At 62.4% G+C, this 47834-nt stretch carries 47 protein-coding genes; 19 read left to right on the top strand and 28 right to left on the bottom strand.

The window, feature by feature from the left end:
• Positions 1–39: 39 nt before the first annotated feature.
• From ACQRD3_RS10000 to ACQRD3_RS09965, 8 genes are all read right to left on the bottom strand, one after another.
• Positions 40–534 carry a GNAT family N-acetyltransferase gene (locus ACQRD3_RS10000; protein ID WP_198933199.1) on the bottom strand — a complete coding sequence of 165 codons (495 nt, stop codon included), beginning with the start codon at positions 532–534 and terminating at the stop codon, positions 40–42.
• A 220-nt stretch (positions 535–754) separates the two neighbouring features.
• A complete protein-coding gene (locus tag ACQRD3_RS09995; protein ID WP_427781287.1) occupies positions 755–2074 on the bottom strand; it encodes a Na+/H+ antiporter NhaC family protein in 1320 nt (439 codons plus the stop codon).
• A gap of 84 nt (positions 2075–2158) precedes the next feature.
• On the bottom strand, positions 2159–2893 hold the full coding sequence (locus ACQRD3_RS09990; RefSeq protein ID WP_080906528.1) for a GNAT family N-acetyltransferase: 735 nt from the start codon (positions 2891–2893) through the stop codon (positions 2159–2161).
• Complete coding sequence (locus tag ACQRD3_RS09985; RefSeq protein ID WP_427781283.1) at positions 2886–3809, bottom strand: sensor histidine kinase; 924 nt, start codon at positions 3807–3809, stop codon at positions 2886–2888. The genes ACQRD3_RS09990 and ACQRD3_RS09985 overlap by 8 nt, the downstream gene beginning before the upstream one ends.
• Before the next feature lie 44 nt (positions 3810–3853).
• Positions 3854–4336, bottom strand: a complete 483-nt coding sequence (locus ACQRD3_RS09980; RefSeq protein WP_427781281.1) for a SprT-like domain-containing protein — start codon at positions 4334–4336, stop codon at positions 3854–3856.
• Positions 4323–4574, bottom strand: coding sequence for a DUF3343 domain-containing protein (locus tag ACQRD3_RS09975; protein ID WP_427781279.1), 252 nt, complete (start codon positions 4572–4574; stop codon positions 4323–4325). The genes ACQRD3_RS09980 and ACQRD3_RS09975 overlap by 14 nt, the downstream gene beginning before the upstream one ends.
• Positions 4574–5158, bottom strand: a complete 585-nt coding sequence (yedF, locus tag ACQRD3_RS09970) for a sulfurtransferase-like selenium metabolism protein YedF (RefSeq protein ID WP_080906533.1) — start codon at positions 5156–5158, stop codon at positions 4574–4576. The genes ACQRD3_RS09975 and yedF overlap by 1 nt, the downstream gene beginning before the upstream one ends.
• Positions 5155–6939 carry an ABC-F family ATP-binding cassette domain-containing protein gene (locus ACQRD3_RS09965; protein ID WP_427781277.1) on the bottom strand — a complete coding sequence of 595 codons (1785 nt, stop codon included), beginning with the start codon at positions 6937–6939 and terminating at the stop codon, positions 5155–5157. The genes yedF and ACQRD3_RS09965 overlap by 4 nt, the downstream gene beginning before the upstream one ends.
• 461 nt (positions 6940–7400) lie before the next feature.
• Here ACQRD3_RS09965 and ACQRD3_RS09960 point away from each other — a divergent pair, with 461 nt between their 5' ends.
• Together ACQRD3_RS09960 and ACQRD3_RS09955 are read left to right on the top strand one after the other, a co-directional pair.
• Entirely contained in the window at positions 7401–7613 is a 213-nt protein-coding gene (locus ACQRD3_RS09960) for a cold-shock protein (protein WP_080906536.1), read from the top strand.
• A gap of 103 nt (positions 7614–7716) precedes the next feature.
• Positions 7717–8403, top strand: a complete 687-nt coding sequence (locus ACQRD3_RS09955; RefSeq protein ID WP_080906537.1) for a peroxiredoxin — start codon at positions 7717–7719, stop codon at positions 8401–8403.
• 124 nt (positions 8404–8527) lie between these two features.
• On the opposite strand, the gene asnA is transcribed toward ACQRD3_RS09955, so the two are convergent.
• Together asnA and ACQRD3_RS09945 are read right to left on the bottom strand one after the other, a co-directional pair.
• Complete coding sequence (gene asnA, locus ACQRD3_RS09950) at positions 8528–9541, bottom strand: aspartate--ammonia ligase (protein WP_427781274.1); 1014 nt, start codon at positions 9539–9541, stop codon at positions 8528–8530.
• Positions 9542–9627: 86 nt separating this feature from the next.
• The gene (locus ACQRD3_RS09945; protein ID WP_427781272.1) at positions 9628–10587 is read right to left on the bottom strand and encodes a LysM peptidoglycan-binding domain-containing protein; all 960 of its coding nucleotides are present in this window, start codon (positions 10585–10587) and stop codon (positions 9628–9630) included.
• 146 nt (positions 10588–10733) lie between these two features.
• Between ACQRD3_RS09945 and ACQRD3_RS09940 the strand changes: the two genes are divergently transcribed.
• Positions 10734–11945: an NADP-dependent isocitrate dehydrogenase gene (locus ACQRD3_RS09940; protein ID WP_080906540.1), complete on the top strand. Its 1212-nt coding sequence runs from the start codon at positions 10734–10736 to the stop codon at positions 11943–11945.
• Positions 11946–11993: 48 nt separating this feature from the next.
• On the opposite strand, the gene ACQRD3_RS09935 is transcribed toward ACQRD3_RS09940, so the two are convergent.
• The gene (locus tag ACQRD3_RS09935) at positions 11994–13448 is read right to left on the bottom strand and encodes a TrkH family potassium uptake protein (protein WP_080906541.1); all 1455 of its coding nucleotides are present in this window, start codon (positions 13446–13448) and stop codon (positions 11994–11996) included.
• A gap of 25 nt (positions 13449–13473) precedes the next feature.
• Positions 13474–14838 carry a Trk system potassium transporter TrkA gene (gene trkA, locus ACQRD3_RS09930; protein WP_080906542.1) on the bottom strand — a complete coding sequence of 455 codons (1365 nt, stop codon included), beginning with the start codon at positions 14836–14838 and terminating at the stop codon, positions 13474–13476.
• A gap of 149 nt (positions 14839–14987) precedes the next feature.
• On the opposite strand from trkA, the gene ACQRD3_RS09925 reads away from it, so the two are divergent.
• Complete coding sequence (locus tag ACQRD3_RS09925) at positions 14988–15803, top strand: 4Fe-4S binding protein (protein WP_427781269.1); 816 nt, start codon at positions 14988–14990, stop codon at positions 15801–15803.
• A gap of 57 nt (positions 15804–15860) precedes the next feature.
• Here ACQRD3_RS09925 and rbr read toward each other — a convergent pair whose 3' ends face one another.
• The 5 genes from rbr to ACQRD3_RS09900 form a co-directional block, all read right to left on the bottom strand.
• Positions 15861–16463 carry a rubrerythrin gene (gene rbr / locus ACQRD3_RS09920; protein ID WP_080906545.1) on the bottom strand — a complete coding sequence of 201 codons (603 nt, stop codon included), beginning with the start codon at positions 16461–16463 and terminating at the stop codon, positions 15861–15863.
• 57 nt (positions 16464–16520) lie between these two features.
• Positions 16521–17048 carry an HD domain-containing protein gene (locus tag ACQRD3_RS09915; RefSeq protein ID WP_080906546.1) on the bottom strand — a complete coding sequence of 176 codons (528 nt, stop codon included), beginning with the start codon at positions 17046–17048 and terminating at the stop codon, positions 16521–16523.
• A gap of 127 nt (positions 17049–17175) precedes the next feature.
• Positions 17176–18072 carry a tRNA (adenosine(37)-N6)-dimethylallyltransferase MiaA gene (gene miaA / locus ACQRD3_RS09910; RefSeq protein ID WP_080906547.1) on the bottom strand — a complete coding sequence of 299 codons (897 nt, stop codon included), beginning with the start codon at positions 18070–18072 and terminating at the stop codon, positions 17176–17178.
• A 29-nt stretch (positions 18073–18101) separates the two neighbouring features.
• Positions 18102–19472 (bottom strand): penicillin-binding transpeptidase domain-containing protein, encoded by a 1371-nt coding sequence (locus ACQRD3_RS09905; protein ID WP_427781266.1) that lies wholly within the window; start codon positions 19470–19472, stop codon positions 18102–18104.
• On the bottom strand, positions 19465–21258 hold the full coding sequence (locus ACQRD3_RS09900) for an FtsW/RodA/SpoVE family cell cycle protein (protein ID WP_427781285.1): 1794 nt from the start codon (positions 21256–21258) through the stop codon (positions 19465–19467). Before ACQRD3_RS09900 ends, ACQRD3_RS09905 begins: the two co-directional genes overlap by 8 nt.
• Positions 21259–21462: 204 nt before the next feature.
• Here ACQRD3_RS09900 and ACQRD3_RS09895 point away from each other — a divergent pair, with 204 nt between their 5' ends.
• The 3 genes from ACQRD3_RS09895 (at position 21463) to ACQRD3_RS09885 (ending at position 25052) form a co-directional block, all read left to right on the top strand.
• Positions 21463–22467 (top strand): NAD-dependent epimerase/dehydratase family protein, encoded by a 1005-nt coding sequence (locus ACQRD3_RS09895; RefSeq protein WP_427781264.1) that lies wholly within the window; start codon positions 21463–21465, stop codon positions 22465–22467.
• 114 nt (positions 22468–22581) lie between these two features.
• Positions 22582–24027 (top strand): MBOAT family O-acyltransferase, encoded by a 1446-nt coding sequence (locus ACQRD3_RS09890; RefSeq protein ID WP_143476575.1) that lies wholly within the window; start codon positions 22582–22584, stop codon positions 24025–24027.
• Positions 24028–24038: 11 nt separating this feature from the next.
• Positions 24039–25052, top strand: a complete 1014-nt coding sequence (locus tag ACQRD3_RS09885) for a hypothetical protein (RefSeq protein ID WP_080906551.1) — start codon at positions 24039–24041, stop codon at positions 25050–25052.
• Between the two features lie 53 nt (positions 25053–25105).
• On the opposite strand, the gene ACQRD3_RS09880 is transcribed toward ACQRD3_RS09885, so the two are convergent.
• Positions 25106–25378 carry a DUF6514 family protein gene (locus tag ACQRD3_RS09880; RefSeq protein ID WP_080906552.1) on the bottom strand — a complete coding sequence of 91 codons (273 nt, stop codon included), beginning with the start codon at positions 25376–25378 and terminating at the stop codon, positions 25106–25108.
• Between the two features lie 250 nt (positions 25379–25628).
• Between ACQRD3_RS09880 and ACQRD3_RS09875 the strand changes: the two genes are divergently transcribed.
• Positions 25629–25865 carry a hypothetical protein gene (locus ACQRD3_RS09875; protein ID WP_080906553.1) on the top strand — a complete coding sequence of 79 codons (237 nt, stop codon included), beginning with the start codon at positions 25629–25631 and terminating at the stop codon, positions 25863–25865.
• Positions 25866–25916: 51 nt separating this feature from the next.
• Here the strand turns inward: ACQRD3_RS09875 and ACQRD3_RS09870 are convergent, their stop codons facing one another.
• Positions 25917–26915 carry an asparaginase gene (locus ACQRD3_RS09870; RefSeq protein ID WP_080906554.1) on the bottom strand — a complete coding sequence of 333 codons (999 nt, stop codon included), beginning with the start codon at positions 26913–26915 and terminating at the stop codon, positions 25917–25919.
• A gap of 97 nt (positions 26916–27012) precedes the next feature.
• On the opposite strand from ACQRD3_RS09870, the gene ACQRD3_RS09865 reads away from it, so the two are divergent.
• The 6 genes from ACQRD3_RS09865 (at position 27013) to rsmH (ending at position 30766) form a co-directional block, all read left to right on the top strand.
• Positions 27013–27300: a hypothetical protein gene (locus ACQRD3_RS09865; protein ID WP_080906556.1), complete on the top strand. Its 288-nt coding sequence runs from the start codon at positions 27013–27015 to the stop codon at positions 27298–27300.
• The gene (locus ACQRD3_RS09860; RefSeq protein WP_143476576.1) at positions 27297–27425 is read left to right on the top strand and encodes an XkdX family protein; all 129 of its coding nucleotides are present in this window, start codon (positions 27297–27299) and stop codon (positions 27423–27425) included. Before ACQRD3_RS09865 ends, ACQRD3_RS09860 begins: the two co-directional genes overlap by 4 nt.
• An 83-nt stretch (positions 27426–27508) precedes the next feature.
• Positions 27509–28210 (top strand): CHAP domain-containing protein, encoded by a 702-nt coding sequence (locus ACQRD3_RS09855; protein ID WP_158082902.1) that lies wholly within the window; start codon positions 27509–27511, stop codon positions 28208–28210.
• A complete protein-coding gene (locus ACQRD3_RS09850; protein ID WP_080906558.1) occupies positions 28200–28646 on the top strand; it encodes a phage holin family protein in 447 nt (148 codons plus the stop codon). Before ACQRD3_RS09855 ends, ACQRD3_RS09850 begins: the two co-directional genes overlap by 11 nt.
• Positions 28647–28823: 177 nt before the next feature.
• Positions 28824–29654, top strand: coding sequence for a TrmH family RNA methyltransferase (locus ACQRD3_RS09845; RefSeq protein WP_080906559.1), 831 nt, complete (start codon positions 28824–28826; stop codon positions 29652–29654).
• Between the two features lie 68 nt (positions 29655–29722).
• A complete protein-coding gene (rsmH, locus tag ACQRD3_RS09840; protein ID WP_080906560.1) occupies positions 29723–30766 on the top strand; it encodes a 16S rRNA (cytosine(1402)-N(4))-methyltransferase RsmH in 1044 nt (347 codons plus the stop codon).
• A 231-nt stretch (positions 30767–30997) separates the two neighbouring features.
• Here the strand turns inward: rsmH and ACQRD3_RS09835 are convergent, their stop codons facing one another.
• From ACQRD3_RS09835 to ACQRD3_RS09795, 9 genes are all read right to left on the bottom strand, one after another.
• Positions 30998–33319: an S-layer homology domain-containing protein gene (locus ACQRD3_RS09835; protein ID WP_427781259.1), complete on the bottom strand. Its 2322-nt coding sequence runs from the start codon at positions 33317–33319 to the stop codon at positions 30998–31000.
• A gap of 47 nt (positions 33320–33366) precedes the next feature.
• Positions 33367–34575, bottom strand: a complete 1209-nt coding sequence (locus tag ACQRD3_RS09830; RefSeq protein WP_080906562.1) for an ABC transporter permease — start codon at positions 34573–34575, stop codon at positions 33367–33369.
• A complete protein-coding gene (locus ACQRD3_RS09825; RefSeq protein WP_080906718.1) occupies positions 34572–35267 on the bottom strand; it encodes an ABC transporter ATP-binding protein in 696 nt (231 codons plus the stop codon). Before ACQRD3_RS09825 ends, ACQRD3_RS09830 begins: the two co-directional genes overlap by 4 nt.
• Before the next feature lie 11 nt (positions 35268–35278).
• Positions 35279–37189: an efflux RND transporter periplasmic adaptor subunit gene (locus ACQRD3_RS09820; protein WP_427781256.1), complete on the bottom strand. Its 1911-nt coding sequence runs from the start codon at positions 37187–37189 to the stop codon at positions 35279–35281.
• A gap of 244 nt (positions 37190–37433) precedes the next feature.
• Complete coding sequence (locus ACQRD3_RS09815) at positions 37434–39161, bottom strand: phospho-sugar mutase (protein WP_080906565.1); 1728 nt, start codon at positions 39159–39161, stop codon at positions 37434–37436.
• Positions 39158–39466: a hypothetical protein gene (locus ACQRD3_RS09810; protein ID WP_427781254.1), complete on the bottom strand. Its 309-nt coding sequence runs from the start codon at positions 39464–39466 to the stop codon at positions 39158–39160. Before ACQRD3_RS09810 ends, ACQRD3_RS09815 begins: the two co-directional genes overlap by 4 nt.
• 11 nt (positions 39467–39477) lie before the next feature.
• Entirely contained in the window at positions 39478–39960 is a 483-nt protein-coding gene (gene rlmH / locus ACQRD3_RS09805; RefSeq protein WP_080906567.1) for a 23S rRNA (pseudouridine(1915)-N(3))-methyltransferase RlmH, read from the bottom strand.
• Between the two features lie 3 nt (positions 39961–39963).
• Complete coding sequence (locus ACQRD3_RS09800; protein ID WP_427781253.1) at positions 39964–40749, bottom strand: MBL fold metallo-hydrolase; 786 nt, start codon at positions 40747–40749, stop codon at positions 39964–39966.
• An 85-nt stretch (positions 40750–40834) separates the two neighbouring features.
• Entirely contained in the window at positions 40835–42133 is a 1299-nt protein-coding gene (locus tag ACQRD3_RS09795; protein WP_080906569.1) for a UDP-N-acetylglucosamine 1-carboxyvinyltransferase, read from the bottom strand.
• Between the two features lie 308 nt (positions 42134–42441).
• Between ACQRD3_RS09795 and ACQRD3_RS09790 the strand changes: the two genes are divergently transcribed.
• From ACQRD3_RS09790 to ACQRD3_RS09770, 5 genes are all read left to right on the top strand, one after another.
• Positions 42442–43005 (top strand): NUDIX domain-containing protein, encoded by a 564-nt coding sequence (locus ACQRD3_RS09790; RefSeq protein ID WP_427781251.1) that lies wholly within the window; start codon positions 42442–42444, stop codon positions 43003–43005.
• On the top strand, positions 43002–43715 hold the full coding sequence (locus ACQRD3_RS09785; protein WP_427781249.1) for a response regulator: 714 nt from the start codon (positions 43002–43004) through the stop codon (positions 43713–43715). Before ACQRD3_RS09790 ends, ACQRD3_RS09785 begins: the two co-directional genes overlap by 4 nt.
• 62 nt (positions 43716–43777) lie before the next feature.
• On the top strand, positions 43778–45547 hold the full coding sequence (locus ACQRD3_RS09780; RefSeq protein WP_080906572.1) for an ATP-binding protein: 1770 nt from the start codon (positions 43778–43780) through the stop codon (positions 45545–45547).
• Positions 45534–46856, top strand: a complete 1323-nt coding sequence (locus ACQRD3_RS09775; protein ID WP_427781247.1) for a hypothetical protein — start codon at positions 45534–45536, stop codon at positions 46854–46856. The genes ACQRD3_RS09780 and ACQRD3_RS09775 overlap by 14 nt, the downstream gene beginning before the upstream one ends.
• 12 nt (positions 46857–46868) lie before the next feature.
• The gene (locus ACQRD3_RS09770) at positions 46869–47693 is read left to right on the top strand and encodes a hypothetical protein (RefSeq protein WP_427781245.1); all 825 of its coding nucleotides are present in this window, start codon (positions 46869–46871) and stop codon (positions 47691–47693) included.
• The last annotated feature ends 141 nt before the right edge of the window (positions 47694–47834 follow it).

Genomic DNA, 47834 nt, shown 5'->3' with positions numbered 1-47834 from the left:
GCGGAGGGATATTTTTATTTTGAGAGCATTGGCCGGACATTACGCCCGCTTTTGCTCCAAAAAGTCCAGATACTCGTCCATGGTGATGGAGTAGCGGCTCAGCTTTTCCAGCCGCTCTTCCTCCCGGAAGCCACAGCTCTGCACCGTCAGCTTGGAGCGGAGATTTCCGTGGTAGATCTTGGCGATGAGCTTTCTGGCCCGAAAGTCGAAGAAGGCCCGGTACTGGGCGGCCCGAACCGCCTGGGTGCCATATCCGTTTCCCCACAGCTCCTCTTCTCCGATGGCAAAGACGATCTCATAACAGTCGGGGGTTTCCTGACGGGAAAGCCGGACGAAGCCAATGGAATCCTCCTCGTCGTCGCAGACCAGGAAGAAGCGGCCCCGCTGGTTGAACCGGCAGGCCAGCATGGGTTCCGGCGTGGTCTCCACCAGACGGCGCAGTGCCCGGGGGGAGTCGGCGTCCTCGTTCAGGAACCGGGTGATCTCCCGGTTCTCCATCCAGTCCGACAGCCGGTAGATATCCGCCTGTCCCATGTTCGCACGCAAAAAAATAGAAGCGGCTTTCTTCATACGCTTACCTCACAGTAAAAATATTAAAAAGCCCTTCTATGCTTGCGCATCGACGGTTCTTTTTTATGAAATTGTACCTACACCATAGCATAGAAAACGATCTCTGTCAAGTCCGGGGGAAAGGGAAGAAGCTCTTTTGCCCAGGCGGCGCACACCCGGCAAAAGAGCCCCTGGATCAGGAATATCAGCATTTCTTCTTCTCCGGTACCAGGAAGATAAAGATCAGAGAGCTGGCCAGCAGCAGATAGGGATAGATGAGGCAGGGCATGATGTCGAAGGCCGAGACGGCGTGGCCCAGCTCGGCGGCGGCGGAAATGGCCACCAGCATCTGAGCACCGTAGGGGATGACCCCCTGGAACACGCAGGAGAAGGTGTCCAGCAGCGAGGCGCACTTCCTGGGGGAGATGCCGTACTCCTGGCCCATCTCCCGGGCGATGGGGTTGGCCATGACGATGGCCACGGTGTTGTTGGCGGTGGCGATGTCCATCACGCCCACCAGCAGGCCCATGCCCAGCTGGCCGCCCCTGCGGCCCCGGAACACACGGCGGATCAGGTTCAGCAGGGCGTCGAAGCCGCCGTAGACCCGGATGAGGGCGCACATGGCCGCCACGAGAATGGCCACCATGCTGGTCTCAAACATCCCGGCGGCGCCGCTGCCCATGTGGGCCAGCAGGTCGGTGGCGGCGGTCTCGCCGGTGAAAAGCATGATGGCGGAGCCGGAGACGATGCCCGCCAGCAGCACCAGGAATACGTTGAAGCCCGCGATGCCGCCGATGAGCACCAGCACATAGGGGATGATCTGCACCAGGTTGTAGGGCTCCACTACGGCTCCTGCCATGGGAGTTCGGAAGGAGAGCACCAGGATCACCGCCAGGGTGGCCAGGGCGGCGGGGAGGGCGATGCCGAAGTTCTCCCGGAACTTGTCCTTCATGGCGCAGCCCTGTCCGTTGCAGGCGGCGATGGTGGTGTCGGAGATAAAGGAGAGGTTGTCTCCGAACATGGCCCCGCCCATTACCGCACCCACGCACAGGGGGACGCCAAAGCCGGAGGCGGAGGCCACGCTCACGGCGATGGGGGTGATGAGGGTGATGGTGCCCACGCTGGTGCCCATGGCGGTGGAGACAAAGCAGGACACCACAAACAGCACCGCCACGGCAAACCGGGCGGGGATAATGGAGAGCATGAAATAAGCCACGCTCTCGGCGCTGGAGCGGCCCACCACACCCACAAAGGTCCCGGCTACCAGGAAGATGAGGAGCATGGTGATGATGTTTTTATCCCCCACGCCCTGCCCCATGATCTCCAGCTTCCGCTCGAAGGAGAGCTCCGGATTCTGGATGCAGGCCACCAGAATGGCAGCCAGGAAGGCGATGACGATTGGGATGTTGTAGAAGCCCATGGGGATCTTCATACCGTACTCAAAGGTGAGGCCCAGCCCCAGGTAGAGCACCAGGAACACCAGAATGGGCAGCAGAGCTCTCGGATTGTTTTTCTTCACGTTCATCCACTCCAAAGGAGGCCAGAAGAAAGGGGCGCCCGCGCTTGTCCGTGGATGCCCCGGATCGATCGGACCCGTAATATTTTTACTTTAACATGGAAAAGAACTCGTGTCAAGACCTGGCGGGAACAGCCAAAAGAGGGTCCGCTTCGACACGGACAGCCCCATTCGTGCCTGCAGCGCGAGGGAGGGGCCGTTTCCGGCCACCACCTGCCCAAAGGCGTATTGCCCCCGGCTAAGGGCCAGGCGGATGGCTCCGATCTCAAGAGCCTCCCCGATCCCCCGGCGGCGGAATGCCGGCAAGACCTCCAGAAGGCCGATGGAGCCTTCGTCGTGAAACCCCACGAACCCCGCGGGCTGTCCGTCCACAAAGGCCCCCAGAAGGCCCCGCTCCACCACGCCCTCCATATAGGGCAGGCCGCCAAAGTCGCCGGAATAGTGTTCCACGGCCCAGGGGGCCCACGCCTGATCCAGCAGCCGCAGCTCACCGCCAAAGTCCCTGGGCGCGGGGGGCGCGGGCCGGGTCCATGCTGCGGAGTGGACGATCTTGACGCCGCGGAGCCCCAGCCGCCGCTTCAGCAGGGGAAGACACCAGGAGGCGTGGCCGGTGATGAGGTCGGCGTCATCCGGGATGAGCTCCAGCAGCCATTCCGATCCGGGCTCCAGCGCGAACATCCAGGAACCGCTGTCCCGGTCCCGCAGGACCACGCCTCCGTCCGCCGCCGTCAGGTGCTCCGCGGAGCCCCGGCGCAGTACCTCCAGCAGATTGGCGTAGTAGACCGGGTCCCGGTTCAGAAAGGACGACGCTCTTTCCCGTTCATCCATGTGAAGCCCCCTTCAGCGGCAGCTGAATGACAAAAGCGGTGCGCCGGCCGGTGCTCTCGGCCCAGATGGAGCCGCCGTGGAGCTCCACGATCTCTTTGGCGATGGCAAGGCCCAGACCGGCTCCGCCGGTGCGGGTGGAGCGGGCGGCGTCCAGCCGGTAAAATTTTTGAAAAATGTTGGACAGCTCCTTCTCGGGAATTTCCAGGCCCTCGTTGGTCACCGTCACCACCGCCTGATCGCCCTCCCGCCGGGCCACCAGGCCCACCGGGCCGCCGGGGGAAGAGTAGCTGACGGCGTTTCGGAGCACGTTGTCAAAGACCCGGGCCAGCTTGTCGCCGTCCCCCTCCACCACCAGATGGGGTTCGATGTCGGGGGCACAGGTCAGATCCTTGGAGGCAAAGAGCGGGTAGAACTCGTCGGCCAGCTGCTCCAGCAGGAAAGAAATCTGCACCTCGTCCCGCCGGTCCAGGGCCAGATCCATGGTGTTGATGTCAAAAAACTCTCCCACCAGCTCCTCCAGCCTCTTGGCCTTGGCCAGAGCCACTCCGGTGTACTTGCTCCGCTGCTCCTCGCTGAGTCCCGGCTCGTCCCGCAGCAGTTCCAAATAGCCCAGCACCGAAGTGAGCGGGGTTTTCAGGTCGTGGGCCAGGAAGGCGATGAGGTCCTGGCGCCGTTTTTCCTCCTGGCGAACCTCCTCCTGCTGAAGGCACAGCCGGGCCCGGACGGCGGCCAGATCTCCCGCCACCGGATTCAGTGCGCGGGGGACTTCCCGGGTCTGCGATGGGTCCTCCAGGATCTCCTGCAGGGCTTTTCCCACCCGCCTGAGACGGATGCCCGGCAGGGCGGCCAGGATCACCAGTGCCAGCAGCAGCGCCAGGCATCCTGCGGTAAGCAGGATGATTTTCCAGGTGGTCACGATGGTTTCCTCCTCTTTTGTTTCACGTGCCGGGGCGGGCGGTGTCAGAGCACCCGGGTCAGCGATCCGCCGCACCTGCAGCGGTAGCGCTCGGGGTGACGGGTGAGCTGGGAGGCCCGGAGACGGTGGAATTCCGCGCCGCACCGGGTGCAGCGGAGAATGTAGTTTGGACTTCTCAGCTCCTCCACTCCCATTTTCTCATTGGTGGAGGTGCGGGAGATGGTGTAGCCGTAGGCGGCGTTCATCTTCGCCGCGTAGCTCTGCCAGCGCTTGCCGTGGTTGCGGCAGCCGCAGCAGGTGTGGAGCGCCTCGTGGGCCAGTGTCTCCCGGCAGCCCGCCTCCGGCCCCTCGGCCAGCCGCTGGGCCACCTCGATCTCAAAACGCCCCTCCCGGAACCGGCAGCAGCCGAACCGGCGGGCGGCCCTGCGGTTGCGCTTTACTTCAGGGTCAATGTTTTGGGACACGGGGATGCCCAGCGCCTTCGCCTCCCGGAGCACCGCCTGAAGAAGCGCGTCACAGTCGTTCACAGCGCAGACCCTCCCCCGTGCCGGTGACGGCATAGCACTGCCAGCCGCTGAGACCCGCAGCCGCCAGGGCGGCCCGGGCTCGGGGCGCGTCCTCCGGCATCAGCCGCAGAGCGATACCGCAGCCGGCGGATACCTGCCGCAGCACGGGCATCACCACCGCCGGGCACACCCCGTCCAGCGCCCGCTGGGCGGCGATGGCCCCGCTGGCCGAGGCAAAGGTCACATGACACCAGTCCATCAGAGGGAGATCACCTTGGCGCTCTGGCCCATGGCGGAGACGATGTCGTACATGTTGCTCACGGTGCCCACCTTCAACTGCTCGGTGAGTCCGTAGAAGTTGAGGCAGGTGCCGCACACCAGCACCCGGGTCCCCCGGGCCTCCAGCGACTTCAGGTGTTCGGCGGCCTGCTCGTCCAGAGCGGGCACCTTTACCCCGGCGTTCATAAAAAGGAGCGCGGCGGGGGCCTCCTCTCCCTGGGCCAGGGTGTAGAGGTACATCCGCATCAAGTTGCCGCCCAGGGTGCGGTCCCCGGCGCCGATGATGTCCCGGCCAATGAACACCGCCCAGTCCCCGGTCCCGGGGCCTTCTCCTCCGGCAGCGGGGACGGCGGACCCTTCTCCGGACAGAGTGAGGGCGTAGTCTCCCTCTGCGCCGGACACCGCGGCCTGATAGCCCTGACTGTCCGCCAGCCGTTTCAGGTTTTCCACCGCGGCGGCGTTGTCCACCCGCACAATGAGCTGCTTCTCTCCCGCCAGCATGGCCTTCCGGGTCAGGATCACGGGCTGGGGGCAGGCCAGTCCTCTCGCGTCGATCTCTTTCATTCTTGCTCCTCCTTCTGCGCTTCCATGCGCTCATTCAGGTCGGTAAGATACATCCACCGCTCCATTTTTTCCTCCAGCTCGGATTCCCGGAGGGCCTGCTCCGCCTGGAGCCGCTCCAGAGCCACATAGTCGCTGCCCTGGGCCTCCTGCTGGGCCTGCAGATCCGCGAGAGCGGCCTCCAGCGCGGCGATCTCGCCCTCGATGGTCTCGAATTCCCGCTGCTCCTTGTAGCTGAATTTCAGCCTCTGGGCCCCCCGGGGCTTTTCCTTTCGCTCCGCCGGGGCCTTTTCCGCCCGGGCCTGCTCCTTTCGGCTCTCCAGCCAGTCGGAGTAGCCGCCGGGGGTCTCGGTGACCGTCCCCGTGCCGTCCACCAGGAAGATCCGCCGGGACATCTTGTCCAGGAAATACCGGTCGTGGGATACGGCCACGACTGCTCCGGGGAAGCTCTCCAGGTAGTCCTCCAGCACAGTGAGGGTGTCGATGTCCAAATCGTTGGTGGGCTCGTCCAGCAGCAGCACATTGGGGGCCGCCGCCAGCACCGAGAGGAGGAAGAGACGCCGCTTTTCTCCCCCGGAGAGCTTGCCGATGGGGGAGTACTGCTGATCGCCGGTGAAGAGGAACTGCTCCAGCAGCTGCCCGGCGGTGAGGGTGCCCGAGGCGGTCTCGATATAGTTGCCAACGTCTTTCACATAGTCGATGACCCGCTGAAAATCGTCCATGGGCGGGTTCTCCTGAGAGAAGTAACCGATCCGCACCGTCTCGCCTGTCTCCACCGTGCCGCTGTCCGGCCGCAGGCGCCCGGCCAGGAGATTGAGCAGAGTGGATTTTCCGCTGCCGTTGGAGCCGATGACCCCGATCCGGTCGGTGCGCAGGAGCATGCAGGAGAAATCCCGGATCACCGCGCGGCCGGCGAAGGACTTGGAGACGTGGGCCAGCTCCACCGTCTTTTTCCCCAGACGGCTGGACAGGGCGGTGAGCTCCAGCCGCCCCCGTTCCTCCGCCGTCTCCTGATTTTTCAGGCTCTCATAGCGCTCCAGCCGTTCCCGGCTCTTGGTGCCCCGGGCCTTGGCACCCTGCATCACCCACTGGTACTCCCGGCGTAGGATGGACTGGCGCTTGCGCTCGCTGGCCTGGGCCATTTCCAGCAGCTCTGCCTTTCGTTCCAGGTAGGCGGCGTAGTTTCCGGTGTAGAACGTGAGACGAGCGTTTTCCACCTCCACCATCCGGTCCACCACCCGCTCCAGGAAGTAGCGGTCATGGGTCACCATCACCAGCGCGCCCTTCCAGCGCTTCAAAAAGTCCTCCAGCCAGCCCACCATCTCGGCGTCCAGGTGGTTGGTAGGCTCGTCCAGCAGCAGAATGTCGGAAGGCCGCACCAGCACGCTGGCCAACGCCACCCGCCGACGTTCTCCGCCGGAGAGCGTCCCCATCCGCCGGGTAAAGTCAGGCAGGCCCAGCCGGGTGAGTACGGTCTTGGCCTCATGCTCGGCCACCTCGCGGGCGGAGGAGTCCAGTCCGTTGAAGACCTGCTCCAGGATGGTGCGCTCCGGTTCATAGGCCGGGGCCTGGGGCAGATATTCCAGCCGGACCCCGGGGTCGGGCCGCACAGAGCCGCCCTCCGGCTCCTCCGCCCCGGCCAGGATGCGCAGCAGGGTGGACTTTCCCGCCCCGTTGGCCCCGATGATCCCCAGCTTTTCTCCCCGGTCCAGGTAGAGGTTCACGTCCTCCAAAAGCACCCGCGCCCCCAGGCTGCGGGTGATGTGTTCTGCCGACAGCAGCATACTCCACTCTCTCCGTCCCATCTGATTTGCCTTTTATTATACACAAAAGTGGGAAAAGAAGAAAGCCCCTTTAAAAAACATCACACGGGCCGGAGCATTGCTCCGGCCCGTGTGATGGCTCTCAGGTCTTATTTGCCCATGCAGCGGTAGAGGAAGGTCACGAGCCGAGCCCGGGTGCAGCTCGACAGGGGGCTGAACAGAGCATTGCCGGTACCTTCGGTAATCTTTTCTTCAACGGCACACAGCACGGCCTGACGATAGTAGGCATCCTCGGCGACATCTGTACAATTTTTGAAGCACACGGAATTTCCTCTTGACAAATCCGGCTGGCTTGCCGTATACTAATAAAGTATCTAAAATGTAAAAATTGATTGCCACCTGTGTATGTCAGTTTCCATTTTGACTTACATGGGTGGTTTCTTTTTTGCGGCAGGATAACAATTTTCAGGAGGTATTACACTATGAATCAGGGTACTGTCAAATGGTTCAACGAAGAGAAGGGCTACGGCTTCATCTCTAACGACAACGGCAGCGGCGACGTGTTCGTCCACTTCTCCGCCATCCAGGGCAGCGGCTTCCGCACTCTGGCCGAGGGCCAGAAGGTGACTTACGACACCGAGCCCGATCCCAAGGACAGCAATAAGCTGCGCGCCATCAACGTGGTGGCGCTGTAAGCATTGCCAACCAGACCGCCCGGGGCTGTTAAGCCCCGGGCGGTCTTTTGTTTCCCGCACACTGTGCGCCGCGCCTCATAGGATAGGGATGGAGGCTGATCTTATGGAAGAGACCCATCTGAGCATCGGGATGAAGGCCCCCGATTTCAGCGCCGTCACCACCTTTGGGCCGGTGAAGCTGTCTGATTACCGGGGGAAATGGCTCATCCTGTTTTCTCATCCGGGGGACTTCACCCCTGTCTGCACCACGGAATTTTTAGCATTCTCCAAAGCCCAGCCGGAGTTTTCCGCCAGAAACGCCCAACTCCTGGGGCTGAGTATTGACAGCAACCCCTCTCACCTGGCCTGGACCTATGCCATCTACATGGCCACCGGTGTTCAGGTGCCCTTTCCCATCATTGCCGACCGGGACGGGAGCATTGCCCGCCGTTACGGGATGATCGCTCTGGATGCCAGCCGGCAGGAGACTGTCCGCAACGTGTTTTTCATCGATCCCGAACAGGTCGTGCGGGCCATTTTAGTCTATCCCCTCACAAACGGCCGGAGTATTCCCGAAATCCTGCGCCTGCTCACCGCGCTCCAGACCACCGACCGGGACGGCGTGGTCACTCCCGCCAACTGGCAGCCGGGACAGCCTGCCCTGGTTCCGCCTCCTCAGACCTATGAGGGCCTGCTGGAGCGGCAGAGCGGGAAAAGCCAGCCCCCGCTGGACTGTCGGGACTGGTTTTTGTGCTATCGCCAGCTTCCCGGCAGTTCCGAGGGATCGGGAGGCGGAGTGACGCAGGAGTAGGGGTGCCATGTCTGGCGTCCCCGGAAACAAAAGACCGCAAAAAATTCCTGTAACCAAACTGGTTACAGGAATTTTTTGTTTATGAGGATTTTCCCATGCCCGGGGGCGGGGCTGCTCCGGCGGATCACAGGAGGATGACGCCTGCCTCCTCACAGATGGAAAGGGTTTTCTCATCCCAGATGCCGGCCTGGACCTCACCGATGTGGGCTTTGCCCAGCAGATAGGTGCACAGTCGGGACTGGCCGATGCCGCCGCCGATGGTGAGGGGCAGCTTGCCCTCCAGCAGCAGCTTGTGGAAAAGCAGGCCCCGGCGCTCGTCGTGGCCGGAAAGAGTGAGCTGACGGTCCAGGGCGGCGGGGTCCACCCGGATACCCATGGAGGAGAGCTCCATGGCATCCTCCAGCACGCTGTTCCACACCAGCAGATCGCCGTTGAGGGCCCAGTCGTCATAGTCGGGAGCCCGGCCGTCGTGGGGCTGGCCCGACTTCAGCGCGCCGCCGATGCCCATGAGGAAGGTGAGGGGGTGCTCCCGGACGTAGGCACGCTCCCGCTCCTTGGAGCTGAGGTCGGGCCAGCGGTCTTCCAACTCCTGGGCGGTGACGAAGGCGACCTGCCCGTCCACCTGGGGCAGACGGTTGAGAACGGGGAAGGCGGAACGGAGGGTGGTCTGGGTCTCCCGGAGGGCCTGCGCGATGGCCTCCACCGTACGGCGGAGATAGTCCTCGGTGCGGTCCCGGGGGGCGATGACCTTTTCCCAGTCCCACTGGTCCACATAGGCCGAGTGGAGGTTGTCCAGCTCCTCGTCCCGGCGGATGGCGTTCATGTCGGTGTACAGGCCCTCCCCCACGGAGAAGTGATAGCGGTAGAGTGCCATGCGCTTCCACTTGGCCAGGGAGTGGACCACCTGGGCGTCCTTGGAGGCAAAGGGCACGTCGAAGGAGACGGCCCGCTCCACGCCGTTGAGATCGTCGTTGAGGCCGGTGGAGGCTTCCACAAAGAGGGGGGCGGAGACCCTTCGGAGGTTGAGGGCCCCCGCCAGAGTGTCTTCAAACAGACGCTTCAAAAGGCCGATGGCCTTCTGTGTGTCGTAGAGATTGAGAGAAGGGGCATAGCCCTGGGGGATGATGGTAGTGGCCATATGTGTCGGCTCCTTTTTGTTTAGGTAGCCTTTATTATAAGATGCCGACACCCAAAAGGCAAGAAAAAGAGGAAAAACGTGCCGGTTTAAGGGATCTCCAGCACCTGGCCCGGGTAGATGAGGTTCGGATCGGCGATGTCGTTGCGCTGGACCAGGGCGGCTACTGTGGTCCCGAAGCGGCGGGAGATGGCCCAGAGAGTGTCGCCCGGGCGGACGGTGCAGGTCACCGAAACGCTCTGACCGCCGGGGATGCGGAGGATCTGCCCCACATAGATGAGGTTGGGATCGGAGATGTGGTTGAGCGAGGCCAGGGCGGCCACTGTGGTGTCGAAGCGGCGGGAGATGGCCCAGAGAGTGTCACCGGCGCGGACAGTGCAGAGCCGGGCATGCTCTTCTTCGTGGAGGAAGATGCCGTCCCGGAACTGGTCCCGGTCCACATAGCCTGTGACGCCCGGGACCAGGCCCCGGTCGGTGTACTGCCAGCCGGTCCAGGCGTCCCAGGGAGTGCCGGAGAGGTCGGGCTCGGCAGTGTCCCACTGGGCCACCCAGAGGGGGTAGACGGCGATGGAGTCCTCCAGCCGGGCCGAGGCGGTGTAGGTGTCGGCATAGATCATAGGGGTCTCGCCCAGCAGTTCTTTTGTCCGAAAGAGAAAGGCCTCGGCCACGGCGGTGGCCTGGGCGGGGCTCAGGTTCTGATAACCTTCAAAGTCCAGGGCCGGGCGGCAGTCGTAGGTCAGGGGGCGGAGAAGCGCGGCGAAATGCTCGGCCTCCAGAATGGCGGCGGCGGGGGTGCGGGCCTCCAGATAGTGATAGAAGCCGTGGGGGAGACCGGCGGTTTCGGCCCGTGCGGCGTTTTGATAGAAGGTCTCGTCCACACCGGCCTGCCCGTAGCTGGAGCGGATATAGACTGCCTCGATGCCGTCGGCCCGTGCGGCGGAAAAGTCCACATCACCCTGAAAGACGCTCACGTCCATGCCGTCCGCCGCCAGGGCGGGGGCGAGGAGAAACAGGCCGCAGAACAGGGCGGACAGAAGCTTTTTGACCATAAGGGTCCCACCTTTGGATTAAAATACGGGGAGAGCTCCCCGGACATTCTATGCGGAGTGGGAAGGAAGCGTCCGGGACAAGCCTTTTATTGACTTGCACGCTTCATCGTGGTAAACTGTGTGAAATTGGAAAAGGGGGCCGACCCATGGAGAAAATCAAAATGACCACCCCTCTGGTGGAGATGGACGGGGACGAGATGACCCGCATCCTCTGGGAGGAGATCAAGAAGGAGCTGTTGGAGCCCTATATCGACCTGAAAACAGAATATTACGACCTGGGTCTGCCCGAGCGGGAAAAGACGAGGGATCAGGTGACGGTGGACTCCGCCGAGGCCACTAAAAAATACGGGGTGGCGGTAAAGTGCGCCACCATCACTCCCAACGCCCAGCGGGTGGAGGAGTACAAGCTCTCCCAGATGTGGAAGTCCCCCAACGGTACCATCCGGGCCATTCTGGACGGCACCGTGTTCCGGGCTCCCATCATGGTCAAGGGGATCTCTCCGGTGGTGAAGAACTGGAAGAGGCCCATCACCATTGCCCGCCACGCCTACGGCGACGTATACAAAAATACCGAGTTCCAGCCCAAGGGCCCCGGAAAGGCCGAACTGGTGTTCACCGACGACCAAGGCCGGGAGACCCGGCAGACCGTCTTTACCTTCCAGGGACCCGGGGTGCTGCAGGGGCAGTACAACACCGACGCCTCCATCACCTCCTTTGCCCACTCCTGCTTCCAGTACGCCATCGACACCCGGCAGGATCTGTGGTTTGCCACCAAGGATACCATTTCCAAGCAGTACGATCACCGGTTCAAGGATATTTTCCAGGAGGTTTTCGACGCCCGGTACCGGGAGCAGTTCGACAAGCTGGGGATCGAGTACTTCTACACCCTCATCGACGACGCGGTGGCCCGGGTCATCCGCAGCGAGGGCGGGTTTATCTGGGCCTGCAAGAACTATGACGGCGATGTGATGAGCGATATGGTCTCCACCGCCTTCGGTTCCCTGGCCATGATGACTTCGGTGCTGGTCTCCCCGGAGGGGAACTGCGAGTACGAGGCCGCCCACGGCACCGTGACCCGCCATTATTACAAGTACCTTAAGGGCGAGGAGACTTCCACCAACCCCATGGCCACCATCTTTGCCTGGACGGGCGCCCTGCGCAAGCGGGGGGAGCTGGACGGGATCTGCGAGCTGGGCGCGTTTGCCGCCAAGCTGGAGGCGGCGTGTGTGGCCACCATCGAGGGGGGCACCATGACCAAGGATCTGGCCGGGCTCTGGGAGGGGAAAACGCCTGCCCGGGCGGTGAACAGCCTGGAATTCCTGAAGGCCGTCCGGACAGAGCTGGACCGGAGACTCTGAGGCCAAAAACAGCGCCCCGGCCATTCGGCCGGGGCGCTGCCTGCGTCCTCAGGTGGCTCTGCGCCAGGTGCGGGGGCTGAACAGAATCAGAATGGGGAAGATCTCCAGCCGGCCCAGCAGCATGTCCAGGGAGAGAACCAGTTTGGAAAGGTCGGAAAGCATGGCGTAATTGCTGGCCGGACCCACCATGTCCAGGCCGGGGCCGATGTTGTTCAGGCAGGCCAGCACGGCGGTGAGGTTGGTCTCCAGAGAGAAATTGTCCAGGGAGAGGAAGAGAAAGGAGAGGACCGCGATCGCGCTGTACGCCGACAAAAAGACGTTGACCCCCTGGAGAGTCTCACTGCTCACCACGTGGCCCTCGGCGCGGACGGGGTTGACGCTGTGGGGATGGAGTGCCTGACGGAGATGGGCTCCCAGAGATTTGTAGAGCAGCACCAGACGGGCACATTTGATTCCGCCGCCGGTGCTTCCGGCGCAGGCGCCCACCACCATCAGAACCACCAGGATGCTCCGGGAGAGCTGGGGCCAGAGATCGAAGTTGACGGTGGAGAAGCCGGTGGTGGTCATGATGCTGGAGACGGTGAAGGCCGCATCGTGGAAAGCGGGTAGGATCCGTCCGGAATACTGGGGGAGGATGTTCACCGTGATGACAGCCATGGAGCCCAGCAGGATACTGACATAGAGCCCCAGCTCCTCGCTGTGGAGGGCCTGCCGGAATTTCCCGGTGAGGAGGAGAAAATAGACGCTGAAGTTGACGCCGAAGAGGGCCATAAAGACCGTGCAGACGCTCTGAAGATAGGGGCTGTACCCCGCCATGGAGTCGTTTTTGATGCCGAATCCGCCTGTGCCTGCGGTGCCGAAGGAAGTGCACAGGCTGTCGAACAGCGGCATTCCTCCCGCCAGAAGAAAACACACGCACAGAACGGTGAGGGCCACGTAGATGAGATAGAGGATGGCTGCGGTCTGCCGGACCTTGGGGACCAGCCGGCCCACGCTGGGGCCGGGGCTCTCCGCCCGGAGCAGGTGGACGCTGTATCCCCCTTTTCCCATGGGCACCACGGCCAGAAGAAAGACCAGGATGCCCATGCCGCCCAGCCAGTGGGTAAAGCTCCGCCAGAAGAGGAGTCCCCGACTCATGGACTCCACATCCCTGAGAATGGAGGCACCCGTGGTGGTGAAGCCGGAGGTCACTTCAAAGAGGGCGTCCACATAGTGGGGGATCTCCCCGGACAGCCAGAATGGGAGCGCTCCCGCTGCGGAGAGGACCAGCCAGCCCAGCGCGACGATGAGAAAGCCCTCCCGGGCGTAGAAGCGGAGCTCAGCCTTCCGGCAGAGGAACCAGGCCAGCCCGCCTGTGCCGCTGCAGAGCAGCATGGAGGTGAAGATGGCCCTCAGCGCCCTGCCTTCTCCGTATCCCGCGGCGATCATGGCCGGGGGGAAGAGAAAGAGACATTCCAAAAGAAGAAGGATGCCCAGCATCTTTCCGATCATTTTTCGATTCATGTACCTGTGTCCATCCTCTCAAATGTCAGTCCGCAAAGAGATCTTCCAGCCGCGTTACCGTTCGGCCGCCCGCAGTGACTGCGATCACGGTGTCCCCGGGGAAGAAACGGCTGTCGCCCCGGGGGAGGATGGTCGCGCCCTCGTGGGTGATGCAGGCGATGAGGACGCCCTTTTGAAGGGGGATGTCCCGCAGCGGTTCCCCGCAGTGCCGGGTGTCCTTCCCTGCTAAAAATTCCAGGGCCTCTGCCTGTCCGTCGGCGATGGGGTGAAGCGCCAGGACGCTGTCGATGCCGTCGGCGCTCTCCATGGCCCGGACATAGCGGACGATGTGGGCGCAGCACAGCCCCTTGGGGCTGATGGTGGAACCGATGCCCAGACGGCGGAACACATCGGTGTATTCGATGCGGTTGATCTTGGTGATGACCTTGGGGACCCCCAGATGCCCGGCCAGCATGGAGAGGACCAGATTTTCCTCGTCCATTCCGGTGAGGGTGACCACCGCGTCGCTGCGGCGAAGGCCCTCGGCTTCCAGAACGTCCTGGCGGGATCCGTCGGACTCGATGACCACGGCGGTGGGAAGCGCCTCCGCCAGCTCCAGGCAGCGGCTGTGCTCCCGCTCGATGATCTTGACGTTCATCCCGCTCTCCAGGCACCGGTGGGCCAGATAGAAGGCGATGCGGGAGCCGCCGATCAAAAGCAGATTCTTTACCTTTCGATCCACCAGCTTCAGGTGCTTGACCAGCTCGGCCAGGTCCTGGACGCCGGCGGTGACGAAGAGGGTGTCTCCTGTCTGGATGGTGAAGGAGCCGGAGGGGATGTGGATCCCGTCCTCCCGCTCCACGGCGCAGACCAGAACGTTGACCCGGGCGATCTCGTAGAGCCGGGACAGGGGGATCCCCGCCAGAGGGGAACCGGCATCCACCGGGATGGCCACGATCTCCACTCTCCCCTTGGCAAAGGATTCCCGCTTGAGGAAGGATGGAAACTGGAGCAGCTGGTAGGCCTCGTGGGCGGCGGAGAGTTCGGGGTTCACCGTCATGGAAAGCCCCAACTCCTCCCGCATGGAGATGAGCTGGTCGGCATACTCCGGGTTGCGGACCCGGGCGATGGTGTGCTTGGCACCCAGCTTTTTGGCCGTGAGACAGGAGAGCAGGTTCAGCTCATCCAGGCTGGTGGCGGCGATGAGGAGTCCGGTTTCCCCGGCTCCGGCCTCCCGCAGGACAGACATGGATGCGCCGTTGCCCGTTACCGCCATCACGTCCAGCTTTTCAATGCTCTCGCTGAGTACCTGGGGGTCGGAGTCGATGATGGTGATGTCGTGCCCCTCCGAAGAGAGCTGGGCGGCCAGGGCGGCGCCTACCTTGCCGTCGCCCACGATGATGATGTTCACAGTGTTTCCACTCCTTACCGGAAGTTCCCGGACATTCTTAAAAGCCATTATAGCAGAAAGTATCGTTCTTGCAAGTCGGTTACAAGGCTGGTATACTGGAACGAAGATGGACGGTTTTGGACCGCCTGGGAAGAGAAGGAGGGCTTTTCATGAACATTCGGCGAGTTTGGATCATGTATTGGAGCGCCACCGGTACCACGGAGAAAATAACGCGCACGGTCGGCGGGACGCTGGCGGAGAAACTGGGGGCGCCTTTGGAGGTCTGGGACTTTACGCTGCCCTCCGGGCGGCAGGGTCAGCCGGACTTCCGGGACACCGACGCGGTGGTCTTTGGAACGCCTACTTATGCCGGGCGGGTGCCCAACGTGCTGCTGAAGTATCTGGATACCCTGGCCGGGAACGGGGCTGCCGCCGTGCTGGTGGTGACCTACGGCAACCGTGATTTTGACGATTCCCTCATCGAACTCAGAGACATTCTGGCCGACCACGGCTTCCGGCCCTTTGCCGCGGGGGCCTTTGTGGGAGAGCACTCCTTCTCCACCGTGCTGGCGGCCGGACGGCCCGACGCCGACGACCTGGCCCTGGCCCGGACCCTGGGAGAGAGAGCGGCGGGTCGGCTGGCGGGAGACGAACTGGAACTGGTGGCGGTGGACGGGACACCCAAGCCCTACCGGGGGTATTATCAGCCGCGGGACCGGAAGGGGACCCCGGTGAATATTTTGAAGGTGAAGCCCCTGACCTCCGATGCCTGCGACAAATGCAGGGTGTGCGTGAAGGTCTGTCCCATGGGCTCCATCAGCCCGGAGGACCCCAGTCAGTATACCGGCATCTGTATCAAGTGCGGCGCCTGTGTGAAGAAATGCCCCAAGGGGGCCAAGTATTACGACGACGCCGGGTATCTCTACCATAAGACCGAACTGGAAGAGGGGTACAAGCGCCGGGGCGAAGTCAAACTGTATCTGTAAAAAGAAGCTGTCCCCCGCGCCGCAAAAGCGGCGCGGGGGACAGCTTCTTTCGGGAAATCAGCGCTTCATCTGGAAGGGGACCATTTCCACCCGGACGAAGAAGCCCTGGGGGTGCTTGCACACCGGGCAGAGCTCGGGGGGGCGGGTGGCGGTGACCAGATAGCCGCAGTTGAGACACATCCACTGACATTCGGTCTCGCTGATGAAGAGCTTGTTTTGCTCCAGCAGATCGGCAAACTGGCCGAAACGGTCGCCGTGGGTCTGCTCGATGCGGGCGATCTGGGAGAAGAGGTGGGAGACCTCGGGGAAGCCCTCCTCTTTGGCGGTGTGGGCGAAGCCGGTGTAGTCGTGCTCCCACTCCTGGTACTCGTTGTGCTGGGCGGCGCGGAGATGCTCCAGCACGGTCTCGTAGAGGTCCACCGGGTAAGTGCCGTCAATGGCGATATTCTCCCCGGAGCAGGGCTTGAGCAGCTCGTAATAGGCCTTGGCGTGTGCCCGCTCCTGATCAGCGGTGAAGGTGAACACGGCCTCGATGACGTGCAGGCCGTTTTTCTTTGCCAGCCCGGCGGCAAAGGTGTAGCGGTTGCGGGCCTGGCTCTCGCCGGCAAAGGCCCGAAGGACGTTGCGCTTGGTCTCACTGTTTTCAAATAAAACGGACATGGCGATCCCTCCTCAAATGGATGGAATCAGCATGTCCGCTTTTGGGCCGTTTATGCGTCAGATGGCTTTGGAGAGGGGAAGCGCATGGATGGCGGCGGGCAGGGCATAGGGAACGTCCAGCCCCTCGCCGGGAAGCAGACCCAGCAGCTCCAGTAATGCGCAGACCTTGTCTGCCAGGCTCACGGCAAAGGATTCCCGGAAGTGGCAGGGCGTGGGGGTGAGAGGGAACATGTGGGTGACGATGATGTCCTTCTCCCTCTGGGTGAGGAGAAAATGCGCTTCGGCGTTTTTGAGGGCGGTCTCCCCGTGATGCTTTAAATGAAACCAGCAGGTGTGGAGCTGCCGGTCGGTCCAGTCGTAGAGATAAAAATCGTGGAGCAGAGCGCCCCGGGCGGCCTCTCTGGCGCGCCAGCCCAGGCGGCGGCACAGACAATAGGCGGTGTAGGACACCAGAAGGGAATGGTGATAACAGCTGAAGCCCGGACGGTGCTGGGGCAGGGCGCGCATGGACTGCACCGCCTCGTCGGCCAGCAGATCGGAGATACAGGATATCCAGGGGGCTTTTTCATTGAACTTCCAAAACATGACAAAGATTCCTCCGCTTTTTCAAGGCTGATTTCAGTCTAACCGAAAAAACGAAGGAAACCAGAGAGAAAGTCTGATGTTTTTGTAAAGATTTGTGAAGGAATTCTGACGGGGCAGTGGAAGGAGATCAGAGGAACGCGTCGATGAGCGCGGCGGCCTCTGCCGCAGGGTCGGCCTCCATGTCCAGCCAGTGGACGTCTTTGTCCTTTTTGAACCAGGAGACCTGGCGCTTGGCAAAGCGCTTGATGGCGCGGCCCAACTCGTCGATGAGGGCGTCCTCCGAGGGGAGCGTGCCCTGGAGATAGCGGAGAATGTACCGGTATTCCAGACCCAGCCCCTCCAGGAATTCGTCGGAGACCCCCTGAAGGCGCAGTTCGGCCACCTCCTGCACCATGCCTGCGTCCAGACGGGCCAGCAGGCGCTCGTCGATGCGGCGGCAGACGGTCTCCCGGGGAAAGGAGACCCCCAGAGTGAGCACGTCGTAGCGGGGCTGGCGCTGGGCCTCCGCGTGGGGGTCCTCTCCGTTTCTGCTTTTCTCCAGCAGGCGGATCAGCCGGGGACGGTTGTTCCAGGCATCCGTGTCCACACCTACCCCCAGTGCGGCGAGACCGGAGCGCAGCTCCTGGGTAGAAAGGGTCTCCAGCCGGGCACGGAGCGCGGGGTCCGGAGGGGCGGCGTGAAAGACGTAGCCCTCGGACACCGCACGGATGTAAAGTCCGGTCCCGCCCACCAGGAAGGGCAGGCGGCCCCGGGCGGCAATGGCATCGATGGCCTCATAGGCCCCCCGCTGGAACTGGGCCACCGAATAGCTCTCCCCGGGGTCGGCCACATCCAGCATGTGGTGGGGAACGCCCTCCATCTCCTCGGGCGTGATCTTGCCGGTGCCCAGATCCAGGCCCCGGTAGACCTGACGGGAGTCGGCGGAGACGATCTCGCCGTGGTATCGTTTGGCCAGAGCTACCCCCAGACCGCTTTTGCCGCAGGCGGTGGTGCCCAGAATGACGATGAGCTTGTTTTTTTCCATAGGGTCTCCTCCCGGATCAAAGGGATTTTTCAGCCGTTGACCAACGTGTTCAGTACCCGGGCGGCCACGCTGCCCGCCACATCCGAGCCGGAGCCGCCGTTTTCCACCAGCACTACAAAGGCGTAGGGGGTGGAGGCGTTCCGGAGGAAGCCGGCGAACCAGGCGTTGGGGGCTTTGCCGCCCCCCACCTCGGCCGTGCCCGACTTGGCGCACACGTCCATGTTGGGAAAGCGGTCTGCACCGTAAGTGGCCTGCACATTGTTGGACATCATGGCGGTCACCTGCTTGGCGGTGTCCGCCCTGATGAGTGTGCCAGTTTTTTTCTTCAGGTAAAAAGAAAGGGGAAGATCCAGCGCGGACTGCGTTTTCAGAACCAGCTGAGGTACCGCGGCATCCCCGCCCCGGGCGATGGCCCCCATGTAGACCAGCATGGCGCAGGGGTTGACCAGGTCGTTGTACTGGCCCACGCCCGCCCAGCCCACCTGCCCCACAGTGGCCCCGGTAAAATCGAAAGAGCCTCTGGCGGTGGAAAGACCGCTGACGTTGTAGCTGGAGGTGAGGCCCGCCTTTTTGGCATAGGAGGCCAGGACGTCCGGTCCCAGTTCGGACGCCAGCTGGGCGAAGAAGCCGTTGCAGGAGCAGGCCAGGGCACTTTCTGCATTGAGTTCTCCGTGGGGGGCGGTGCAGGTGATGGTCTCGCCGCCCACCTGGGTGGCGCCGGTGCAGGTGAATGTGCGGCTTTCCAGTTCAGGCAGGTTTTCCAACGCGGCGGCCAGGGTCACCAGCTTGAACACCGAGCCCGGGGGATAGAGGGCGGAGAGGAACCGGTTGACGTAAACGCCGTCGTACCGCTCGTCCCCGTCCTGGATGCCCGGAGGATCCGCGGGATCAAAAGTGGGAGCGGAATACATGCACAGCACTTCCCCTGTGTTGTAGTTGTAGACCGCCACCGTCCCCTTCCGGCCGTTCATGGCCCGGTGGGCGGTGTAGTTGAGGCGGGCGTCGATGGTGAGATAGAGGTCGTTGCCCGCCCCCAGGGGGGAGTAGGTGCCGGTGAGCAGGTTGTAGCCCGAGAGCTGGTCTGCAAAGGCCACCAGCGCCCCGGTGCCGATGTTGCCGGCGGGGTCGCCCACAGCATGGAGGGTGGCCCGGCGGACGTCCGGGTTTTCATAGTAGAGCCGCTGTCCGTCTGCATTGACGCAGGAGAGAACGTCGCCGTCCCGGTCCAGCACCCGGCCTACCGCCAGCTGTCCGGTGGAGTTGTAGAGGTGACGGTTGGCGGCGAAGGAGACCCATTTGCCGCCGTAGGCCACAAAGCGGAAGGCAAAAAAGCCGCTGCCCAGCAGCAGAGCGAGAACCAGCAAAAGACAGACGGCGGCCCGCTTTTCGATCTTACGCATCGCCGTTCACCTCCTCGTCGTCCCAGTCCAGCGGATCTTCCGGGGCCAGGCGGGGGGCCAGAGGGGCGGAGGCGTTGTCCTCCCGCTTGGAGGACAGGCGGATGGCGAAGCTGGCGTTTTGGCGGGTGTCGGTGGCCTTGAGGAAGGCCAGCAGGCCCCAGGAGGCGATCATGGCCGAGCCGCCGTTGGAGACGAAGGGAAAGGTCACGCCGGTCATGGGCAGCAGATCCATGCAGCCAAAGACGTTGAGGCAGGTTTGAAAGACCAGCAGGGAGGTGGCCGCGCAGGCGGCGATAATGTAGAAGGAGGAGCGGCCGGTCTTGCAGGCGCGGACGGCAAAGACGGCCAGGGTGGCGATGCAGGCCACCGCCAGCAGGGCGATCAGCAGGCCCCATTCCTCGCAGAGCATGCCGAACACCAGATCGGTGTCCCCCGCGCCCACCCGGTGGAGCCAGCCCTCTCCGGGACCTACGCCGATCAGCCCGCCGGAGGCCGCCGCCGACATGGCCCGGGTCTGCTGGTAGCCCGCCCCGACCGAGGCGTTTTCCCAGGCGTGGCCCCAGGAGGCAAAGCGGCTGAGAACATAGGGTTTCAGGCTGAGGATCACCAGCACGCCCCCCACGGCTCCGCCGGTGATCAGGCCCAGGGTGGCCCAGTCCCCGGAGCGGAGATAGGCGATGACCAGGAAGGTGACAAAGAAGATGGCGGCGGTGCCGAAGTCGCTCATGAGGGCGAGAAAGCCCAGGCACGCTCCGGTGAGGACGATGAAAAGGGTCAGGTTCCGCTTGCGGAAGAGCCGGTCCAGAGTGGCCGAGCCGGCAAAGATATAGCAGATCTTGGCCAGCTCCGAGGGCTGGAGGGACATTCCGCCGATGCTGATCCAGTTGGTCGCGCCGAATTTCCGGCTGCCCAGGACCAGGGTGATCCCCAAAAGGCCGATGGCGGCCCCCGCCATGAGCCAGCGGATCTTCTTGGCCCGCTCCAGATCCCGGAGAAACGCCCCCAGGACCAGGAACACCACAAGACCCAGCACCACACAGAGAAACTGCTTGGGGAGGGCGGGGGTGTTGGAGGAGGCCACTACAGACAGGGAGAGGGTGGAGAGAAAGAAGGCGATGAGTTCCATCTCAAAGCCCACCCGGCGGAAGGCCCGGAGGGTCAGAAAATAAGCCCACATAAGCAGGGTGAGGGCCAGAAAGGTAAAGGGGAGGGAGGGAGCGGCGTTCCTGCCCTCGGAAATGGTGAGCTGGATGCCGGTGAGGACCTGAAAGACCGTGAGCAGCAAAAGGCTTCCCCAGGGGGAGACGGGCCGGGCCTTCCGCCGCCGCTCCCGGCGCTGGGCCTTTTCCTCGGGTGAGACGGGGAGGAGAACGGTCTCCACCCCGCCCAGGGAGAGCACGTCCCCGTAGCGGAGGGGGGCGGATTCCTCCACCCGGGCGCCGTTGACCAGAATGCCGCCCTTGGAGCCCAGGTCGTAGACCGTCCAGCAGTCGCGGGGGTCCCGAATGAGAGAGGCGTGCTGGCGGGAGATGGTGGGGTATTCCAGTACCACGTCCGCGGAGGCAGAGCGGCCCAGGATGTTCTCCCAGTGGGTGAGCGGGGCCCCGGCCCCGTTGGGCAGGGAGAGATAGCCCCACACCTCGGGCAGGTGGGGCACTGTGAGCAGGGAGCGGATGGCCCCCACCAGAATGAGCAGAGCCAGGATGGGGAAGAGAAAGCGGACCACGGTGGTGTACCATCCCGCCACGGCGGGGTGCTGGGCCAGAAAGCCGTGGAGGGCGTCCAGAATGGTCTGGGGAAGAGAAAGGAGCGTGTCCGTAACGCGCACCTCCTTGGGTTCGAATCGGGATTCCAGACAGTATATCACATTTCCGGGGCGGGTGCAATCGGAGGGAGAGGTTGTCCGGCGGACCGGGATGTGATAAAATAAAAATCAATGAAAAGAAATTCCGGGAGGCGACGGGCGGCAAAACGTGGAGGGGATCGTGCAATGGAATGGGGAGAGCGGGGGGACAGGTATGTGGTGACCGGTGCGGCCGGGCATCTGGGCGGCGCCATTGTGCGCAGTCTGCTGGACGCGGGACGGGAGGTCCGGGGGCTGATCCTTCCCGGAGAGGCCGGACCCGCAGTGGGGCCGGGAATTTCCTATTTTCCGGGGGATGTGCGGGAGGCAAAGTCTCTGGAGGGGCTTTTCGAGGGCTGGGAGGGCGCGGGGGTCACCGTCATCCACACGGCGGCCCTCATCTCCATTGCCCGAAAGGTCCCGCAGGCGCTCTATGAGGTCAATGTGGGCGGGACCCGAAATATCCTGCGGCTCTGCCGGGAGCACGGGGCCCGGAGGCTGGTCCATGTCAGCTCGGTCCATGCCATCCCGGAGCTGCCCCAAGGGCAGGTCATGCGGGAAGTGGACGCCTTTTCTCCCGAGGCGGTGTTTGGGGGCTATGCCAGGACCAAAGCAGAGGCGGCGCAGGCGGTGCTGGATGCCGCCCGGGAGGGACTGAATGCGGTGATCGTGCTTCCCTCCGGGATCATCGGGCCCTATGACCGAGGGCGCAACCACCTGGTGCAGCTGTTTGCCGGGTATCTGGACGGCAGCCTGCACGCCTGTGTGGAGGGGGGATATGACTTCGTGGATGTGCGGGATGTGGCCGGGGGCTGCCTGCTGGCCGCGGAGCGGGGGCGTTCCGGGGAGAGCTATCTCCTCGGCGGACACTATGCCCGGATCCCGGAGCTGCTGGCAATGGCAGGAAAGGTCCGTGGGAAGGGAGCCCTTCCGGTGATGCCCCTCTGGCTGGCCAGGGCCGCGGTTCCGGCCATCGGTGGTTGGGCCGCCCTGCGGGGACGCAGGCCGTTTTACACCGGCTACTCCCTGCGGACCCTGACCGGAAACGGGCTTTTTTCCAGTGAAAAGGCACGGCGGGAACTGGGATACGCTCCGTGGGAGCTGGAGGAGACTGTCCGGGATATGGTGATGTGGCTGCAGAGGGCCGAGTGAGCCGGAGAGGCGTTTTTGAAGGTGCGGACGCCGCAGTGCGTCCGCCTTTTCATTGACACCGCTCCGCAAATTGAGTACAATGAGTTGAAATTTTTGAGAAGGGAGGGGACGGCCGTGGGATTTCTGTCCCTGAGCTATATCCTCTTTTTCCCTGTGACAGCCCTGGTCTACTTCCTGCTGCCGGGCCGGGGGCGGAACGGCTGGCTGCTGGCGGCCAGCTGGTTTTTCTACCTGTGCGCGGGGCCGGAGAGCTTTCCGTTCCTCTTAGGGGCCGCCGGGGTGACCTACGCTGTGGGCCTGGCGCTGGAACAGCGTCGGAAGAAGGGTTTGCTGGCTTTGGCGCTGGCGCTGCTGATCGGGGTGCTCTTCCTTTTTAAATATCTGAATTTTGGAGTCTCTCTTCTGGCTCGGGGGCTGGGGGCGGCGGGGCTGGACTGGTCTCCCGCTGTGCCGCCGCTGCTGCTCCCGGCGGGGATCTCCTTCTACCTGTTCGCCGCCATGGGGTATCTGATCGACGTCTACCGTGGGAAAGTACGGGCCCAGCGGAGCTTTGTCAAATATGCGCTGTTCCTCTCCTTTTTCCCCGCGCTGCTCTCCGGGCCCATCGGGCGGGCAGACCGGCTGCTGCCTCAGTTTGAGGAGACCCATCCATTTCAATATGACGCTCTGCGGGAGGGGCTGCTCCGATTTCTGTGGGGGGCTTTTAAAAAGCTGGTGCTGGCCGACCGGCTGGCGGCGGTGGTGAACACCGTGTTTGCCGCGCCGGAGGAGTTTGGGACGATCCAGGTGATCGCCGCCGCCTGTGCTTTCTCCATCCAGATCTATTGCGACTTTTCTGCCTACTCCGATATGGCGGTGGGCTCTGCCAAGGCGATGGGCTTTACCCTGACGGAGAACTTTCGTACGCCCTATTTCTCCCGGTCCATTGCGGAGTTCTGGAGGCGGTGGCACATCTCTCTGTCCACCTGGTTTCGGGATTACCTTTACATCCCTCTGGGGGGCAACCGGAAGGGTAAGATGCGCAAGGACCTCAATCTGCTGATCGTCTTTGCCGTCAGCGGACTGTGGCACGGGGCGGCGGTCTCCTTTTTGGTTTGGGGGCTGCTCAACGGGATCTATCAGGTCATCGGCGGGCTGACCGCCCCGCTGCGGGCCAGAGTTCGAGCCGGGCTTGGACTGCGGGAAAATGGGGCGATGACCTCCCTGTGGCAGATGGGATGCGTGTTCGTGCTGGCCACCCTGGCCTGGGTATTTTTTAAGGCCGGGTCCGTGTCGGCGGGTTTGGCCGTGCTTCGGGGAATGGTCTCCGGGCCGATGTGGGTGTCGCCCCTGTCCGGGATGGGGATGGACCGGTGGGAGTTTCTGGCCGCCGGGGTGGGCTTTTTGTTGCTGCTGGCGGTGGACGCCTGGAGCCAGACGGCCGATGTGACCGGGCGGGTGCTGACCGCCACGCGGTGGATCCGGTGGTGTGTCTATCTGGGGCTGCTGCTTCTTGTGGTAGTGTTCGGCAGCTATGGAACCGGGTATAACGCCCAGTCCTTTATCTACGGACAGTTTTAAAGGGGATCAATATGACAAAACGGAATTGGAAAGAGCCTTTCTTCGCCGCGGCCTTTCTGCTGACGGCGGCACTGCTCCTCAACCTGGCCGCCGATATTCTGCGGCCGGCCCACACCGACTATGGCTCCACCTGGGACGCCTACCTCTGTGAGCCGAAGGATTCCATCGACGTGCTTTTCCTGGGCAGTTCCTATGCCTACTGCGACTGGAATCCCGGGGTGATGTATGCCGAGAGCGCTCTGACAGGGTATGTGCTGGGAGGGTCTGAACAGACGCCCGCCATCACTTACTGGTATCTGCGGGAGGCGCTCAAGACCCAGAAGCCCTCGGTGGTGGTGATGGAGGGGAGTTCTCTTTTCTTTGCGCGCTATCAGAACTACACGCAGATCAACCTGGGGTACATGCCCTGGGGGATGAACCGGGTAAAGGCCATTTTTGACGCCGCCGAGCCCGACAAGCGGCTGGGGCTTTTTTTCGACCTCTATTTTTATCATGACCGGTGGAAGGAACTGACCCCGGGAGATTTTAAAAAAGCGATCCTCCCTGCGCGGGGGGATCTGCTGAAGGGGCACACCGCGGTGGAGCAGGTTTTCACCGAACTGGAGGGAGGCCCCTTCCTCCACCCCGTGGAGCAGGGGGAAGAGGTCTACCGGCGGAATCTTTCGGACTTCTCCCGGATCGCCGGACTTTGCCGGGAGAACGGGATCCCCCTGATCCTGACGATCAATCCCACATACAGCCAGTATGCGCCTGAGGTCTACGCAAAGCTGGAGGCTGACGTGAAGGAGGCCGCCCCCGAGGTGCGCTTTGTCAACTGGGCGGACAGTTTTGAAGAGATCGGGCTGGATGTGACCCGGCACCTTTACGACGGGGGCCATCTGAACCGGGCGGGGGCGGAGGTGTTCTCCGCTTATACCGGACGGTATCTCCGCTCCCTGGGCTATGAGCCCCGGGAGCAGACGGAAAAAAATCAGGCCGCCTGGCAGGCGGCCGCCGAATATTGGAGGGGGCAGGGGAAGAAATAGACAGGCAAGGGCGCCGGCGGACAGCTTCCGTCGGCGCCCTTGTCTGTCCAGCTTTAAAGCCAGTCGTCTACCACGTCCCGCAGGTGAAGCGGTCCCACCTGATTGCGGACCAGGAGACGCATCAGCTCGTCAATTCGGGAGGGGCTGACTGTAATGTGAGAGATGGCTGCACGCTCGCCGCTGGACCGTGACGTCACACATGCACCATAGCTCTCACAGACAAAATTTCCGGTATCCACCACATCCACTAAAACGGAATAATCGAAGCGGCGGTTTTCTTCCAGGTCCGGGTACACAGACGGCAGATCTAACTTCAGTTCCCTCATCTTGTAGTAAACCTCCCAAAATCATTCACGTTAAACACATTATATTGTGTTTTCCATCTTTTGTATATTTAAAAGTTTCCCCCAAAATCGACAAAGTGGAAATGTTATGTCAATCCGGAGAGATTATCGGTTAACCAAAGAGATGAAAAAAGTCGAATTGTGTCAAAATATGAAGGAAAAATCTTTACATTGCGAAGGAATCAACAAGCTGCTAAAATAATAAAAAAGCACGAAATGGAGTTTAACTGGAATGGATCGTACTTATCGGGAACTCTCTCGCTTTGTTTTGACCCGGGGACTTGCCCTGTGTATTTTGCTGCTTGGGGGAACGGCCGCGCTGCTGATTCGGGCGGGACAGGGAGGGGCGATGGCCCCCCGGCTTTATGAATATGCAGACGTGTTTCTGCTGGCTGCGCTGACCGCCTTTGGCAGCGGGCTGATCGGCAGCCTGCTGATGGAGGACCTGCTGCGCTATTATGGGGAATAGACAAAAGGCCCGGACGATTTGAAATCGTCCGGGCCTTTTGTCTGAGCTGAGCTATGGACAGCAGAGAATGTCGCCGGCGACAGGAGTGTAAAAGAGCCTGGACACGGCGGCGGAGCTTCCCGCCTGGGCAAGAGCCCACATGAGCTTGGCAACCACGGATTCGGTGGTCATGTCGTAAGACTCCAGCACCCCAAGATCGCTTTTGAGGCGGTGGCCCACGGTGTAGATGGACAGGTCGCTGCCCTCGTTTTGAACCTGGGTGGTGACGGCGATGATCTTTCCCTCCCGGACGGCGGTGCGGATGCGCTGGTAAAAGGCTCCCTGGTCGCCGGCGGGGACGCCGCCGACGCCATAGCTCTCGATGATGACGGCGTCGCTCTCAGACAGGAGGAAGGCGAGCTGGGCGGGAGAGGTACCAGGAATGAGCTTGAGCAGAGAGACTTTTTCGTCCAGATGGTCGTAAAAGCGGGGAGCGGCAGCGGCGGGCGGAGTGATATAGGGGACCAGGCGGCCGTCCTGAACGACACCCAAAATGGGGTAGTTGATGCTGGAGAAGGCCCCGTAGCTCTTGGAGAAGGTCTTGCGGGCCCGGGTGCCCAGGATCACCACCCCACCGAAAACCACGCTGACCCCGGGGATGCGGCCGTCGCAGGCTACGGTGAAGCTATCCAGAAGGTTGGTCTTGGAGTCGGTGATGTCCAGGTGGATGGGCTTTTGACTGCCGGTGAGGACAATGGGCTTGGGGCTGCCCTGGATGAGATAGCTCAGAGCGGAGGCGGTATAGGCCATGGTGTCGGTGCCGTGGCAGATGACGAAGCCGTCGTACCGGGCATAGTTCTTCTGCACGGCGCGGGCCACGTCCAGCCAGATGGCCGGGGTCATGTTGGTGGAGTCGATGTTGCAGACCTGAAGGCAGTCTACATGGCAGAGGGACCGCACGGCGGGGACATATTGCAGAAAGTCTGCGCCGCCAAGCTCGGGGGTCAGTCCAGCCTCGGTCATCTCCGAGGCGATGGTGCCGCCGGTGCCAATCATGAGAATGTGTTTCATGGGAATGCCTCCCTGGTTAAAAAATTTTTGCGTATATGTATGAGACCGTCCCACTTTTGCCCGAAAAACAGATGCAGTTGAAAAGGAGGCGGAGCATATGCTGACCATTATCGAACTGACGCCCCGGGCAGACGGAGGACACGGCGTACAGAGCCAGAGCCACCGGAAGGAGTGCTGGCTGGAGGGCTGGATCGAGGTGCCGGAAGCGCTGGTCCAGACTGTGTGGGACTGCGGGGGCTATTGCGAGCTCACCGTGGAGGAGGGAGTGCTGACTGCCGTCACACCCGCCCAGAGACCGGCCGGGCCGGAGCAGGAGCCCACGGAGCTGGAGCAGCTCCGGGCCGATGTGGATTACCTGGCTGCGATGGGAGGTGTGGATCTGTGAGCGTATATGAGATGGCCCGGAAGTATTATCCCAGACTGTGGAACGCCCAGCGCATTGAGGCGCTGGTGGCGGCGGGCCGGCTGAGCCGGGCCGAGGCGGACGCGCTTCTGGCAGCGGCGGGCTGATGCGGGAGGCCAGGGAAATCATAGAGGAAAAGCGGGAAAAAGTCAATGAGAAATCCTGCCCGAGGGGAGAGGAGAAAGAGAATTTGACGGTTCAGGAAAAGCTGCTGGCGCTGGCCCGGGACGAGCTGGGCACCCGGGAGGCGCCGGCGGGGAGCAACCGGGTGAAGTACAATACGGCCTACTACGGCCGGGAGGTGTCCGGTCCGGCCTATCCGTGGTGCTGTGTGTTCCAGTGGTGGCTCTTTCGGCAGGCAGGAGCGGGGAGACTCTTTTATGGAGGGGGAAAGACCGCATCCTGCACGGAGCTCTACCGCTATTACCGGAACCAGGGGCGGGCGGTGGGCCCTGCGGAGCTTCAAAGAGGGGACCTGGTGTTTTTTGTCTTTGACGGCGGGGCGAGCGGAGGGATGAACCACGTGGGGATCTGCGAGCGCGTGGAGAACGGCTACGTGACAACCATCGACGGAAACACCGGCACGGACAGCGAGGCCAATGGCGGGGCCGTGCTGCGCCGCCGGAGAGCGCTCCGGTTTGTGGGTGGGGCGGCCCGTGTGGAGGAGGAGGCCCGTGTGGATGGGGAGGAAGAGATGAAGCAATATCGATATGTGGCGGAAATGCCGGAGTGGGCGCAGACTGCGGCCGAGAAGGCCATTGCTGCCGGCGTGATCAAAATGGACGAGAGCGGCGCGGCGGCAGTCTACGAGACCAACCTTCAAAGCCTGGTATGGCTGGAGCGGCTGGGATTGCTGGATGGACCGGGGAAGGAGCCGGAAAATGGAGCATAAGATCAATTCCCTCAAGGGGGCGGTGAGCGCGGCGCTGGCGGCGCTCACCGCCCTTTGGGGCTGGTTTGGGTGGCTGATCGTGGCGTGGGCGGTCTGCATGGGGATGGATGTGCTCACCGGGATGGCGGCGGGGGCCAAGCGGGGGGACTGGTCCTCCGCAGCCGCCCGGGAGGGACTGTGGCACAAGGCCGGCTGTGTGGCCGCGGTGACCATCTCCGGGATCTTGGATCTGGTGGTGGGGCAGATCCTGGCCAATCTGCCCACGGTGGAGCTGCCCTTTTCCTACACGGTGTTTCTCTGCCCCCTGGTGGTGATCTGGTACATCCTCACGGAGGTGGGGAGCATTGTGGAAAATGCGGGGGCGATGGGGGCGCCGCTGCCGGGGTGGCTGAAGCAGGCGGTGGCCGTGCTGCGGGATCAGGTGGAGCCCAAGTAGACGGAAAGACCGGGGCGCGATTGCAAGTTGCATCTGGAAGGGATTTTTACTATAATAAAAGAACGGCAGGCGCTGCGCCCGGAGAGGGACCGCCGCCGTACCGGCGCATGGCGGCCGCCTTTTTGCGGACCTACCGGCGAAAGGCGTAAATATTGTGGGACAGGCGGAGAGACGAATATGCCCAACAGGATTGAAATAACAGATCTGACACGGCCTGAGCTGGATGTCTTTGCCCGGCTGACGGAGGCGCAGCTGCGCAGCCGGAGAGAGGCGGAGAAGGGCATTTTTATTGCGGAGAGCCCCAAAGTCATCGAGCGGGCCCTGGACGCGGGGTGTGAACCTGTTTCCCTCTTGATGGAGCGCAGACAGATCGAGGGGCAGGCCGCCGGGATCCTGACGCGCTGCGGCGACGTGCCTGTCTACACGGCGGACCGGGAACTGCTGGCGGGGCTGACGGGGTATCCGCTGACCCGGGGCGTGCTGTGCGCCATGCGGCGTCCCAGACTGCCCAGTGTGGAGGAGCTGTGCACCGGAGCGCGCCGGGTGGCGGTTTTGGAGAACATCGTGGACACCACCAACGTGGGCGCCATTTTCCGCTCGGCGGCGGCGCTGGGGATGGACGGGGTACTGGTCACGCCGTCCTGCTGCGATCCGCTGTACCGACGGGCGGCGCGGGTCAGTATGGGGACGGTGTTTCAGATCCCCTGGACCCGGATCGGCATTCAGCCGGCGGATTGGCCCGGGGCCGGGATAGAGCGGCTGCGCAGTCTGGGATTTCGGACTGCCGCCATGGCTTTGAGCGGCACCGCCGTCAGCGTGGACGACCCCCGACTCGCGGCGGAGGAGAAGCTGGCCATCGTACTGGGAACGGAGGGCGACGGGCTGGCCCGCAGCACCATTGCCGACTGTGATTACACGGTGTGCATCCCCATGCTCCACGGCGTAGACTCGCTGAACGTGGCGGCCGCCAGCGCGGTGGCCTTTTGGCAGCTCAGGGCGCGGAGATAAGCCGCGGCGGGCGGCAATACGGGAAAAAGACGGACAGGCGCTGCAGCACAGGAAGAGGAGGTCCCGACTTGGACGAAGAGAGACCGCACCGGAGGCGGATCCGCTACCGGGGAACCCATCCCCGCACATTTGCGGAAAAGTATAAGGAGCTGCAGCCGGAGCGCTACAGCTCCGACGTGGAGCACATTTTGCAGAGCGGAAAAACCCCGGCGGGGAGCCACGTCCCCATCTGTGTGGAAGAGATCCTGGAGTTTCTCCAGATCCGGCCCGGGCAGACGGGACTGGACGCCACCCTGGGATACGGTGGGCACACCCGGAAGATGCTGGAGCAGCTTCAGGGGCAGGGACATCTCTACGCCACCGACGTCGACCCCATCGAGTCGGAAAAGACCCGAAAGAGGCTGGAGGGGCTGGGCTATGGGCCGGATCTGCTCACCGTCCGGCGGATGAATTTTGCCGACCTGGACCAGGTGGCGCCGGGCGTGAAGTTTGATTTCGTGCTGGCCGACCTGGGGGTCTCCTCCATGCAGATCGACAACCCGGAACGGGGATTTTCCTTCAAGCAGGACGGCCCGCTGGACCTGCGGCTGGATCCCACCGCCGGGGTCTCCGCCGCCCAGAGGCTGCGGGAACTGGATCGGGAGGAGCTGGCCGACCTGCTGACCGAGAACGCGGACGAGCCCTACGCCGACCGGATCGCCCGGGCGGTGACCGCCGTCCGGCGCGGAGGCGGGGAGATCGCCACCACCCGGCAGCTGGCGGGGATCATTGGGGATGCCCTGTCCTTTTTGCCTCCCGGAGAGCGGAAGGAAGGTGTAAAAAAGTCCTGCCAGAGGTGTTTCCAGGCTCTGCGGATCGACGTCAACAGCGAATTCGAGGTGCTCTACACCTTTTTGGAAAAGCTGCCGGGGGTGCTGGCCAGCGGAGGAAGGGCGGCGGTGCTCACCTTCCACTCCGGGGAGGACCGGTTGGTGAAAAAGGCGTTTCAGCAGTTTTACCGGGAAGGGGTTTATCGGGAGATCGCCGATGAGGTGATCCGGCCCTCCGCGGAGGAGTGTTTCCGCAATCCCCGGGCCAAGTCCACAAAAATGAGATGGGCTATCCGTGCATAAGATGGGAAGTGGGGGCATAGAAATGGGTCGCTTAACGATTTCACAGTTACTTGAGCGGGGCAAGCCTTTTTGCTATGATGTGATACGAACATCGGGAAGAGGGAAGACACACCCTGCGACAGTGCCAGAGATGCGACTGCCCGGTGAGCAGATGAGGGACTGGGAAAAATAAAAAGCCGGCTCGGAAACCATGGTTCCCGAGCCGGCTTTTTATTTCAGGTCTTGCCGGGGTCAGTCAACTACGATGAGACGGATCTTGCCGCCGTTTTCAGGCGTGCGGTCGTAGTAGAGGGTCAGATTGTCGGAGTAGGCCCGAGCAGATTCCATCCCCTCCTTGCCGGGGGTGAACCAGGTCTTGGTGGCCTTGTTATAGCACTGGACCTGCTCGGAGATCGGGTAGGCGACGCCCGCCACAGTGACGGTCATGGCCTCCGGATCAAAGGCGCTGCGCTTGATGCCGGGGAGGGATTGGAGCAAAACGGTGGCGGAGATCCTGCCGTCGGCGGCATAAGCCACGCCGCCAGCCGCATCGCTGCGGACCGTACCCAGGAAGCCGCCCTGGGCGGACCTGGTCTCCGCGCCCTTGCTGTCTGCCATACGCACACAAAGCTGGGCGGGTCTGACCACGTCGCCCTCCTCATTCTCCTCTGCACGGGTGTAAGAGAAATAGCCGTAGGTGTAGGCGTCTCCGGTGGCGTCGTTCAGGACCAGATACCTGACCCGGCCCGCGTAGTCGTAGGAGACAAAGCTGATCTTGGAGGGAGGGATGGAGGGGGCGGTGAGGTCGGAATACTTGACCGCCACAACGGCGCCGTCCTTGACTCGATCGTAGACCGCCACATTGTCCGCCACGGGTTTGTCGCCCAGCTTTCGGGCGGCTACATCCAGGGCCCCCTTGGCATTGCTGCCGGAGACCACGGAGAGGGAGAGCGTACCGGTGGAACCGCTGGTGACGGTGACCAGTTGATTGTGATATTGGGACACGGTGGATTTGGAGACACTGCCGCTGACGGTCAGACCGCCCTGGATCAGTTTGACGGTGGCCTGGCCGTCGCTGCTGACCGAGGCAACTCCAAGGGCTTCTCCCCTCACGGTGTTGGCCGGGACGACCCCCGCCACCCGGTTGTCGGCGGTGAGAAGAAGGGTGATGCGGTCGCCGATTTTAAACGACGACAGGTCGTTTCGGGCGGAGGAGAGGACCGGGAAGGTATGGCCCATCACAGTGATGGTGATGGGAGACGAGGGGCTCGGCGAGACATTTTCATAGGCTCCGGTAAGTTTCAGGTCGGAGACCTGGATGAGCCGGGTGGCGCTGTCGAAGGTGGCCACGTCATACTGGCGCAGATCAGAGGCGGTAGCCGCCACACCGTTTTTGAACATGGTGTAATTTCCACTGCCGGTCATGGCGGAAAAGGGGTTGGTACCGGTACCGGGTGCGGTGCGGAGGACCATGGTGTCCGGTCCGTCGGCGGATTCGGAGGGGAAGAAGAGATAGGCCAGTTTTCCGTTGGCCCCGTAGTGGAAGGTGACCGAGGTGGAAGGGGAGAGGTTCAGGTAGACGTCCTTCCAGGTCTTGGCCTCTCCGTTTTGATAGACCACAGTGGTGGGTTCCACATCCAGCTTTTCCCCGCCGGAAATGGTGAGGTAGGTGGCCTCGGTGGACTGGATGTTCGCTGCCCGCTGGCTGGTGCCCTTCTTGGGCTGGAAGGCCAGCAGCTTGCCGTCGGCGTCCAGAAGGAGCTTGCCCTCCTGTCCTTCAATGGCGGGATCAAAGACCCGGTCGGTCTTGTAGGTGCTCTTGGTGGTGGACACGGCCCCGGTGGAGCCGTCATCGGCGGTGGCATCGGTGCTCAGCACGACGCCGCCCTCCACCTCAGAGCCGCCCTGCGCTACCAGGTAGGTCTTGTCGGAACCCTTGGATTTGCTGAAGTAGAGGTTGTAGAAGAGAACGGCGGCCTGGCCCCGGTTGATGACATCGGTGCCGGAGAGCGTGAGACCGTCGGTGAGGCCCACGGAGGCGGCGGCGGACAGATAACCGTCGTACCAAGCCCCGCCTGTGGCTACGTCGGAAACCCCGTAGCCCAGCACCCGGCAGAGAATGGTGACTGCCTCGCCGTAAGTGATGGGGCGGTCGGGGCGGAAGGTACCATCGCCCAGACCGGCCACCAGGGCGGTGCCGCCCTTGCCGTCGCTGCCAGCACCCAGTGTGATGGTGGAGGCCAGGTTGATGTAGCCACGGGCCCAGTGGCTGGGCCCCACGTCCAAATAGATGGTCCGGCCCCGCTGAGCGGGTTCTTCTTCCGCCCGGTTCAGAGCGGAAACAGACATTTTACAAAACTCGGCCCGGCTCAGGGTGCCGGAGGGGTTGTAGGAGCCGCCGGGAACGCCGTTTACCACGCCCATCAGGCGGAGAAATTCAGCGGCCTCCGCCGTAGTGGGATCGGTGAGGTCGGAAAAGGCGGAGAGGCGGGCGGCGGAAGCGGCGGGGTGGAGGGACAGGGGGGTGGCCGCCACAGTGGCTGCCACCAGGACCGCGGCCAAGACACGTTTCATTCGCATGGAACAACACATCCTTCTGTTTGAATTGAATCGGAGGGCGGTCACTCCGCCCGAAGGGCCTCTACGGGCTGGAGACCGCTGGCCTTGATGGCGGGGTAGAGGCCGAAAATGACGCCCATGGCCACGGAGAAGGCGAAGGAGCCCAACGTGACCCCGATACTGGGCCAGACGATGAATTTCAGCACCAGTTTGCAGACGATGACCGTGCCCAGGTAGCCCACGGCAATGCCGATCATGCCGCCCATGCCGCAGATGAGACAGGCCTCGATCAGGAATTGGGCGATGATGCTCTTGCGCTCAGCACCGATGGCCTTGCGGATGCCGATCTCACGGGTGCGTTCGGTGACAGTGACCAGCATGATGTTCATGATGCCGATGCCGCCCACCAGAAGGGAAATGGCGGCGATGCCGCCCAGGAACATCTGCTGCATCTGGTTTTGCTTGTTGGAGTCCTCCTGCCACTTGTTGGGGGTCTCGGCGGAGAAGTAGCCCTGGTCGCCGATCAGTCCCTTGAGATAGCCGTTGAGCAGCGTCACCGCCATGGTTGTGGAGCGGGCATCCTTGGCCTTCGCCACAAAGTTGCCTGAGTCCACACCGTTGGGAAAGTAGCGGCGAAGGGTGTAGGGGAGGAGGATGACGCGGTCTTTGCCCGAAATGTTCTGAGGATCGGTTTCGGAATAGACCCCGATCACTTTCATGGGTGTGCCGTTGATGGTGATGGATTTTCCGATGGGGTCGGCGTAGTTGAACAGACTGCTGGCCATTTTGGAACCAAGGACGCAGACCTGATTGAGATTTTTGACATCCAGGTAGGCCAGGTCCCGGCCCTTCTCAATGGTGTAGTTGTTGCAGATGGTAAACTGCTGGTTGCCCAGAGTGATCTGGGGACGGCTCTCCCAGTCCTCATTCTTGCTCCCGCCCATGGTCTTGGAGCCGTATTTGACCGGGTAATTCCCGTAGACACTGTCGTTCGGAGTGACGCCGATGATGTATTCATCCATCTTCTGACAATAAGCGTAGAGCTTTTCCGTCACATCCTTGCCGGTGTAGCTGCTGGCGGAGATGGTGATGGTGTTGTCGCCCAGGCTGGCGTAGTAATCCTTGATCCACTTGTTCTGTCCCTCGGCGAAGGAGACCAGGATGATGACTGCCGCCAGACCGATGATAATGCCCAGCATGGTCAGAGCGGAGCGGCCTTTCTTGGAGGCAATGGATTTGGCGGCGATCTTGAATGCCTGATTCAGATTCACAGTCCAGCCTCCTCTCGTGTGCCGTCCAGAATGATCCGGCCGTCGGAGATGCGTACGATGCGCTCCGCGGTGGCGGCAATGCCGTTGTCATGGGTGATGAGGAGAATGGTGGAGCCCTCCTCGTGGAGACTGTGGAGGATCTCCAGAACGTGGCGGCCGGTCTTGGAGTCCAGAGCGCCGGTGGGCTCATCCGCCATGATGATGGGGGGGTGGGTGGCGATGGCCCGGGCGATGGCCACTCGCTGCTGCTGGCCGCCCGACATCTCAGCGGGGCGGTGGTCCGCCCGGTCAAACATCCCAACCTTCTTCAGGGCCTCTTCCACCCGGATCTCCCGCTGGTCCACGGGCAGTCCCTGATAGATAAGAGGGAGCTCCACGTTTTCGGCGGCGGAGAGAGCAGGGATCAGATTGTAGCCCTGGAAGATAAACCCGATCTGTTTGTTCCGCAGATGGGCCTGCTGCTTGTCGGTGAGGCTGGTGACGTCGGTGCCGTCCAGGTGATAATCCCCGTAGGTAGGGATGTCCAGCAGGCCCAGGACGTTCATAAGGGTGGACTTGCCGGAGCCGGAGGCGCCGATGATGGCAACAAATTCCCCGCGGTCGATTCGCAGGGAGATGCCGTCCAGGGCACGGACCTCGTTTTCTTTGCCTTCGTTGTATATCTTATACAGATCCTTGACTTCAATCAGCATATCGGCCACCATCAGCCCCAGTTATTGGCGCTCTGGGTCATGTAGCCGGTAAAGACCATGTCGCCCTCATTCAGGCCGGACTTGATCTCCACATTGCTCTCGTCGTTCAGGCCGGTCTCCACACGTACGGCGAAGAAACCTTCGGGCATCTGCCAGGAAGGATCGGCCTCAATGGCGCGGTCATCGGGTTCCCCCTGGACAAAGCACACGGTGGCGGTGTCGCCGCCCGAAGCGCCGCCGCCCATAGCGCCGGAGGAATCGCCCATGGAGACGCCGGAGATCATGCCCAGGCTGCGGGCCCGGACGCCGCCGTCAGCGGCGGGTTCGGCAGGCTCGGCCTCACCGCCGGTGAGCCCCTCTTCGGGAACTGCGCCATCCTCACCGGACGGGACGCTGCCGCCCCCGGCAGCGGGCAGAGTGACGTTCAGCACCGCCTGGACGGGAACCACCAGGCAGCCGTCGGACTGGCTGGCTACGAAGGAGTAGTTGACATAAGTTCCGGTCATGAGCATCCCGTCCGGATTCTCCACCAGTACGGTGGCGGGGAAGTTAGCCACGCCGTTCTCCGCTTTGGCGGTGAGGGCAATCTGTTCCACGGTGCCCATATAGGAGTTGCCCATCTGGTCCTGGAGGTCGACGAGCATCCCGGTGGAGACATAGCCCACGTTCCGCTCGTCAATGTTGATGTCCACCACCATGGTGGCGGTGTCGGCGATCTGGATGGAAGCGCCGGTGCCCACCGGCTCTCCGGCGACCAGGCTGCAGGAGAGCACCTTGCCGGAGATAGGGGCAGTGGCGTGGTAGTTCTCCAGCTTTTTCTGAGCCTCTTCCAGGGATTTTACCGCAGTATCCACGCCCTTCTGAGCCTCACGAAGGCTGTTTTGCTTGGCGGCGATGTCGGCGCTGGCGTCTTTGTCGCCCAGCTTTACCAGAAGCTGACCGGCAGAGACGTCGGCATAGTTCATCAGCTTGACCTGTTCCACAGGGCCGGCTACTTTGACAGTCAGCTTGGTGGTCTCATAGTACTCCAGCGTGCCGCTCTGATAGGGGTAAATCGGGGCGCCGTCGGCGGAGGTGAGAGAGGCGGATGCCGTCATGCCTTCGGTGAGGGTGCCGGGGTTGTTGAGGACGAATACCACCTCAAAGGTAACAGAACCCTCGGGCACCACGCGTTTGACATAGTTGACCTGCTCCACAGTGCCGGGGACTGAGGTCATGGCGGCAGGCAGGGAGATCTGGGCGGACTGGCCCACACGGATCTGGCCCTCATAGGCCCAGCTGTAATAGAGATGCAGGCGGAGCCGGGTGTCGTTGACCACGGTGGCGACGGCGTCGCCCACGCTCATGTCCTTGCCGGCCTTGATATCGGAGTTGACGTCGATGAGCTTGCCCGCGTGGGGAGCCGTGATGGTAAGATTGGCCACATTCTCCTGGAGCTTGGCCAGTTCCTTGTTGTAGTCGCTCACCGTTTCCTGGGCCTTGCGCACATTGTCCTGTGCGGTGCGCACCGCTTCCTGAGCGGCGGTGTCGTCCAGGTTGTAGAGCAGCTGTCCCTGGGTGACGGTGTCCCCCTCCTGGACAAAAAGCTCCAGTACGTTGTAGCCCGCCTCGGGGGTGACGGCGGCCGAGGTCTTGGCCCGGGCGTTGCCGGTGCCCTCCACCATGCTCTGGATGGAACCTCGGTAGACGGCGGTGGTCATCACTTCACCCAATTCGCTGGTCTCGTCCTTGAAAACAAATTTCCGCAGGAGGACCACGGAGGTGATGATGATGGCTGCGGCCACCACCAGGGCAATGATCCGCCGGATGAGCTTGCGGCGCTTCTGCTTCTGCTCGTGAGTGGCGGGGCCTTTCTGATTTTTGGATGGGGCGGCGGGGGTCTGGGGGTCCTGCTGGACCACCGGAGTCTGCTGTTCGGTCATGGCGCTTCCTCCTGGCTGTTCATATTCTTTCCAATTTATTATAAGGGGCCTGGTTTCCCGATAGCAAGAACAAAGCGGTGACAAATTCTTAAAAGTTTCTGAAGGTGTCCCGGGGCTTTTGATCTTTATTGGGTTCAGACGATTTAAAAAGGAAAAAGTTTCCTCTGTATTCAGTAGGTTGGAAATAAAAACAAAAAGAGGACCCGGCACCGTCACGGCGCCGGGTCCTGGAAAAGAATCAGATTCAGGCCTTTAGGGTCTCTGCCCAGGCGGCGTATTTGTCCACCTTTTCATCACAGACCGTCCGGCTCTCTCCCTGGGCCAAAATATAGACCTTGACCTTGGGCTCGGTGCCCGAGGGGCGGACGATCAGGTCGGTGCCGTCGGCGAGCTTGTACTTGAGCACATTGGACCCCTTGAGCTCCATCTCGGCTTTGACACCGGTGGCGACGGTCTCCTCCACGCCGGAGGCGTAGTCCTTCCGGGTGACGACGCCCACGCCGGCGATCTCGGTGAGAGGATGCTCCCGCAGGCCGGACATGAGCTTGGCCATCTTCGCCAGGCCGTCCAGGCCGGGCATCACCAGGTTGAGGGTCTTTTCCGCATAGTCGCCGTATTTGGCGTACAGCTCCTGAAGGGCGTCGTAGAGGGTCATGCCCCGGTCATAGTACCAGGCCGCCATCTCGGTGCACACCAGAGCGGCGGTGACGGCATCCTTGTCCCGGACGTAGTCGCCCATCATATAGCCGTAGCTTTCCTCATAGGAGAAGATGACCTTGCCCACGCCGGAGGCCTCCAGGGCGTTCTTCTTTTCGGCCATGAATTTAAAGCCGGTGAAGGTGTCGTACATCTGCACACCGTTGACCTCGGCCACTTTGCGGGCCATCTCGGTGGTGACGATGGTCTTGAGGGCGGCGGCGTTGGCGGGAAGGGTGCCCATGCGCTTTTTTGCCCCGATGACATAGTCCAGCAGCAGCACGCCGGTCTGGTTGCCCGAGAGGGTGACGTAGTCGCCCTTGCTGTCCCGGACCATGATGCCAACCCGGTCGGCGTCCGGGTCGGAGCCGAGGATGAAGTCCGCTCCCTCCTTCCGGGCCAGTTCCACCGCCAGGGCGAAGCCCTCGGGATTCTCCGGGTTGGGGGAGACCACCGTGGGGAAATTGCCGTCCAGGACCATCTGCTCGGGCACACAGAGGACGTGCTTCATTCCCAGGCGTTTGAGAGCCTCGGGAATGAGCCGGTAGCCGGTGCCGTGGAAGGGGGTGTAGACCATCTTGAAGCGGTCGGCCACCTTGGCCACCACCGCTTTATCGGTGGCCTGACCCATGACCTGCTCCAAAAACCTCTCGTCGGTTTCGGCCCCCATAAGGGTGACGAGGCCCTGCCGGACGGCCTCGGCATAGTCCAGGCGGCGGATGCCGTCAAAGATGTCGATCTCCCCCATCTTCCTGGCGATGGCGTCGGCGTGGTGGGGGGGGAGCTGGGCGCCGTCGGCCCAGTAGACCTTGTAGCCGTTATACTCCTTGGGGTTGTGGCTGGCGGTGACATTCACACCGGCGGTGCAGCCGTACGCCCGGATGGCGAAGGACAGCTCGGGGGTGGGGCGGAGCGATTCAAAAATGCGGCTGGGGATGCCGTTGCCCGCCATGACGGCGCACACCTCCTCGGCAAACTCCCGGGAGTGGTTGCGGCAGTCGTGGCAGACCGCCACGCCATTTTTCACCGCCTCGGGCCCCTCGGCCAGAATGACCTCGGCAAAGGCCTGGGTGGCGTGGCGGATGACATGGATGTTCATATTGTGAAGGCCGGTGCACATCGTCCCGCGCAGCCCGGCGGTGCCAAACTCGAGGGGGGCAAAGAAACGGCTCTCGATCTCCTTCTCATCTCCGGAGATGGCCCGGAGTTCGGATTTCTCCGCTTCACTGAGGGCGGGGCTGGAGAGCCACTTTTGATAAGTATCCTGGTAAGTCATAGCACTTCCTCCTTATTTTCTTCTCCGGCGGGTCTCCCCGCCGCGGTCAGCAGTGTTTCGGCTGTCTCCCGAAGGGAGCGGGGCACATAGACACGCACGCCCTCCGGAGAAAAACCGCCGTAGACGAAGCCGATCTGGCCGGGGCCGGAACGGCTGGTGAGATAGGGAATGCCGAAGGATTCCAGCATGGAGCGGTGGATGCCGGCAAAGCCGGTAAAATCTCCCCAGGTCCCCGGAAGGACGGCTTCTTCCGGCGCCCTGACGGGGCCCTTGGGCCGCTGAAAAAGCAGCTCCTCCGCGGACATGGCGCACCTTCTCACTTGTGGTAGCTGGAGCCCTCGCTGATCTTAAACGCCCGGTAGATCTGCTCCAGGAGCATCACACGGGCCAGGTGGTGGGGAAAGGTCATGGGGGACATGGAAAGCCGCATCCGAGCCTCCCGTTTCAGGCCTTCATCCAGACCATAGGAGCCGCCGATGAGAAAGACCAGGTGTTTGGCGGCATCGGTGGCCCAGTCCTCCATCAGGGCGGCAAGCTCCTCGCTGGAGCGGAGCTTGCCCTCCACGCACAGGGCGACCACGGCGGAGCCGGGAGGGAGCTTGGCGCGGATGGCGGCGGCCTCTTTGGACAGGGCGGCGTCGATCTGGGCCTGGGAAGGGTTCTGGGGCAGGCGCTCTTCGGCCAGCTCGGTGACGCGGAGATCACAGTAAGCGCCCAGACGCTTGGAATACTCGCTGACCGCGTCGGTGTAAAATTTCTCCTTGAGCCTGCCCACGCAGAGGATATGGATATTTCTCATGCTTTATACCTCGTAGGCCCGGGAGGGCTCGCTCCGGGGCGCGGCGGCCAGGGTCACATCCCGGTCGGGGTCGATACCGGCGCGGCGGAAGAGGTCGCCGGAGACGCGGAGGGCCTGGGCGGGGGTGTTGTTCTCAGCGGAGAGGTGGGCCAGCAGAATGGTGTGGGCCCCGGCTTCCGCACAGCAGCAGGCCAGGGCAGCCCCGGCTTCGTTGGACAGGTGGCCTTTGTCCCCCAGGATCCGGGCTTTTAAGTAATAGGGATAGGGGCCTGACTGAAGCCAGTCCACATCATGGTTGGACTCGCACACCAGGAGATGGGCGCCACGGACACCGGAGAGCACCGGGTCGGAAACATAGCCCAAATCGGTGACCACCGCCGCTTTTCTTCCCCCGTGGGTGAGGGCAAAGCCCATGGGCTCCGCGGCGTCATGGGAGATGGGAAAGGTCTCCACCCCGAAAGGGCCCACGTCCAGGCTTGCTCCCGGCTTTACCGGGCGGACCAGGTCCTCCAGCGCCGCAATGCGGCAGCAGAGCTGCCGGGCTGTGCCGGGGCTGGCATAGACGGGCAGGGCAAATTTTTTGGTAAGGGTGGCAAGTCCGGCGATGTGGTCCGAGTGCTCGTGGGTGATAAAGACGCCGGAGAGCGTTTGAGGGGCCACACCGAAGGCGGCCAGGGCGGTGGTGATGCGGCGGCAGGAGACGCCCGCGTCTATCAGAATATGGGCTCCTTGAGCGCTCACCAGCAGGCAGTTGCCGGAGGAGCCGCTGGCTATGGTTCGGATCTCCAAAAAATCGCTCCTTAACGTCACAGAATGAGGGTGAGAAAAAGCGGCGGCGTGTCGCCGCCGCTGAACGGGCCGGAAGGAAAATGATTCAGCCCACCTGGGCGGATTTGGCTTCGTCGGGGGTGACCACCACCCGGATGTCCGCGCCGATGCCGGAGAGCTTGCGGACAATGTCCTCATAGCCCCGCTCAATGAAGCGGATCTGGCTGACCTCGGTGGTGCCGTGGGCCGCCAGGCCGGCGATGACCAGAGCGGCGCCCGCCCGCAGGTCGGGGGCCTCCACCGATGCGCCGGTGAGGTAGGGAACGCCTTCAATGATGGCGACTTTGCCGTCCACCTGAATTTGAGCGCCCATACGACGGAACTCGTCCACATAGCGGTAACGGTTGTCCCACACGCCCTCGGTAAGGACACTGGTGCCCTCCGCCAGGCAGAGACAGGCGGCCACCTGGGGCTGCATGTCGGTGGGGAAGCCGGGATAGGGCAGGGTTTTGACGTTGGTGCGGGTGAGTTTGCCGGTGCGCCGGACCAGGACGGCATCGTCCATCTCCTCCACCTCGGCGCCCATTTCCGCGATCTTCGCGGCAATGCACTCCAGGTGCTTGGGTATGACGTTTTTGATGAGAAGTTCCCCGCCGGTGGCGGTGACGGCGGCCATGTAGGTGCCCGCCTCGATCTGGTCTGGGATGATGGAATAGCTGCCGCCGGAGAGGCGGGAAACGCCACGGATCTTGATGACGTCGGTCCCTGCGCCCATGATGGAGGCACCCATGGAGTTCAGAAAGTTGGCCAGGTCCACGATGTGGGGTTCCTTGGCGGCGTTCTCAATGATGGTGGTGCCCTCGGCCAGAGTGCCCGCCAGCATCAGATTCATGGTGGCGCCCACCGAGACGATGTCCATGTAGACGGTGGTGCCCATGAGATGGCCGCTGCGCGCCACGGCGTGGATGATGCCGCCGTTCACGTCCACGTCCGCGCCCATGGCGGTGAAGCCCTTGATGTGCTGGTCAATGGGCCGCCCCCGGCCGCCGAAATCACAGCCACCGGGGGGGGGAACCTCGGCGGAGCCGAAGCGGCCCAGCAGGGCGCCGATGAGATAATAGGAGGCGCGGATCTTCCGGGCCAGGGCGTCGGGGACCCGGGCGTTGCGGATGTGGGAGCAGTCGATCTCCACAGTGGTGCGGTTGATGGTTTTGACATCAGCGCCCAGCTCCTGGAGAATGTTGAGGATCAGCGTCACGTCGCTGATCTGGGGGATGTTTTCAATGCGGCAGACACCGTTGACCAGAAGAGCGGCGGGGAGAATGGCCACCGCCGCGTTTTTCGCGCCGGAGATCTCCACTGCGCCGTAAAGCGGTTTCCCGCCATGGATCACATATTTCGTCAAAGTTGTACCCTCGATCCTTCACCGGCCGGACAGACTGTCCGGCGACTATTGTCAGGCCGGAAAACTTCTGAAACCGGCCGTTTCTATTGTGCCCTGTTCCTGCGTACATACACACAGAGATACATTGTTATTATAGCATTATCTGATTTGAAAAGTAAAGATGATTTTCTGAAGTTTCAAGGGAACCGTGGAGAGGGTCCGAAACGGGCATTCACGGGGGAAAGCGTCTGTTTTCGTGGAAAAAGTTCGAGGTGGCGGAATGATTTTTGTTGTGATATACTACTTCTATCTAAATTCCATACAGTGGGGTGGTTTGTTTGAAACTGACGGAGGAGACTGTGGACAGCCGGGTCCTTTATCGGGGGAAGATCATTACCGTGCGGAAGGACACCGCCCGGCTGGAGGATGGAAAAACGGCCGGGCGGGAAGTGGTGGAGCATCCCGGCGGGGTGTGCATCCTCCCCCTGGAGTCTGACGGGAGCGTGCTCACGGTGCGTCAGTTCCGCTATCCTTTTGGAAGGGTGGTGGAGGAGCTGCCAGCCGGAAAACTGGACGGGCCGGAGGACCCCCGCGCAGCGGCCGAGCGGGAGCTGTCGGAAGAGGTGGGGGCCAAGGCCGGGGAGCTGATCGATCTGGGCGAGCTGGTCATGTCTCCCGGCTTCTGCACGGAGGTGCTCCACATGTATTTGGCCAGAGGGCTGGCCTATGGAGAGCAGCATCTCGACGAGGATGAATTTTTGACGGTGGAGCGGGCACCCTTTTCCGCCTTGGTGGAGCGGGTGATGGCGGGGGAGATCACCGACGCCAAGACCGTGGCCGTTGTGTTGAAAACCAAGGAATATCTGAGCCGTGAGGCAGGAGGGACGAAATGAGCAAGCAGATTCTCATTGTGGAGGATGAAAAGAATATCGTGGATATCCTCGCCTTCAACCTGAGCAAGGAGGGCTATGACACGCTGGAGGCCTACGACGGACAGACCGGGCTGGAACTGGCGCTGGCGGAGAACCCCGACCTGATCCTGCTGGATCTGATGCTGCCCCGGATGAACGGCTTCGACGTGTGCCGGGCGGTGCGGGAGTCAAACCGCTCTACTCCCATTATTATGCTCACCGCCCGGGAGGAGGAGACCGACAAGGTCCTGGGACTGGAGCTGGGGGCGGACGACTACATAACCAAACCATTCTCCATGCGGGAGCTCCTGGCCCGGGTGAAGGCCAATATCCGGCGCACCGATATGCTGACCGAGCAGCCGGCGGATCCCGCCAAAAGCGGGCAGCAGCGGCTGGAGCGGGGGAGAGTGCTGGTGGATCTGGGACTGATGATGGCCTTCAAGGACGGCAGGGCGCTGGATCTGACCCAGAGGGAGTTTGAACTGCTGAAATTTTTGGCCGCGCAGCCGGAGAAGGTGTTCTCCCGGGAGGCCCTCATGGAGCATGTGTGGAACTACGAGGGCTATGTGGGCGATGTGCGGGCGGTGGATGTGGCCGTTCGGAGACTGCGGGAGAAGATCGAGGACGATCCGGCGAACCCGTCGTTCATTGTGACGCGGCGGGGGCTGGGGTATCTGTTTCACGAGGGGTAATGCCCCGGACGCGAGAGGCAATTCCAAGGAGAGGATGATCTGGTTTGTTCCGCAGCCTGCATATGAAGCTCATGCTCATCATGACGCTGCTCATCGTTTCACTGATGACGGTGGTGGGGGCCTTTCTGGTCAATTCTGTGTCCAGCTTTTATCTGGATCAGTTCTATACCCAGATGCAGAGCGTGTTTCAGAACGATACGGAGTTCTATCATGATCTGCAAAATGCCGCCCCCGGAGAGGAAAACGGCGCGGAGCAGATCGGCCGGATGCTGGAGACCTATACGGGAAACCTGGGTGTGGACGGACTGGCGCGGAACTACTATATTTTGGATGGGACTACGGGAGCCTACCTGAACGGCTCCAACGATCAGGAGGGCTCCGGTCTGGAAATGACCCACAATCTGGCCCTGGCTCTGGCGGGGGAGGTGGGAGACGACAGCGACATCTCCGCCTCCTATATGGATGTGGCCATTCCGCTGACCCGGGGGGATTCCCGCTATGTCATTTACATTAAGGACACCAGACAGACGGTGCAGAACCTGACCAATGAACTGGTGACCTTGATCCTCGAGGCGCTGGCCTTTGGACTGGCCATCTCGGTGCTGCTGTCGTTCCTGCTGTCCAAGACGCTCATTACTCCCATTGAGCGGCTGACGGAAGGAGCGGAGGAGGTGGCCGGGGGGGATTTTTCCCATAAGATCGAGGTGGACTCCAAGGATGAGATCGGCGTGCTCACCGCCACGTTCAACAACATGGCAGGACAGCTGCAGAACACCATCCAGGAGGTGGAGAACGAGCGCAACAAGCTGGACACCCTGTTTCTCCATATGACGGACGGTGTGGCCGCTTTCGGGCGAAGGGGAGAGATCATCCAGTCCAACCCCGCTGCCGAGGAGATGCTGGGCCGGGCGCTGCCCATCGGCGGAGAGGTGGACTACGCCGCCCTGTTTGGGGAGATCGCTCCGCTGGAACAGGTCCTGGAGCCGGGGCAGCAGGGTTATGTGGAAGGGGCGCTGGAGCGGGGCGGCCGGAGCCTGGAATTGCTGCTGGCTCCCTTTGACAAAGAGGCACAGGCTGGTGTGCTGGTGGTCATCCACGACGTCACCGAGCGGCACAAGACCGAGGAGATGCGCAAGGAATTTGTGGCCAATGTCTCCCATGAGCTGCGCACACCCCTGACCAATATCCGCTCCTATGCCGAGACCCTGGTGGACAACGCCGGGGCGCTCCCGGCCGAAATGGCGAAAAACTTTTTGAACGTGATTCTGGGGGAGTCCGACCGGATGACCCACATCGTGCAGGACTTGTTGACGCTGTCCCGATTCGACTCGGGCCGGAGCGAACTCAACTTAACTGCTTTTTCCTTCTCCGAAGCCATTGAGAGCATGACCAACGCCAATCGGATGGAGGCGCAGCGCCACGGACATACCCTGGAGCTGCAGCTGGAGCCGGGACTTCCCCAGATCACGGCGGACCGGGAGCGGATCACCCAGGTGATGATGAACGTGGTCTCCAACGCCATCAAATATACTCCGGACGGCGGACACATCCAGATCTCCGCCGGGCGGATGGGAAGGAACAGAGTCTGGATGGAAGTGGCGGACGACGGGATCGGGATCCCGGAGGCCGACCGGGACCGTATTTTTGAGCGGTTCTACCGGGTGGACAAGGCCCGCTCCCGGGAGTCCGGCGGGACAGGACTGGGGCTGTCCATTGCCAAAGAGATCGTGGATCAGCATCGGGGAGAACTCCGGCTTGTGGACCGGACTGGGCCCGGGTTGACCATCCGAATGGAGCTGCTGACGGAGGGACCCGAACATGGCAAGGCGTAAACAAGTGCCGGAGGTGGCGCGGCCCGGGAGGAGGACCCGGCTGATCGAGCTGGGGAAAGACCTGCTCATCGGAGTCCTGGCCTGCTCGGCGGTGCTTCTGGCCGCCCAGACTTCACTGGTCACAGGACTGAGGGGATGGATCACGGAACCCACACAGGCGGGGGAGCCCGTGATCCGCCAGCCTGAGGAGGCCGTGATGCCCTACCTGGCCGCGGTCAGGAGCGAGTGGGGCGTGTATGGGGCGATCTATGACAAGGAGGCGGTGGACCGGACCGTGACCTCGCTCCGGCCCATTTTAGGAGAGGGATTGAATACGGCCGGGGCTGTGGAGGAGATCACGGAGCGGCGGTGGAGGGCGCTGCTGGAGTCGCCGGGGGTCTATTGCGCCTTCCAGGGAAGCCCGCCCCTGGAAGTGCTGTCGGCCTGGCTGGGCGGCGGCGGAGACCTGTCAGGGAACGCCGAGGCCCTTTTGCTGGCGTGGGACGGATCGGCAGTCTGGCTGTGTTGGAGAGATGAGTCTGGGTACCGTGCGGCGCAGACCCAGGTGGCCTACGAGGGCCGCCTGCAGACGGCGGTTAGAAAATACAGCCCAAACGGAGTGGCATTTGCGTATGAGATGGAGAAGAGCGACGAGGCGTATGGAACGCTGGATCCCTATGTGATGGTGTCCGTAACTCCGTTTCGGCCGGCTGTGTACAGCACGGAGATTCCGGACTTTGTGGAGAACGGGGAGAGCCTGGGGATGCTGCTGTCCGCGCTGGGCTTTCAATCCAGCGGGAATTCGGCCTATGAAATGCCGGAGGGACTGCACATCAGCGAGGGGACCGACCGGCTTCGGGTGAGGCGAGACGGGACGGTGGTGTTTCATGCCGGTGAGGAGAGCCGCTATCCCGTGCCGTCTGAGGGAGAACGGCCCACCTGTTCCGAAGCGGCGCTGGCCGCATGGGAGCTGCTCAACCGGGCGGCGTCCCAGTGGCGGGGGGACGGGACGTTTGTTCTTACCCGGACCGAGGCGGAGGGGGAGGGATGGGTCCTCACCTTTTCCTACCGTCTGGGCGGGATCCCGGTGCTGACGGGAGAGGACGGATGGGCCGCACGCTTTGCGGTCGCGGGCGGGGAGATCCGCGACTTTACGCTGAAACTGCGGACGTACACGGATACCGGATCTGCGGCGGCGCTTCCGAGAGAGCGGCTGGCCGCGGCGGCCATGAACGCACTGGGAAATACCGATGGGAGACTGGTCCTCTGTTACAGTGACACCGGAGCGGAGAGCCTGAAGGCCGGATGGGTGGTACAGGCGGAGAATTAAAGGAGGACGGCCATGCGCTGGTCGAAAATCAAAAATATCATCATCCTGCTGCTGGCGATGGTCAATGTGTTCCTGCTGGCCATGGTGGGGATGCGCTCCTGGCGGACGCAGCGGGCGGAGCAGGAGACCCGTACCCGGATGGTGGAGGTCCTGGAGCACAGCGGGATCACATTTTTGCCAGAGGAGATCCCCGGAGAGCTGGAGATCTCCGGGCGGCAGGTGAGTGCAGCCGGGCTTGGAGAGGATGAGGCCGCCGCACTGGTGGGGCCGGTGACGGAGCGGACTGCCGCAGGAACGCGGATCACCTACACGGGAGAGAAGGGCAGCGCGACCTTTGCCCCCGGAGGGGAAATCGATGTGCAGTTCCTTGCAGGCGCCCGCCCCCTGGGGGGGGCGGACGTCGGAAAGGCGAGCGAGGCGCTGCTGGAGAGCCTGGGGATTCAGGGAGAAGAAACCCGGAGAAGGACTCAGGGGGAGACTGTGACCCTTGTGTTTACGCAGCTTTGGGGAGAAATTCCCGTACCGGATCTGGCACTGACCATCGTCTATCGAAGGGGCGAGCTGAGCAGTCTGACCGGAAGATGCCTGACCGGGACGGAAGAGCCGCTGTCCGGCAGTGGAACAGGGATCTCCGCGGCCACCGCCCTGGTTCGTTTTTTGGAGGGATTGAACCAGGGGGGATATGTGTGCTCCCAGGTGACGAAGATGTATGCCGGGTATATGGTCAGCGGCACCGGGACCGTGACGCTGACGCCCGCCTGGTATCTTCAGACCGATGCGTGGCCCTGGCGGTTTGCTGTGGATGGGTCCACCGGAGCGTTGACGGCGGAAGAATAGAACGAAGCGGGAGGCGGGAGCCTCCCGCTTTTTTAGAAAACAGGGTTCAGAGCCAGGAGAAAAATTCTCCTGGCTCTCTTTTTAAGCAATTTTTCCATTTAAAAAATTTTAGATGTATAAAAACAGACAACTTTTTGGGTG

The organism is Candidatus Pseudoscillospira sp. SGI.172 (assembly GCF_050313575.1).
GTDB lineage: Bacteria > Bacillota > Clostridia > Oscillospirales > Oscillospiraceae > Vermiculatibacterium.
The sequence above is the reverse complement of the archived record's forward strand: the minus strand, read 5'-3'. Positions and strand labels throughout refer to the sequence as shown.

What these genes read in the sequence shown, in the direction of transcription:
- ACQRD3_RS10000 (WP_198933199.1), bottom strand. Translation starts at nt 534, where the DNA reads ATGGGACAGGCGGATATCTACCGGCTGTCGGACTGGATGGAGAACCGG.
- ACQRD3_RS09995 (WP_427781287.1), bottom strand. Translation starts at nt 2,074, where the DNA reads ATGAACGTGAAGAAAAACAATCCGAGAGCTCTGCTGCCCATTCTGGTG.
- ACQRD3_RS09990 (WP_080906528.1), bottom strand. Translation starts at nt 2,893, where the DNA reads ATGGATGAACGGGAAAGAGCGTCGTCCTTTCTGAACCGGGACCCGGTC.
- ACQRD3_RS09975 (WP_427781279.1), bottom strand. Translation starts at nt 4,574, where the DNA reads ATGGACTGGTGTCATGTGACCTTTGCCTCGGCCAGCGGGGCCATCGCC.
- yedF (WP_080906533.1), bottom strand. Translation starts at nt 5,158, where the DNA reads ATGAAAGAGATCGACGCGAGAGGACTGGCCTGCCCCCAGCCCGTGATC.
- ACQRD3_RS09965 (WP_427781277.1), bottom strand. Translation starts at nt 6,939, where the DNA reads ATGCTGCTGTCGGCAGAACACATCACCCGCAGCCTGGGGGCGCGGGTG.
- ACQRD3_RS09960 (WP_080906536.1), top strand. Translation starts at nt 7,401, where the DNA reads ATGAATCAGGGTACTGTCAAATGGTTCAACGAAGAGAAGGGCTACGGC.
- ACQRD3_RS09955 (WP_080906537.1), top strand. Translation starts at nt 7,717, where the DNA reads ATGGAAGAGACCCATCTGAGCATCGGGATGAAGGCCCCCGATTTCAGC.
- asnA (WP_427781274.1), bottom strand. Translation starts at nt 9,541, where the DNA reads ATGGCCACTACCATCATCCCCCAGGGCTATGCCCCTTCTCTCAATCTC.
- ACQRD3_RS09945 (WP_427781272.1), bottom strand. Translation starts at nt 10,587, where the DNA reads ATGGTCAAAAAGCTTCTGTCCGCCCTGTTCTGCGGCCTGTTTCTCCTC.
- ACQRD3_RS09940 (WP_080906540.1), top strand. Translation starts at nt 10,734, where the DNA reads ATGGAGAAAATCAAAATGACCACCCCTCTGGTGGAGATGGACGGGGAC.
- ACQRD3_RS09935 (WP_080906541.1), bottom strand. Translation starts at nt 13,448, where the DNA reads ATGAATCGAAAAATGATCGGAAAGATGCTGGGCATCCTTCTTCTTTTG.
- ACQRD3_RS09925 (WP_427781269.1), top strand. Translation starts at nt 14,988, where the DNA reads ATGAACATTCGGCGAGTTTGGATCATGTATTGGAGCGCCACCGGTACC.
- rbr (WP_080906545.1), bottom strand. Translation starts at nt 16,463, where the DNA reads ATGTCCGTTTTATTTGAAAACAGTGAGACCAAGCGCAACGTCCTTCGG.
- ACQRD3_RS09915 (WP_080906546.1), bottom strand. Translation starts at nt 17,048, where the DNA reads ATGTTTTGGAAGTTCAATGAAAAAGCCCCCTGGATATCCTGTATCTCC.
- miaA (WP_080906547.1), bottom strand. Translation starts at nt 18,072, where the DNA reads ATGGAAAAAAACAAGCTCATCGTCATTCTGGGCACCACCGCCTGCGGC.
- ACQRD3_RS09905 (WP_427781266.1), bottom strand. Translation starts at nt 19,472, where the DNA reads ATGCGTAAGATCGAAAAGCGGGCCGCCGTCTGTCTTTTGCTGGTTCTC.
- ACQRD3_RS09895 (WP_427781264.1), top strand. Translation starts at nt 21,463, where the DNA reads ATGGAATGGGGAGAGCGGGGGGACAGGTATGTGGTGACCGGTGCGGCC.
- ACQRD3_RS09885 (WP_080906551.1), top strand. Translation starts at nt 24,039, where the DNA reads ATGACAAAACGGAATTGGAAAGAGCCTTTCTTCGCCGCGGCCTTTCTG.
- ACQRD3_RS09880 (WP_080906552.1), bottom strand. Translation starts at nt 25,378, where the DNA reads ATGAGGGAACTGAAGTTAGATCTGCCGTCTGTGTACCCGGACCTGGAA.
- ACQRD3_RS09875 (WP_080906553.1), top strand. Translation starts at nt 25,629, where the DNA reads ATGGATCGTACTTATCGGGAACTCTCTCGCTTTGTTTTGACCCGGGGA.
- ACQRD3_RS09870 (WP_080906554.1), bottom strand. Translation starts at nt 26,915, where the DNA reads ATGAAACACATTCTCATGATTGGCACCGGCGGCACCATCGCCTCGGAG.
- ACQRD3_RS09865 (WP_080906556.1), top strand. Translation starts at nt 27,013, where the DNA reads ATGCTGACCATTATCGAACTGACGCCCCGGGCAGACGGAGGACACGGC.
- ACQRD3_RS09850 (WP_080906558.1), top strand. Translation starts at nt 28,200, where the DNA reads ATGGAGCATAAGATCAATTCCCTCAAGGGGGCGGTGAGCGCGGCGCTG.
- ACQRD3_RS09845 (WP_080906559.1), top strand. Translation starts at nt 28,824, where the DNA reads ATGCCCAACAGGATTGAAATAACAGATCTGACACGGCCTGAGCTGGAT.
- ACQRD3_RS09835 (WP_427781259.1), bottom strand. Translation starts at nt 33,319, where the DNA reads ATGAAACGTGTCTTGGCCGCGGTCCTGGTGGCAGCCACTGTGGCGGCC.
- ACQRD3_RS09825 (WP_080906718.1), bottom strand. Translation starts at nt 35,267, where the DNA reads ATGCTGATTGAAGTCAAGGATCTGTATAAGATATACAACGAAGGCAAA.
- ACQRD3_RS09820 (WP_427781256.1), bottom strand. Translation starts at nt 37,189, where the DNA reads ATGACCGAACAGCAGACTCCGGTGGTCCAGCAGGACCCCCAGACCCCC.
- ACQRD3_RS09815 (WP_080906565.1), bottom strand. Translation starts at nt 39,161, where the DNA reads ATGACTTACCAGGATACTTATCAAAAGTGGCTCTCCAGCCCCGCCCTC.
- ACQRD3_RS09810 (WP_427781254.1), bottom strand. Translation starts at nt 39,466, where the DNA reads ATGTCCGCGGAGGAGCTGCTTTTTCAGCGGCCCAAGGGCCCCGTCAGG.
- rlmH (WP_080906567.1), bottom strand. Translation starts at nt 39,960, where the DNA reads ATGAGAAATATCCATATCCTCTGCGTGGGCAGGCTCAAGGAGAAATTT.
- ACQRD3_RS09785 (WP_427781249.1), top strand. Translation starts at nt 43,002, where the DNA reads ATGAGCAAGCAGATTCTCATTGTGGAGGATGAAAAGAATATCGTGGAT.
- ACQRD3_RS09780 (WP_080906572.1), top strand. Translation starts at nt 43,778, where the DNA reads ATGAAGCTCATGCTCATCATGACGCTGCTCATCGTTTCACTGATGACG.
- ACQRD3_RS09775 (WP_427781247.1), top strand. Translation starts at nt 45,534, where the DNA reads ATGGCAAGGCGTAAACAAGTGCCGGAGGTGGCGCGGCCCGGGAGGAGG.
- ACQRD3_RS09770 (WP_427781245.1), top strand. Translation starts at nt 46,869, where the DNA reads ATGCGCTGGTCGAAAATCAAAAATATCATCATCCTGCTGCTGGCGATG.